The organism is Chryseobacterium camelliae (genome assembly GCF_030818575.1).
Lineage (GTDB): Bacteria > Bacteroidota > Bacteroidia > Flavobacteriales > Weeksellaceae > Chryseobacterium > Chryseobacterium camelliae_A.
Genome location: NZ_JAUTAL010000001.1, coordinates 3,690,592 through 3,748,262, shown reverse-complemented (window position 1 = coordinate 3,748,262; position 57,671 = coordinate 3,690,592). Strand labels below are relative to the sequence as shown.

The 57,671-nt window shown below is 40.7% G+C and carries 49 protein-coding genes and 3 pseudogenes (2 of these 52 only partly in view); 36 read left to right on the top strand and 16 right to left on the bottom strand.

What is annotated here, in order from left to right:
• Both QE404_RS17255 and QE404_RS17250 read right to left on the bottom strand, forming a co-directional pair.
• Positions 1–1,171: pseudogene (locus QE404_RS17255) on the bottom strand (G-D-S-L family lipolytic protein) (it extends 393 nt beyond the left edge of the window).
• A 9-nt stretch (positions 1,172–1,180) separates the two neighbouring features.
• The gene (locus tag QE404_RS17250) at positions 1,181–2,416 is read right to left on the bottom strand and encodes an OmpP1/FadL family transporter (RefSeq protein ID WP_307452585.1); all 1,236 of its coding nucleotides are present in this window, start codon (positions 2,414–2,416) and stop codon (positions 1,181–1,183) included.
• Between the two features lie 273 nt (positions 2,417–2,689).
• Here QE404_RS17250 and QE404_RS17245 point away from each other — a divergent pair, with 273 nt between their 5' ends.
• From QE404_RS17245 to QE404_RS17220, 6 genes are all read left to right on the top strand, one after another.
• Positions 2,690–4,027: a PSP1 domain-containing protein gene (locus tag QE404_RS17245; RefSeq protein ID WP_307452583.1), complete on the top strand. Its 1,338-nt coding sequence runs from the start codon at positions 2,690–2,692 to the stop codon at positions 4,025–4,027.
• Between the two features lies 1 nt (position 4,028).
• Complete coding sequence (locus QE404_RS17240) at positions 4,029–4,481, top strand: gliding motility lipoprotein GldH (protein ID WP_307452581.1); 453 nt, start codon at positions 4,029–4,031, stop codon at positions 4,479–4,481.
• Positions 4,482–4,487: 6 nt separating this feature from the next.
• Positions 4,488–6,863, top strand: coding sequence for a penicillin-binding protein 1A (locus tag QE404_RS17235; protein ID WP_307452579.1), 2,376 nt, complete (start codon positions 4,488–4,490; stop codon positions 6,861–6,863).
• A gap of 70 nt (positions 6,864–6,933) precedes the next feature.
• Positions 6,934–8,478: a protein adenylyltransferase SelO gene (locus tag QE404_RS17230; RefSeq protein WP_307452578.1), complete on the top strand. Its 1,545-nt coding sequence runs from the start codon at positions 6,934–6,936 to the stop codon at positions 8,476–8,478.
• Between the two features lie 73 nt (positions 8,479–8,551).
• On the top strand, positions 8,552–9,508 hold the full coding sequence (locus tag QE404_RS17225; RefSeq protein ID WP_307452576.1) for a T9SS-dependent choice-of-anchor J family protein: 957 nt from the start codon (positions 8,552–8,554) through the stop codon (positions 9,506–9,508).
• 353 nt (positions 9,509–9,861) lie between these two features.
• On the top strand, positions 9,862–11,139 hold the full coding sequence (locus QE404_RS17220; RefSeq protein WP_307452575.1) for a DUF6080 domain-containing protein: 1,278 nt from the start codon (positions 9,862–9,864) through the stop codon (positions 11,137–11,139).
• 53 nt (positions 11,140–11,192) lie between these two features.
• On the opposite strand, the gene QE404_RS17215 is transcribed toward QE404_RS17220, so the two are convergent.
• A complete protein-coding gene (locus tag QE404_RS17215; protein ID WP_307452573.1) occupies positions 11,193–11,732 on the bottom strand; it encodes an SPOR domain-containing protein in 540 nt (179 codons plus the stop codon).
• A 185-nt stretch (positions 11,733–11,917) separates the two neighbouring features.
• On the opposite strand from QE404_RS17215, the gene QE404_RS17210 reads away from it, so the two are divergent.
• The 11 genes and pseudogenes from QE404_RS17210 (at position 11,918) to QE404_RS17160 (ending at position 27,804) form a co-directional block, all read left to right on the top strand.
• A complete protein-coding gene (locus tag QE404_RS17210; protein ID WP_307452571.1) occupies positions 11,918–13,285 on the top strand; it encodes a c-type cytochrome in 1,368 nt (455 codons plus the stop codon).
• A 22-nt stretch (positions 13,286–13,307) separates the two neighbouring features.
• Positions 13,308–16,377, top strand: a pseudogene (locus QE404_RS17205) (TAT-variant-translocated molybdopterin oxidoreductase).
• 25 nt (positions 16,378–16,402) lie between these two features.
• The gene (gene nrfD, locus QE404_RS17200) at positions 16,403–17,800 is read left to right on the top strand and encodes an NrfD/PsrC family molybdoenzyme membrane anchor subunit (protein ID WP_100076274.1); all 1,398 of its coding nucleotides are present in this window, start codon (positions 16,403–16,405) and stop codon (positions 17,798–17,800) included.
• On the top strand, positions 17,787–18,308 hold the full coding sequence (locus QE404_RS17195; RefSeq protein ID WP_307452568.1) for a DUF3341 domain-containing protein: 522 nt from the start codon (positions 17,787–17,789) through the stop codon (positions 18,306–18,308). The genes nrfD and QE404_RS17195 overlap by 14 nt, the downstream gene beginning before the upstream one ends.
• Positions 18,301–18,990: a c-type cytochrome gene (locus QE404_RS17190; RefSeq protein WP_307452566.1), complete on the top strand. Its 690-nt coding sequence runs from the start codon at positions 18,301–18,303 to the stop codon at positions 18,988–18,990. The genes QE404_RS17195 and QE404_RS17190 overlap by 8 nt, the downstream gene beginning before the upstream one ends.
• Before the next feature lie 8 nt (positions 18,991–18,998).
• On the top strand, positions 18,999–20,330 hold the full coding sequence (locus QE404_RS17185) for a quinol:cytochrome C oxidoreductase (RefSeq protein WP_307452564.1): 1,332 nt from the start codon (positions 18,999–19,001) through the stop codon (positions 20,328–20,330).
• A 154-nt stretch (positions 20,331–20,484) separates the two neighbouring features.
• Complete coding sequence (locus tag QE404_RS17180) at positions 20,485–21,486, top strand: hypothetical protein (RefSeq protein ID WP_307452562.1); 1,002 nt, start codon at positions 20,485–20,487, stop codon at positions 21,484–21,486.
• 287 nt (positions 21,487–21,773) lie between these two features.
• Complete coding sequence (locus QE404_RS17175) at positions 21,774–22,787, top strand: hypothetical protein (protein ID WP_307452560.1); 1,014 nt, start codon at positions 21,774–21,776, stop codon at positions 22,785–22,787.
• Positions 22,788–23,025: 238 nt separating this feature from the next.
• Complete coding sequence (locus QE404_RS17170; protein WP_307452558.1) at positions 23,026–24,069, top strand: hypothetical protein; 1,044 nt, start codon at positions 23,026–23,028, stop codon at positions 24,067–24,069.
• Positions 24,070–24,079: 10 nt separating this feature from the next.
• Positions 24,080–24,958: a GLPGLI family protein gene (locus QE404_RS17165; RefSeq protein WP_307452556.1), complete on the top strand. Its 879-nt coding sequence runs from the start codon at positions 24,080–24,082 to the stop codon at positions 24,956–24,958.
• Positions 24,959–25,281: 323 nt separating this feature from the next.
• Entirely contained in the window at positions 25,282–27,804 is a 2,523-nt protein-coding gene (locus QE404_RS17160) for a DUF5686 family protein (RefSeq protein WP_307452554.1), read from the top strand.
• A gap of 51 nt (positions 27,805–27,855) precedes the next feature.
• Here QE404_RS17160 and QE404_RS17155 read toward each other — a convergent pair whose 3' ends face one another.
• From QE404_RS17155 to rplU, 3 genes are all read right to left on the bottom strand, one after another.
• The gene (locus QE404_RS17155) at positions 27,856–28,032 is read right to left on the bottom strand and encodes a bacteriocin-like protein (RefSeq protein ID WP_307452552.1); all 177 of its coding nucleotides are present in this window, start codon (positions 28,030–28,032) and stop codon (positions 27,856–27,858) included.
• A 121-nt stretch (positions 28,033–28,153) separates the two neighbouring features.
• Positions 28,154–28,411, bottom strand: coding sequence for a 50S ribosomal protein L27 (rpmA, locus tag QE404_RS17150; RefSeq protein WP_294208918.1), 258 nt, complete (start codon positions 28,409–28,411; stop codon positions 28,154–28,156).
• A 28-nt stretch (positions 28,412–28,439) separates the two neighbouring features.
• Positions 28,440–28,829 carry a 50S ribosomal protein L21 gene (rplU, locus tag QE404_RS17145; RefSeq protein ID WP_307452549.1) on the bottom strand — a complete coding sequence of 130 codons (390 nt, stop codon included), beginning with the start codon at positions 28,827–28,829 and terminating at the stop codon, positions 28,440–28,442.
• Positions 28,830–29,018: 189 nt separating this feature from the next.
• Between rplU and QE404_RS17140 the strand changes: the two genes are divergently transcribed.
• Positions 29,019–29,906 carry a metalloprotease gene (locus tag QE404_RS17140; RefSeq protein ID WP_307452547.1) on the top strand — a complete coding sequence of 296 codons (888 nt, stop codon included), beginning with the start codon at positions 29,019–29,021 and terminating at the stop codon, positions 29,904–29,906.
• Positions 29,907–30,031: 125 nt separating this feature from the next.
• A pseudogene (locus QE404_RS17135) lies at positions 30,032–31,121 on the top strand (acyltransferase family protein).
• Here the strand turns inward: QE404_RS17135 and QE404_RS17130 are convergent.
• A complete protein-coding gene (locus QE404_RS17130; RefSeq protein WP_307452542.1) occupies positions 31,122–31,373 on the bottom strand; it encodes a hypothetical protein in 252 nt (83 codons plus the stop codon).
• A gap of 158 nt (positions 31,374–31,531) precedes the next feature.
• On the opposite strand from QE404_RS17130, the gene QE404_RS17125 reads away from it, so the two are divergent.
• The 3 genes from QE404_RS17125 to QE404_RS17115 all read left to right on the top strand — a co-directional run bounded on the left by QE404_RS17125 (position 31,532) and on the right by QE404_RS17115 (position 34,190).
• Positions 31,532–32,110 (top strand): tRNA-(ms[2]io[6]A)-hydroxylase, encoded by a 579-nt coding sequence (locus tag QE404_RS17125; RefSeq protein ID WP_307452541.1) that lies wholly within the window; start codon positions 31,532–31,534, stop codon positions 32,108–32,110.
• Positions 32,111–32,119: 9 nt separating this feature from the next.
• Entirely contained in the window at positions 32,120–32,737 is a 618-nt protein-coding gene (locus QE404_RS17120; protein WP_100076256.1) for a DUF502 domain-containing protein, read from the top strand.
• 76 nt (positions 32,738–32,813) lie between these two features.
• Positions 32,814–34,190, top strand: coding sequence for a tryptophanase (locus QE404_RS17115; RefSeq protein WP_307452539.1), 1,377 nt, complete (start codon positions 32,814–32,816; stop codon positions 34,188–34,190).
• A 68-nt stretch (positions 34,191–34,258) separates the two neighbouring features.
• Here QE404_RS17115 and QE404_RS17110 read toward each other — a convergent pair whose 3' ends face one another.
• Positions 34,259–35,479 carry a PQQ-dependent sugar dehydrogenase gene (locus tag QE404_RS17110; protein WP_307454028.1) on the bottom strand — a complete coding sequence of 407 codons (1,221 nt, stop codon included), beginning with the start codon at positions 35,477–35,479 and terminating at the stop codon, positions 34,259–34,261.
• A gap of 110 nt (positions 35,480–35,589) precedes the next feature.
• On the opposite strand from QE404_RS17110, the gene QE404_RS17105 reads away from it, so the two are divergent.
• The 4 genes from QE404_RS17105 (at position 35,590) to QE404_RS17090 (ending at position 40,264) form a co-directional block, all read left to right on the top strand.
• Entirely contained in the window at positions 35,590–35,964 is a 375-nt protein-coding gene (locus QE404_RS17105) for a BlaI/MecI/CopY family transcriptional regulator (protein WP_307452534.1), read from the top strand.
• Complete coding sequence (locus tag QE404_RS17100) at positions 35,961–37,343, top strand: M56 family metallopeptidase (protein ID WP_307452533.1); 1,383 nt, start codon at positions 35,961–35,963, stop codon at positions 37,341–37,343. Before QE404_RS17105 ends, QE404_RS17100 begins: the two co-directional genes overlap by 4 nt.
• Before the next feature lie 152 nt (positions 37,344–37,495).
• The gene (gene uvrB, locus QE404_RS17095; protein WP_307452531.1) at positions 37,496–39,487 is read left to right on the top strand and encodes an excinuclease ABC subunit UvrB; all 1,992 of its coding nucleotides are present in this window, start codon (positions 37,496–37,498) and stop codon (positions 39,485–39,487) included.
• A gap of 414 nt (positions 39,488–39,901) precedes the next feature.
• Positions 39,902–40,264, top strand: coding sequence for a VOC family protein (locus QE404_RS17090; protein WP_307452527.1), 363 nt, complete (start codon positions 39,902–39,904; stop codon positions 40,262–40,264).
• Between the two features lie 86 nt (positions 40,265–40,350).
• Here QE404_RS17090 and QE404_RS17085 read toward each other — a convergent pair whose 3' ends face one another.
• The 3 genes from QE404_RS17085 to QE404_RS17075 form a co-directional block, all read right to left on the bottom strand.
• Positions 40,351–40,584 (bottom strand): DUF3820 family protein, encoded by a 234-nt coding sequence (locus QE404_RS17085; protein ID WP_307452526.1) that lies wholly within the window; start codon positions 40,582–40,584, stop codon positions 40,351–40,353.
• 3 nt (positions 40,585–40,587) lie between these two features.
• Complete coding sequence (locus tag QE404_RS17080; protein ID WP_307452524.1) at positions 40,588–41,676, bottom strand: AI-2E family transporter; 1,089 nt, start codon at positions 41,674–41,676, stop codon at positions 40,588–40,590.
• 207 nt (positions 41,677–41,883) lie between these two features.
• Positions 41,884–42,645, bottom strand: a complete 762-nt coding sequence (locus QE404_RS17075) for a hypothetical protein (protein ID WP_307452522.1) — start codon at positions 42,643–42,645, stop codon at positions 41,884–41,886.
• A 46-nt stretch (positions 42,646–42,691) separates the two neighbouring features.
• On the opposite strand from QE404_RS17075, the gene QE404_RS17070 reads away from it, so the two are divergent.
• Both QE404_RS17070 and QE404_RS17065 read left to right on the top strand, forming a co-directional pair.
• The gene (locus QE404_RS17070) at positions 42,692–43,675 is read left to right on the top strand and encodes an aminodeoxychorismate synthase component I (protein ID WP_307452521.1); all 984 of its coding nucleotides are present in this window, start codon (positions 42,692–42,694) and stop codon (positions 43,673–43,675) included.
• Positions 43,659–44,297, top strand: a complete 639-nt coding sequence (locus QE404_RS17065; protein ID WP_307452519.1) for an aminotransferase class IV — start codon at positions 43,659–43,661, stop codon at positions 44,295–44,297. The genes QE404_RS17070 and QE404_RS17065 overlap by 17 nt, the downstream gene beginning before the upstream one ends.
• Here QE404_RS17065 and menD read toward each other — a convergent pair.
• Complete coding sequence (gene menD / locus QE404_RS17060) at positions 44,284–45,960, bottom strand: 2-succinyl-5-enolpyruvyl-6-hydroxy-3-cyclohexene-1-carboxylic-acid synthase (protein ID WP_307452517.1); 1,677 nt, start codon at positions 45,958–45,960, stop codon at positions 44,284–44,286. The two genes, QE404_RS17065 and menD, sit on opposite strands and share 14 nt — an antisense overlap.
• Positions 45,961–46,045: 85 nt before the next feature.
• On the opposite strand from menD, the gene QE404_RS17055 reads away from it, so the two are divergent.
• The 4 genes from QE404_RS17055 to QE404_RS17040 all read left to right on the top strand — a co-directional run bounded on the left by QE404_RS17055 (position 46,046) and on the right by QE404_RS17040 (position 49,619).
• Positions 46,046–46,996: an isopenicillin N synthase family dioxygenase gene (locus QE404_RS17055; protein ID WP_307452516.1), complete on the top strand. Its 951-nt coding sequence runs from the start codon at positions 46,046–46,048 to the stop codon at positions 46,994–46,996.
• A 110-nt stretch (positions 46,997–47,106) separates the two neighbouring features.
• Complete coding sequence (locus QE404_RS17050) at positions 47,107–47,268, top strand: bacteriocin-like protein (RefSeq protein WP_307452514.1); 162 nt, start codon at positions 47,107–47,109, stop codon at positions 47,266–47,268.
• A gap of 498 nt (positions 47,269–47,766) precedes the next feature.
• A complete protein-coding gene (locus tag QE404_RS17045) occupies positions 47,767–48,828 on the top strand; it encodes a T9SS type A sorting domain-containing protein (protein WP_307452512.1) in 1,062 nt (353 codons plus the stop codon).
• 53 nt (positions 48,829–48,881) lie between these two features.
• Positions 48,882–49,619, top strand: a complete 738-nt coding sequence (locus tag QE404_RS17040; protein WP_307452510.1) for a hypothetical protein — start codon at positions 48,882–48,884, stop codon at positions 49,617–49,619.
• 5 nt (positions 49,620–49,624) lie between these two features.
• Here the strand turns inward: QE404_RS17040 and QE404_RS17035 are convergent, their stop codons facing one another.
• On the bottom strand, positions 49,625–50,677 hold the full coding sequence (locus tag QE404_RS17035; protein ID WP_307454026.1) for a PA0069 family radical SAM protein: 1,053 nt from the start codon (positions 50,675–50,677) through the stop codon (positions 49,625–49,627).
• A gap of 127 nt (positions 50,678–50,804) precedes the next feature.
• On the bottom strand, positions 50,805–50,999 hold the full coding sequence (locus QE404_RS17030) for a hypothetical protein (protein ID WP_307452506.1): 195 nt from the start codon (positions 50,997–50,999) through the stop codon (positions 50,805–50,807).
• Between the two features lie 207 nt (positions 51,000–51,206).
• On the opposite strand from QE404_RS17030, the gene QE404_RS17025 reads away from it, so the two are divergent.
• The gene (locus QE404_RS17025; protein ID WP_307452504.1) at positions 51,207–51,509 is read left to right on the top strand and encodes a hypothetical protein; all 303 of its coding nucleotides are present in this window, start codon (positions 51,207–51,209) and stop codon (positions 51,507–51,509) included.
• A gap of 32 nt (positions 51,510–51,541) precedes the next feature.
• On the opposite strand, the gene QE404_RS17020 is transcribed toward QE404_RS17025, so the two are convergent.
• Both QE404_RS17020 and QE404_RS17015 read right to left on the bottom strand, forming a co-directional pair.
• The gene (locus tag QE404_RS17020) at positions 51,542–54,130 is read right to left on the bottom strand and encodes a hypothetical protein (RefSeq protein WP_307454024.1); all 2,589 of its coding nucleotides are present in this window, start codon (positions 54,128–54,130) and stop codon (positions 51,542–51,544) included.
• Positions 54,131–54,152: 22 nt separating this feature from the next.
• Positions 54,153–54,950: a DUF2797 domain-containing protein gene (locus QE404_RS17015; protein ID WP_307453424.1), complete on the bottom strand. Its 798-nt coding sequence runs from the start codon at positions 54,948–54,950 to the stop codon at positions 54,153–54,155.
• 86 nt (positions 54,951–55,036) lie between these two features.
• Between QE404_RS17015 and QE404_RS17010 the strand changes: the two genes are divergently transcribed.
• The 3 genes from QE404_RS17010 to secA all read left to right on the top strand — a co-directional run.
• Positions 55,037–56,059 (top strand): GDP-mannose 4,6-dehydratase, encoded by a 1,023-nt coding sequence (locus QE404_RS17010; RefSeq protein ID WP_307452498.1) that lies wholly within the window; start codon positions 55,037–55,039, stop codon positions 56,057–56,059.
• 139 nt (positions 56,060–56,198) lie between these two features.
• On the top strand, positions 56,199–56,420 hold the full coding sequence (locus QE404_RS17005) for a DUF2795 domain-containing protein (RefSeq protein ID WP_002662059.1): 222 nt from the start codon (positions 56,199–56,201) through the stop codon (positions 56,418–56,420).
• A gap of 119 nt (positions 56,421–56,539) precedes the next feature.
• On the top strand, positions 56,540–57,671 hold the 5' end (the start) of the coding sequence (secA, locus tag QE404_RS17000; protein ID WP_307452497.1) for a preprotein translocase subunit SecA. 1,943 nt of this gene lie beyond the right edge of the window; the window shows 1,132 of its 3,075 coding nt (coding positions 1–1,132); it begins with the start codon at positions 56,540–56,542; its stop codon lies beyond the right edge, outside the window.

The following is a 57,671-nucleotide window of genomic DNA, read 5'->3' as shown; positions in this document are numbered from 1 at the left end:
CAGCAGTAGTCCCGATTACGGAACTTGTGGTAAGAAGGAGGTAATCTTCTGCCGTTGCCTGCCTTGCCTGCCCGTAAATCTGCCCAAAAGCCGTTGCTGTTGCCAGTCCCAGGGAAGGCGTTAAAGCAGCAGTCAGCTGAGCGGAAAGATCCTGAAGTGAATTATCTTTAATCAAAACCGGGTTTGCGGATGTAGAAGAAAGAAGATTGATCCTGTCCCCGGCCCCGAAAGCGGTAAGCGCCTGCTTTAACGGGCCATAAAGGCTCGTATTCAGTGTGGTAATATTGGAACCCAGTACTGCAGGAGTAAGAGGGTTGTAAGGAACAGTTGTAAAATATGGAATTGACGTTACATAAGGTATATTAGCAATTACACCTTTGGTACTTCCAACACTTTTAAGTCCATCCAGAACAGCTTTGATGGAACCGGCCACTACAGTCGGGTCTGAGATATCATTAGACTTGTACAGTGCCGGACTTGTTCCCGTCCCGGTCTGTACCGTGGCTGCAGTATAAGTGGTTACACCTCCTGTCGTCTGAGAATTCGTTCCTCCATTAACAGCGTAAAACAGTACATCATTATTCCCTATCCAGAGCGAGAAAAACGTAGGGCTCTGAGCCATCGCATCTGCCAGGACAGAAGTTGTTGAAGAAGAAGCAAACCTCACGAAGTAAGGGTTGGCTGTTCCTGTAGCAAGGCCGGCAAGGCTACCATACCCTGGTGCTACCAAATGGTAAGACTTTGCTCCCGGTACTCCCATGTTCTGATATGGCCTTCCGGAAGAAACATTATCTAAAGCCGCTCCTGCAGCACTCGGAACCGGTGTCAGACTCCCGTTAACCAGCTGAAGGGTAAGTTTACCTGCAAATCCCGGCAGGCCTGTAAATCCACCGGTATTGTTTGGCATCAAAGGCTGCTTAAAGTCTCCTCCTCCTGCAAGTTTCATCTGTGCAGCGATCATGGAAGGATAAGATTCATTTTGCCCATCCAGATATAAAGCTCCATCCCTGTATCCTGAAGTCAGGGAATTTCCAAGGGCAACGTAGGTCTTGAAATTGGCTTCTCCACTGGTTACGACAATATCTTTCACATCGGTATCAAAGTCATTCTCGCAGCTAGTTGTAAAAAGAAGTGCTGAGACAGCTATCGTAGATATTATAATTTTTTTCATAGTTTTCAATTAAAAAGGATTGTAAGATAAACCTAACCCTGCATAGAATGCAGTTGCCTTAGCCTGGCCATACAGACCGATAGTGGAATTTTTAACATCTCTTGCCTGAGGCATGGCGTATCCTCCGGAAACATCAATTCCGAACTGCTTCACCTTAAAGCCTACCCCGCCAGTTACCACATAAGTATTGAAAGACGGCGTTTCAGGAATGAAATGATCATCAGTATAAGGCGATTCATCATAATATGCTCCTAAACGGCCATAAATCATATCTGTAAAGGCATACTGGGTACCCAATCTGAATGTTTTGGAATTCCTGAAGTTTTTAGGTGCTACCAAAACCGTAGGGTCAGCCTGGTTTCCTACCGGGGCTTTATCGAAATCAAGTGTCAGCTTGGAATACCTTTCCCAGCCGTGGTAATTAAAGTCAGCAGATACCAACCATTTCGGGGTTACTTTATAGGTAAGACCTATCGTATATTCTTCTACTAAAGGCAGTGTAGCCGTAAAACGATCCTGTCCTGACTGGTCCAGTCCTAAAAGAGGATAGATAGATTGTGACGGGAACCTAAAAGTAGCTGTTCCGTTCTTCGCTTTCATATCTACCGGTGAACGGTAAGCAACACTTACATCAAGTTTAGGATCCGGCCTGAAATAGAAACCGAAACCATACCCATGACCGCTTGCTTTTTCGTCATTAATGTTTACCTGACCGCCAAACTGAGTCACTGCTTTATCCCAGTCTACTTTTCCTTTAGCATAAATGTAGCTGGCTCCGAAAGATACCCAATCTGCCATTTTAACGGAAATCATTGGCTGGAAGTAAAAACTCTTCAGCTCAAGCTTCTGCACCAGTTCTTTTCCTTCCCAGTCATTCGGGTACTGAATGGTACTCCCGAAAGGCGTGGAGAAGCTGAATCCAATGGATAATTTGTCAATTGGTTTATATGCTACAGCAGCATAGATAGGCGTCCCGATCGGGTTATCCGTCTGTGTGCTCTGCAGTGTATTCAGGTTCTGGAAAGTCACTTTATTGCCTGCAGCAAAACCTCCTGCAGCAATACTCAGTTTCGAAGGAATGAAAGACATTCCGGCAGGGTTGAAAAATGCAACACTCGCATCTTCAGCATGGGCACTGGTATGAGCCATTGCCAATTGTTTTACCCCCTGCAAGGAAACCCTAAAGCCCCCAGCATAAGACATAACACCCGCCAACAAAGCCGTTGATATTATTAATTTTTTCATAGACTATTATTATATAAAGTCAAATATAAAATTATTTTACATACAACTGTTAATCTTTCTTAATTTTTTAAACAATAACCATTATTAAAATTATGTTTAAAATAACATATTTAAAACACTATTTATAACTAATTGTAAAACAGATAATTAAAAAGCAAAAATCTTTAGAACATATATTATGTTTAACATTAAACAATTATCCGGGCGAATATTTGAGTTTTTTCAGGAGATAAAATAAAATATCCTAAATTTGCAAGATTAAATATATAACATATGAGTTGTGGATGCAAAACATCCGGCGATTCTGCCCATTCATGCGGACCAAAGAAAACCGCGAGTGGCTGTGAAAATGTAAATACCTGTGGTAATAGTTATAAATTAAGTGTTTTCGACTGGCTGTCTAACATCAACAACCCCGCTCCCAACAGGTGCGATTTTGTAGAAGTTAGATTCAAAAATGACAGAAAATCGTTTTATAAAAATGTCAATAATATTCCGTTACATATAGGTAGTGTAGTCACAGTAGAATCAAGCCCGGGACACGATGTAGGCGTAGTAAGCCTCACCGGAGAATTAGTAAAGATTCAGATGAAAAAGAAGAGATTTTCAGAAGAATCTGCACTTAAAATATACCGACAGTCTAACCAAAAAGATATCGAAGTCTGGCAGGAGGCCAGAAAAAAAGAGGATAGCGTAAAAATAGAAGCCCGAAAAATCGCACACAGGCTCGGACTTGAAATGAAAGTTACCGATGTTGAGTATCAGGGTGATGCTTCAAAAGTAACCTTCTATTACACAGCCGATAACCGTGTTGATTTCAGGCAGCTGATCAAAGATTATGCTGCTGCATTCAGAACAAAAATCGATATGAAACAGATCGGTTTCAGGCAGGAGGCGGCTAAAGTAGGCGGTATCGGATCCTGCGGAAGGGAACTCTGCTGTTCTACCTGGCTTACGGATTTCCGTTCCGTAAACACCAATGTAGCCCGCTACCAGCAGCTCAGTATCAACCCGCAAAAGCTTGCAGGCCAGTGCGGAAAGCTGAAATGTTGTCTTAATTACGAGCTGGACAGTTACCTGGATGCCCTGCACGATTTCCCGCCTTCGTCTACCACTTTGGAAACAGAAAAAGGAAAAGCCTTCTGTATTAAGATCGACGTTTTCAAAAAGAAAATGTGGTTTGCCTATGTAGAAAACTCTATCGCATGGTATGATTTTGATATAGACCTGGTAAAAAAACTGATTTCGAAAAACAAAAGGGGTGAAAAAGCGCTTCCTCTTGAAGAACTGAAACAGCCTGAAACGTCTTTCCAGAGCATTGACCTGATTCAAGAGAATAATGTTGACCGCTTTGAGAAAAAGAAAAGCAGAAACAGAAACAAACCGAATAATAATAATCAGCAGAATCAAGGCCAGAGAAAAAGCAGGCCTGAAAAGTCTGAAAATCCTAATTCACAGTCCGGTAACCGACAGCCTAAACCTCAGCAACAGCAGCAAAAGGTGCAGAAAACACAGCCTGAAAAAACAGAGGTGAGCAATAGTGCTGATAAAAAACCGGCAAAGAAAAACTTCAAAAAGAAATATCCTCCTAAAAAAGACAGAAATGCGTAAAATGTTGGGATTATTACCGCTTGTCCTTTTCTTTAGCTGTCATGCTCCGGAAGGAGATATTAAGATGAATTCCATTGATAATAAGTGGAATAAGAAAAGTGAACAGAAATTTAATCTTGAGATTACAGATCCGCAGAATCCTAAAAATATTATATTTGTCGTAAGAAATAACAATGATTACCCTTACAGCAATATAAGGTTTATTGTCAATTTCACCAATCTTCAGAATAAGAAAAAGGAGACGGATACATTGAATTATGTTCTTGCCAAACCTAATGGCGAATGGCTGGGAACAGGATTCGGAGATACTAAGGAAACCCTTTTTCAATATCGGCTGAATTACCGTTTTCCGTCCAAAGGAAAATATGAAATCGGCCTTATCCAGGCAATGAGGAATGATACACTGCCAGGAATTGAAGATGTTGGCGTAAAAATAGAAACGGCTAAACCGTAATCATACATGGAAGAAAACAAGCAAAATACGGGAAGCAGAGGAAAAACATTCCCGCTTCCTCCCAAAAAGAAAAAAGACACCTCATGGAAAAAATGGGCAAGGCTAATCTGGGTCGGGCTTATTGTGGTTGTCTTAGGGATTTCAGGGCTTTTTTTCGCAGTTTCGCAAGGATTCCTTGGCGAAATGCCTGATGTAAAAGAACTTGAAAACCCTGATATTTATGTGGCCTCTGAAATCTATTCTGCAGACGGCGTACTTCTGGGTAAATTTGAAAAAGAAAAAACGCAGCCCATTGCGTATAAAGACCTTCCTCCCTATCTTATATACGCCCTTCAGGCCAAAGAGGATGAACGGTTTAAAGAACACTCCGGGATAGACCTTCAGTCCGTTGCCAGAGCTGTAGTATACGGCGGAGGAAGAGGTGGTGGATCTACGATTACCCAACAGCTGGCCAAGTTGCTTTTTACCGGTACTGCATCCCAGAACAAGCTGCAAAGAGGCTTCCAGAAGCTTAAGGAATGGGTAGTTGCCGTAAGCCTTGAGAAAAGATACACCAAAGAGGAAATCGTTACTTTATATTTTAACAAGTTTGACTTCCTGTATAATGCTAACGGCATCGAAATGGCGTCGAAGATTTACTTTAACAAGACGACCAGCCAGCTTACCTTACCAGAGGCAGCCATGTTTGTGGCCATGCTGGAAAACCCGGTGAAAAACAATCCGATGAGGAATCCGGAAAGAGCCAAGGAAAGGAGGAATGTAGTGCTGGAACAAATGCTGAAAACGGGATATATCGATCAGGAAACTTATAATAAGGCGATAGAAACACCTATCTCCCTGGATTACCACCCGATTAAAAACATCAGCGATGACTATTCCGCATACTACAAGTTTTATCTTAAAAAGGAAATCGACGAGTATCTTAAGGAGTATGAAAAGGCAAACGGGAAGAAACTCAATCTATACAAAGACGGGCTTAAAATTTATGTTACCCTTGACTCCAAAATGCAGAAGTATGCGGAAGAATCGATCAAGGAACATTTAACAGACTTGCAGAAAAGGTTCGATGCAGAACAGAGAGGCCGTAAGACCCGTCCGTTCTATTACATCAGCAGCAAACAGATCAATGATATCATGGTTCAGGCCATGAAAAGAACGGGTCGTTATAAGCAGCTCAAAGCTGCCGGTGTTTCTGAAGATTCTATCATGATGGAATTCCATAAACCTATCAAAACATCACGCTTTACCTGGAACGGTGAGGAAGAGGTGGAAATGTCACCTTGGGACTCTATCCGTTATCATAAGCAGATTGCACAGGCAGGACTTATGTCTATGGTTCCTGCAACCGGTGAGATCAAAGCCTGGGTAGGTGGTATCGACTGGCAGCATTTCCAATATGACCACATCAAGCAGGGTAAAAGACAGGTAGGTTCAACCTTCAAACCTTTCGTTTACGCCACTGCAATTATGAAATTAGGAATGACTCCTTGTTCGGTAGTTTCTAATGCCAGCTTCAACAAAGGCACCTATCATGTTCCTGGAAGAGGTGGCATGATTACGCTGAAAGATGCACTCGCTCATTCCCAGAACCCTGTAGCACTAAGGCTTGCTGAAATGGCCGGTACACAAAGTGTGATCCAAACAGCAAGAGATCTTGGGGTAACAGAGGATATTTCCACAAGTCTACCGATGGCATTGGGTTCTTCAGATATTACCATTTACGAAATGCTTGGAGCCTACAGTACATTTGCCAATTATGGAAATTACAATAAACCGGAAATGATCTGGAGGATTGAAGATGCAAACGGAAGGATCATAAAAGAGGTAAATGTTGAGCCGAAAGAAGTTATGAACCCTCTGTATGCTTATACCATGATTGAACTGATGAAAGGTGTAGCACAGTATGGTACGGCTTCCGGAGAATTAGGAAGGAAAGGAATCTCTAAAAGCATAGAAATTGCCGGTAAAACGGGAACTACCCAGAACAACTCAGACGGTTGGTTCATGGGAATTGTTCCGAAGCTTGCTACCGGAACATGGGTAGGCTGGGAAGATCGTGCCACCCACTTCCTGGGAACAGGAGAAGGACAGGGAGCCAAAATGGCTTTACCGATCTGGGCCATCTACATGAAAAAAGTATGGGCAGACAAAAGCCTGAAAGTTTCCCCGGATGACAAATTTGTGAAACCATCAGAATGGAAGGACGGATGTTCCGACCTGAAAGGCCTGCGTTCCGGATACGGAGACGACGGAGGACTTCAGACCCTGGATGAAATTAAAAATCCTAAACCTGTTGAACCATCCAAATCTTCTTCAGACAAAAAAGAGGAAAACGTGAATGAAAATCTTAACAAAGGAGAAGACGTAGACTTTAACAAATAAAATATCACACATACATATCAAAGACCTTTCAGTCATATGAAAGGTCTTTGATTATTAATATATTTGAGGTATGAATACAGATCTGATACAACAACCTTTCATAAAAAAATTCCCGGGAGATTTTTCAGGGAATCCCGTGCAGAGAAATACCCCTAAAGTTTTGTTTGCAACAATTCCCCCGGCAGGTTTTGAAAACCCGGAACTGATTATTTTTAATCATCAGCTTTCCGGGGAAATAGGCTTGGGAAAATTTGAAGACAAAGACCTCAATTTCCTGGCCGGGACAAAACTTCCGGAAAATATACAGACTTATGCCACGGCCTATGCCGGACATCAATTTGGAAACTGGGCTGGACAACTGGGAGATGGCAGAGCAATCTTTGCCGGAGAAATCACCAGTGCGGATGGAAAGAAAACAGAGCTTCAGTGGAAAGGTGCCGGCGCCACTCCTTACTCACGGCATGCAGACGGAAGGGCCGTCCTCCGATCATCAGTACGGGAATACCTTATGAGTGAAGCGATGTACCACCTGAATGTTCCCACAACAAGAGCCTTAAGCCTGGCTTTCACAGGTGAAGACGTGGTACGTGACATGATGTACAATGGAAATCCTCAAAAAGAAAAAGGCGCTGTTGTAGTCCGTACCGCAGAGAGCTTCCTTCGTTTCGGGCATTTTGAACTGCTGTCTGCCCAGAGGGAATACACATTGTTGCAGCAGCTTGCAGATTTCACGATTAACAATTACTTTCCTGAAATTACGTCCGAAGGCACTGAAAAATACAAAGACTTCTTTAAAAGAATCTCTGAACGTACTGCTGACCTTATGGTGGAATGGCTTCGGGTAGGCTTTGTACACGGCGTCATGAATACCGATAATATGTCCGTCCTGGGGCTTACTATCGATTATGGTCCATACTCCATGCTGGATGAATATGATCTCAATTTTACCCCTAATACAACCGACCTTCCGGGAAGAAGATATGCTTTCGGTCAACAGGGGCAGATTGCTCAATGGAACTTATGGCAACTGGCCAATGCGCTGTTCCCGCTGATCAATGATGAAAAGTTTTTGGAGGATACCCTGAATGGCTATGGCGATTACTTCTGGGCATCGCATGACCGTATGCTGTGCAGGAAGTTCGGTTTTGATACATTGATAGAAGGCGATGATGAATTTTTCACCAACTGGCAGGGGCTTATGCATGAACTACAGCTGGACTATACCCTGTTTTTCAGCCAACTTGAAAAGGCAAAAACTGGAGAAAGTTTACCAAAAGAAGCTTTTGAATCTGTTTCTTATGCTATGCTCGATGACGAAAAAAGCTCTAAGCTCAATCACTTTTTGGGAGTGTATCAGGAAAGGCTTTCCAAAAACATCATTTCACGACAGGAATCTGTTGACATCATGAAAGCTACCAATCCAAAATTTGTTTTAAGGAATTATCTTCTTTATGAATGCATAGAAGAGATCGATCTGGGTAAGACAGATCTGCTGAAAAAATTAATAAACGCTTTAGAAAACCCTTATCAAAAGCTGTATCCTGAGCTATGTGTGAAAAGGCCTTCCGGGTATGATGGAGTTTCCGGATGTTCTATGCTATCTTGTAGTTCGTAATACTCATGACATTTCTTGTGATTTTATTACTATAAATGAAGTTTTATTATTAAATTTAACCAAAATTTTTATTATGAAAAAACTTCTACTATCTTTAAGCGTATTGCTATCAGGAATAGCTGCTCATGCCCAAACAACATTGCTCAATGAGGGATTTGAAACTTACACTAATTTTGCCATTACCGGTTTTGGAAATTGGCTGACTTTAGATCTTGATGGCTTGAATACTTATACCGGTGGTGGACCGGTAATTAATGGATCTACTAGCTGGAGTCCAAACTGGGCTAATGCCGGAGATCCTATGGCTTTTCAGATTTTTAATCTTTCAGCCAGTAATGCTACCAATAATCTTACTGCTACCCCAGGTGTTGATGAAGAAGTAAGGGATTTCACGCCACATAGTGGACAAAAATGCGCTGTGTCCTGGGCGGGAGTACCGGCAGGAAGTGTTACGGCAAATAATGACTGGTTAATCTCCCCTCCTGTAACGTTGGGAACCAGTTCTAATGTACTCACTCTTTGGGTAAAGGCTCTTTCACCTTCTTATAATGAAAGCTACAGAATCGGAGTTTATGTTGGTAATGGAACGCCGACCTCTTCAGCGAACTTTACGATCATCTCATCACCTGCTCTTTCAACTGCTACTTATGCGAACTGGCAACAAATAACGCGCAGCCTTGATGCCTACGCAGGACAAACCGTTAGAATCGGTATTCAATATGCATCTGCCGATAAATATATGTTAATGGTTGATGATGTGAAAATCACGGCTTCTGGAACCCTTGGAACAAACGAAGCAAGCTCAAAATCAAAATCCCTAAGCATCTATCCTAATCCTGCTAAAGGAGAGGTAAATATCAAAACAGATAAGAAGATCAAATCTTCTTCGGTGCTTGATATTTCAGGAAGAACAGTACTGAGTTCAACTGCACAGAAAGTAGATGTCTCTTCCCTTCCAAAAGGAACCTATATGCTGCAGGTTGAATTTGCAGACGGAACATCATCTGCAGAAAAGCTAATTAAAGAATAGTTATAAAACATTATAGATCATATAAGTCCACCAATTTAGGTGGACTTTTTCTTTTACTGCAATGAATTTTACAGCGGCGTCTCAATTAACTATAATATGAATCTGACTTTCTATAAATCGATTCATAGATTTGTATTAGAACAATCCATGTCAATTCATTCCTATCAGTACTGATGTCAGTAAATTTTTCTTACTCACATTCTGCATTTCGATATCTACATTTAAGCGATAATTGCTCTTTTTCAGAAAAAGCATCGATCAATATCCAGAGATTTAGTAAAAACCTGTTCAAGATGATAGAGATGCAACAATCCAGACCGGTTTTTATTCTATTTTTGCATAAATTTTCAGAGGTGTCAAAATTCAAAACAAAATTCGTTGATTTTATAAAGCTGACATTCCCTTCATCAGGTAGTGAGCTTCTTATATTCCTGTTCTTCCTGTTATCATATGGTTACCTGGGAACTTATATTGCCCTCAATTACAGAATCATTTTTGATGACAGAATCCCTTGGGATGCTTATTTCAGTTTTGACAACCGTTCTATTGTAATGACCGGAGGAAGTTTTGAAAGGCATCCCCTGTCTTATTATTTCTTTAACTGGATGAGAATTATAGCCTTGTGGGTATCTGACGGAAAAACAGATGCCATTTTCCGGTTGGTATTAGCCTGGTTCAGTAATATTGCAGTCTCACTTAGTGTCCTTCAGGTGTTTAAATACCTTAAGAATATCATCAGCCTGCCTCTAACTATGAGTATCTTGCTGGCTTTATTTTTCGGGTTATTTTCAACGACCATGATCCTTTCATTTACTCCTGAAAACTTTACCTATACGTTGTTTTTACTGACTTTATACAACCATTATTCAGCAAAACAGTTAAAGAATGAAAAAAAGATTTCTGTTTTTGCCATGGCTGCTTCAGGCATTGCTATAGGCGGAATAACCATCACCAATATCGTAAAGGTTTTTATCCCGGTCCCGTTCGAGAAGGGATTATATAGAAGCTGGAAGAAACTAGGCAATGCGACCTTAAGAATTGCCGTTACCTGCATATGTTTTGTCCTGTTATACCTGAACAGGATCAACTTCAATTACCATAATATCTTCAATAAAACCAGCGAGCAGTATGAGAAGTTTTCTAACGTCCATTCAACGCCGCTCTGGGATATGGTCATGTCATATTTTTTTGGAGGGAATATCCTGTTTTCGAATTTTATCATTCGTGATAAACACAATATGAAAGGATTTGAATTCAAGGGATTGATTATGGATGTCTATTCATCCTGGATACCCTACATTTTCATAACGGCTTTATTGCTGCTGGTTTTCTGGAGCTATTTTAAAAATTTCGGCAACAGAATGGTTCAGGTGCTGATGATTTCCTTCCTTTTTGATATTTCAATCCATTGCTTTTTAAAGTTCGGCCTGCATACAGGATATATTTATGGAGGGCACTTTGTCTTTGTGTATCCTCTTTTGTTGGGATGGCTGCTGTACAGCTACAGGAAATCACCGGCCTGCTTATCATCCTTTATGTTGGTAATTGCGCTTCTTCTGGTATATCTGGCCTGCAATAATATCTACCGGATGTCTGAATTTTTCTGGTTTTTGGATCTGTATTATGCATAAAGAAACGGCTGGCCAATGGCCAGCCGCTCATATATCTTCTTAAATTAAACCGTTTATTTGGCTTCTGCACAGAAAATCCTGTACTGCACTGCAGCTGCCGACTTGAAATACTCCCTTATTTTAGCAAGGTCACCGGCTGCGCTCTGCTTGGTAAAATAGCTTCCTGCAAGAATTTTGTAATTTGGCCTCAGGGAAGCATCGGTTTCTACTTTCAGATTGGGAAACCTTTTTCTGAAATAAGCCTTTACCTCATTGGCTTCGTCATTGCTCTTCACGGTTGTGATCTGTATTTTATATCCTAAAATTCTAGGGTTCTTCCTGCAGATTTCTGCATTGGTAAGCTCCCGGTTCGGGACATAAATCTTAGTTGGTTTTGTGAAGGCGCTGTCATCGTTAATGTCTCTTACAGAGCTGCTTCCGGAAGTCCTAGAGCATTTTTCCTCCAGGCTTTCCAATGCTGCATTCACTTTAGAATCCATAGTCATGACAAGTTCAGTACCGGACAATGTATCTCGTTTTACAATCTGTTGTGCATCAATAGTATAAAATGCAAGCATCGATAATACTGAAAATATTTTGATCAAATTTCTCATTTAAACTTGTTTCCGCAAATTTAGACAAATTTAAAAAACTACGCTAAATAGAGTTATTTAGAATCAATACAAATTAAAGTGAAATGATATTTTACCATTTCCTTATGCCGTTAAATTCCTGTTAAATATATTATTTTTGCGGAATTGATTGAATGTTCAATATTTACTAACATAAGATAATTTAAATGATTAGTTGGAGAAAGCATTATAAAAAAACGTTGATTGCAATAGGACTATTGTTATCAACCAGTGCTTCAATTTACGGGCAAGACGGCGATCCTAAAAACGGCGAGAAACTTTTCAAAGCGAATTGTACGGCATGTCACGCGCTGGATAAACAAGTTGTAGGACCACCTCTTAAAGGGGTTGTAGAACGAGTGAAGACAGAAGGTGGTGTAGACAAAGATTGGCTTCACAAGTGGATCAAAAACAACAAAGAGCTCAGAGCTTCCGGAGACAAGTATGCCAATGAGATTTTTGAGAAGTACAACAAGACTGAAATGCAGGTCTTTCCTAATCTTTCAGACAAGGACATAGACGACATTTTAGCGTATACAACTAATCCTCCAGCACCGGAGCCGGCAACAACCGATGCTGCCAAAGACACAGCTGCTGCCGGAACGGCCAATGCAGCCCCACAAAGCTCTACTACTACCAATATAGTAATCATTTCACTTTTAGCGATTGCAGGACTTCTAGTCTGGATCTTGTTAAAACTAAGACAATTAGTAAAACTGGGTCAGTCTGAAGAATTATCCGGACTTAATGAGACCAGGGTTCGCTCTTTCCGTGAAATCTATGAAAAGTATCATTATGTAGGTAAGGCTTTACTGGCGATATTAGCCATCCTTGCTGCTTATGGCGTATGGAACTGGCTGATGTGGATCGGGGTTTACAAAGGCTACAAACCTGAACAACCAATCTACTTCTCGCACAAGATTCACGCAGGAGAACAGAAAATCGACTGTCAGCTATGTCACTCCAGTGCCAAGTACGGTAAAGTATCTGAAATCCCATCGATGAACGTTTGTATGAACTGTCACAGAACGATTTCCGAATACAATGCAGATCACTACATGGAGCCAGGAAAAGATAAGGCATTCTATGACGGGGAGATCCAGAAGATTTACGCAGCGACGGGCTGGGATGCTCAGAAACAGCAGTATACCGGTAAGACACAGCCGGTTGAATGGACCAGAATCCACAACATGCCGGATTTCGTATACTTTAACCATGCACAGCACGTAGTAGCCGGTGAACAGGCAATCATCAATTCTTTCAACAAAAAGAACCCTAATAACAAAATTGATGTGGTATGTAAAGCTTGTCACGGTAAAATAGATACCATGAATGTTGTTCAGATGGCCAATGACTTTACGATGGGATGGTGTATTGAGTGCCACAGAACTACTGAAGTTGATATGAACAACGGTTATAATAAAGAGTACTTCAAGAATCTACACGAAAAACTGAAAAAACAATACCCTAAAGACGGTGGTAAGATTACTGTAGATGCAATTGGAGGTATTGAATGTGGTAAATGTCATTATTAATAACTAAAAATTAGAAGTATAAATGGCTTCAAACAAAATACAATTTAGAAGTATTCATGAACTTAAAGACCCGGCTTTAAACAATAAGCTGGCTCAAAAAGAGTTCCAGGAAGAAATTCCGGTAGAAGATTTTCTCGGAGATGCTGAAAAGAACGGATCTAGTACTTCAAGAAGAGACTTTTTAAAACTATTAGGTTTCTCTACTGCAGCGGTAACCCTTGCTGCGTGTGAAGCTCCGGTAATCAAAACGATTCCTTATGTGGTAAAACCGCATGACATCATCCCGGGGATTCCTAATTATTACGCTTCAACATATTTCGACGGTTTTGATTTTGCCAGCGTTTTGGTAAAAACCAGAGAAGGAAGACCTATTAAGATCGAGCCTAATACTGCTGCTGGAGATTTGGGTAAAACCAATGCAAGAGCTCAGGCAAGCGTTCTTTCTTTATATGACAACGATAAAGTAAAACAACCTAAGCTTGACGGGAAGGATGAAACTTTTGACAAAGTAGATGCTTTTATCCTTAAAGGTCTTGCAGAAGCAAATACGGCAGGGAAAAAGATTGTGCTTTTATCACACTCTTTGCCTTCGCCTACTTTCAAAAAGTTATTTGCTGAATTCAAGTCAAAATACCCTACCGCGGAACTGGTAACCTACGATGCATTCCCATATGCTGCCGCTTTAGATGCAGCTCAGGAAGTTTTCGGGACCAGAGCATTACCAGTATACGATCTTAGGGGAACTGAATTGGTGGTAGGTTTCCAGGCAGACTTCTTAGGAGACTACAATGCGTCAAGCCTTGAGTCCTCTTACGCAGCAGCAAGAAAGCCGGGAGCAAACATGCTGAGACATATCCAGGTTGAATCCAATATGTCTTTAACAGGAGCCAATGCAGACTCAAGATACAGATTAAAGCCAAGTGCAGTTAATAAAACATTGGTTGAAGTTTACAATGCCATCGTAGGCGGCGGAACTTCTGACAAAAAACGGCGTCAGAAATTGCTAAAGAACTTCAGGCTAAAGGCAGCAAAGCTGTGGTGTTTGCAGACGGATCCAAAGGTGCTCAGGTGTTAGCTCATCTGATCAACCAGAAACTAGGTTCTGTAGCATTCACAGGAAAGGCTAATTTCCTTAAGGAATTTGATAAAGCAAGATTCCAGGAATTCCTGGGATGGGTAAATGCTGGACAGGTAGGCGTATTGATCGCCAACAATGTAGATCCTATTTACTCTTACCACAAAGGTGAGGATTTCAAGAAATCCTTATCTAAAGTTCCTTATGTAGTTGCCATTGCTGATAAGAAAAACGAAATGTACAAAGCAGCGAAAGCTGTCATTCCTGTAGCCAACTGGCTGGAATCATGGGGAGATATCGAGCCTCAGACAGGAATGTATACTTTAATGCAGCCTACCATCCAGAAGATCTACAAATCAAGACAGATTGAAGAATCCCTGTTGGTTTGGAAGAACGGACAGAATAATGCTGCAAAATAAACAACTATTACGATTACCTGAAAGCAAATGCCACTGCTCTGTTAGGAGGCACTTCTTTCAATAAAGCATTATATAACGGATTCAATACTACATCCAACACAACGACTTTATCTTATTCCGGTGGAAATGCCGCTCAGGCATTAGCCGAATTAGGAGGCTTCAAAGCGTCTGACCTGGAATTGGTATTGTATACCAAAACGGCAATGGGAGACGGAACACAGGCCAATAACCCTTGGCTTCAAGAGTTACCGGATCCGTTGACCAGAATGTCATGGGATAATTACCTGACAATATCTCCTAAAGATGCGGAAAGATTAGGCATCGAAAATAACCTTAACGCAAGAATGCAGCTGGACGGGTCCATCGTGAACGTTACAGTGAACGGAGTAACGGTAAAAGATGTTCCTGTATTTATTCAGCCAGGACAGGCAGAAGGGTCTGTAGGGCTTGCCTTAGGTTACGGTAAGAAAAACTCTGGTGCTACTGCAGATACCGGTGTTAATGCTTATCCTTTGTTTGACGGTTCCAACCTCGCCGTATCCAATATCAAAATCGAAAAAACAGGCGAAATGCACCCGTTTGCGGGTATTCAGCTTCAAAACACCCTAATGGGACGTTATGAAATTGCTAAGGAAGTTCCTTTAGCAGATTTCTTAAACGTAGCTTTTGACGATGAGCACCACGGTTGGAACAAGCCTTTGGAATACCATACCATCAGCGGAGCCCTTCCGGCGAGAAAAATTGACCTTTGGGATGCTTTTGATGATACAGACGGGCCTCACTTCAATATGTCTATCGACCTGAACTCCTGTACGGGATGTGGAGCTTGTGTGATCGCTTGTCAGGCAGAAAACAACGTTCCGGTTGTAGGTAAGGATGAAGTAAGAATGTCCAGGGATATGTACTGGTTAAGAATTGACCGTTATTATTCTGCCAAACAGAAGGTAGAGGTATATGAAGGTCTTAAGGAAGGAATGGCGGTGCCTGAACTGTATGGAACAGCATTCAACGGAGAGGGCGGTGCCCTTAACCATCCTGCAGAAAATCCTGACGTAATCTTCCAGCCGGTAATGTGTCAGCACTGTAACCACGCACCATGTGAAACGGTTTGTCCGGTAGCGGCAACATCTCACGGGCAGCAGGGTCAGAACCATATGGCATACAACAGATGTATCGGTACAAGATATTGTGCGAACAACTGTCCTTATAAAGTAAGACGTTTCAACTGGTTTACCTATAACCTGAATGACAAGTTCGACTTCAATATGAACAACGACCTTGGAAGAATGGTACTTAATCCTGACGTAGTTGTAAGAACAAGAGGGGTTATGGAGAAATGCTCTCTGTGTATCCAAATGACACAGACTACCATCCTTGAAGCCAAAAAAGAAGGAAGAGTAGTAAAAGACGGAGAGTTCCAGACTGCTTGTTCAAAAGCATGTACTACCGGTTCTATACAGTTCGGGGACATGAACGACAAAGCATCTGAAGTGAGAAAGCTATATGCTGACAACAGAAGATATTATTTACTTGAAGAGATCGGAACCAAGCCAAACGTGTTCTATCATACTAAAGTAAGAAACAGAGTAGAAAAATAAAGTTTAAATAATAAATAGGTAAAAAATGTCAGGACATTACGAAGCTCCGATAAGGGAACCTCTGATTATTGGTCACAAAACTTATCACGATATCACGGAAGATATTGCACGACCTATCGAAGAAAGAGCAGGTAAACTATGGTGGATCTCATTATACGCTGCCTTGGTTCTATTCATCTACGGATTCGGCTGTATCGCTTACACTATCGGAACAGGTATTGGAGCATGGGGACTTAACAGGACGATTAACTGGGGATGGGACATCACTAACTTCGTTTGGTGGGTAGGTATCGGTCACGCCGGAACCTTAATCTCAGCAGTATTATTATTATTTAGACAACGTTGGAGAATGTCTGTAAACCGTTCTGCGGAAGCAATGACCATCTTCGCGGTAGTACAGGCAGCAATCTTCCCGGTAATCCACATGGGTAGAGTTTGGGTAGGATATTGGGTATTCCCTCTTCCAAACCAGTTCGGTTCTCTTTGGGGGAACTTCAACTCTCCTCTACTTTGGGACGTATTTGCGATCTCTACATATTTCTCAGTATCTACGGTATTCTGGTTTATGGGACTTATCCCTGACTTTGCCATGATCCGTGACAGAGCAAAGACACCTTGGACAAGAAAGATCTACACATTCCTTGCTTTCGGGTGGGGAGGTAAAGCGAAGCACTGGCAGAGATTTGAAGAATTATCTTTGGTACTGGCCGGTCTTGCAACACCGCTTGTATTCTCGGTACACACCACGGTATCCTTTGACTTCGCCACATCGGTAATTAAAGGATGGCACTCTACCATTTATCCTCCGTACTTCGTTGCGGGTGCAATCTTCTCAGGATTTGCAATGGTACAGACCCTGCTGCTTGTAGCAAGAAAAGTATGTCATCTTGAAGAATACATTACTATGTATCATATCGAAATTATGAACATCGTAATCATCCTTACCGGTGGTATGGTAACCGTAGCTTATGCTACTGAATATTTCATCGGATGGTATTCCGGATCCAGATTTGAGGATTTCACATACCTTTCTCCGGGAGCTGCTGTAGGACCATACTGGTGGGCTTTCTGGTCATTGATCATCTGTAACCTTGTTATTCCGGCTTCATTCTGGTTCAAAAAACTGAGAACGAACATTATCTGGACTTTCATTGTTGCCCTGATCATTAACATCGGGATGTGGTTTGAGCGTTTTGATATCATCGTTATCAACCTTTCCAGAGACTATTTACCAAGTTCTTGGACGATGTTTAAGCCAACAATCATTGACGTGGGTGTATATTTGGGAACAATCGGATTCTTCTCTGTATTATTCTTATTGTACGCAAGAACATTCCCTGTAATTGCACAGGCTGAATTAAAATCGATTCTGAAAATCTCAGGTGAAACTTATAAAGCAAAAGAAGGAGATGAGCACCACTAAAATTGTATACGGACTTTATGCTGACGACGACGATTTAATGAACGGCGTTAGAGCATTCAACGATAAAGGAATTAAAATTAACGAAGTATATACTCCGTTCCCGGTTCACGGGCTGGATAAGGCTTTGGGGCTGAAGAAAACAAGAATTTCTGATGCTGCATTCCTCTACGCTCTTTACGGAGTTACGATTGGTGCCACCCTTACATGGTATACCATGAACCATGACTGGCCTCAGAACATCGGTGGTAAACCGGCGTTCGACTGGGCACACAACATGCCTGCATTCGTGGTTCCTATGTTTGAATTAATGGTATTCTGTGCCGCCCACATGATGTCGCTTACCTTTTTGGTAAGAAACAAAATGTATCCGGGAGCGCCTGCGCAGAATCCTGATCCAAGGACTACCGATGATAAATTCATGATGGAATTCGTAACGGATGACGTAGATTCTGTAAAGCAGCTGCTGATAGAAACCGGAGTAGAAGAAATAACTGTTAAAGATGCTTAAGATGAAAAAGAATGTATTAAAAATTACAGCGATTTTAGGTTTAACAACAGTTTTACTTAATTCCTGCGGTCCGAAAGAGAATACACCTCTGGTATATTTCCCGGATATGTATTTCCCGGTAGCCTATGACCCATTGATGAAAGCTCAGGATGCTTATTCTGATCATGAAAATGAAATCCCCGCTTTCGTAAAAAATGATGGAGCAACAGGACTTACACCGGTAGAAGGTACAGTTCCTCAAAATAAAGACGGTATTTTTGAAGAAGGGAAACTTCCTAAAAATGTAGATGAGTATAATGCCGGGTATGATGCTTCAAAGACACTTACCACTTCCCCTCTCAATCCTGCCAATGCAGCAAAAGATCTTGAAAGAGGAAAAATCCTTTTTGACCATACATGTTCTGCTTGTCATGGTGTAGGAGGAGACGGACAAGGTCCAATCGTACAGAGTGGAGCATTTTCGGGAGTACCTAATTATGCAGACAGAGAAATTACTGTAGGATCTGTTCATTATGTAATTACGAACGGTAGAAACGCAATGGGTTCTTATGCAGGACAGCTGAACGCAGGAGACCGATGGAGAGTGGCCATGTATGTGATGAATGCATTTAAAAAGAATGCAGCAGCACCGGCGGCAGCCGCTTCAGGAGCAAAAACAGATTCTACCGCAACTAAAAAATAAGACAAGAAATGTATAGTTTTTCACCAAAATTAAAGTCAACTTCTATAATTCTCCTTATTGTAGGTTTGGTATTGTTTGGTATCGGTTTCTTTATGAATAAGGGAATCACCACTGAAAAGATCGAACATATGATGGAGGCTGTTCATTCTTCAGGCCATAATGCCCCTACCCACTCCAGCGAGATGGTAGGTCCTCAGGATCATGAAGCTCATCTGGAACATGCTGCCATGCAGATTCACAATCAGCCTTTGGCATCCATCCATTTTGTAGCCGTATTTTTCTTCGGGGTAAGCTGCTGCGTACTGTTCTTCTACTGTATTCAGCATGCTGCGCACGCAGGTTGGCCAATCATCATTACAAGAGTAATGGAAGCTATTGCTTCTTATATTCCATACGGAGGTGCTATTCTGGTTATCATCATGATCCTGAATATCACACATAACGGACACCTGTTCCACTGGATGGATCCAGACCTTACAGACCCTACAAAACCAAACTTCGACGTTATTCTTTTTGAAAAGAAAAAGTTCCTTAACATTCCGTTCTATGCAGTAAGAACAATCATCTATGTAGTGGGAGCATCTTTCTTTGCATGGAAACTTAAGGCACAGTCTAAAAAAGTGGATGAAACGAAATCCAGGACAGATTATCAGATGCTGTACAGATGGGCGGTAGGATATATTGCATTCTTCGGATTTGCTTCTGCAGCCTGGGCCTGGGACTGGTTGATGTCTATTGACCCTCACTGGTATTCTACCATGTATATCTGGTATTCTATGGTAAGCTGCCTGTCAAGCGGTATTGCAGTAATCATCCTTTTAAGTGTTTTCCTTAAGAAAAACGGGTTCCTGCCTCAATTTAATGACAATCACCTGCATGACCTTGGTGTATTCCTTTTCGCAACAAGTATGCTTTGGACATATACATGGTTTGCTCAATTCATGTTATACTGGTACGCTAACGTTCCGGAAGAGGTTAACTACTTCTTCGGAAGGTTCCAGCACTACTCTCCTACTTTCTTACCGATGCTAATCGTTAACTTCCTTTTACCGCTATTGGTATTGGTCAGCAGCAGCATCAAGAGAAACTACAAGGTAGTTACCACTATGGCTGTAGTAGTGATTTTCGGACACATCGTAGACTACTTCAATATGGTGATGCCAGGAACGGTAGGTCCATACTGGAAAACGCCTGAAGTATTCCTATTGGTGATCGGAGCGATCCTTTTCGTAGGAGGACTGTTTATCTTTACGGTAATGACAGCATTATCCAAACTGAAACTGATTCCTACAGGAAACCCTTATTTACACGAATCTGAAATTTATGAGTATCCTTTCTAAGGACTTGTAACACGATAATAATAAAAAGACTGATTGCAATGATCAGTCTTTTTTTATGCCTTGCAGTTAAAAAATACAGATGGACTGAAACCTTTTGTTATTGCCGTTGTCTTATCAATAGAAATGATTCTTTAATAATTTAAAACAAGACGGTATGACAAAAAAGATCTTTTTATTTTTAGTTATCGCATTATATAGTCTGATCCATGCACAAAGCATTACTTTCGTATCCGAAAAGACCGGTAAGCCATTGCCTAAAGTTTCAGTCTTCGGAAAAGACGGCAGTATACTGGCTTTTTCGGATATTGACGGTAAAATCGATAAGCAGTCGTTAAAAGCGGACCAGGAAAAATTTCAGCTGGTCTATGATAATGTTTCCGTAGCCACTTTATCATATTCTGACTTTGATAAGGAAGTCATCAAAATTAATGATCGTATCAAAGACATTGAAGCGGTGGTCATCAAAAACAACAAACCTGATAAATACATTCTCGTCAAGGGAAATTTCAATGCTTATGTAACTTCAGATAATATGCTAACAAGCTATGCTGATGGGATCGTGACTTATATTTTCAATAATAAAACAAAAAAATTGAAAAGTATTAATGTGGAGCAATACAGGATCTTCAAATTGCAGGATGAAATGAATGGATCTTTCTTATCTTACACGGCAGGATTAGAGATACCAGAACTTAAATATTTAGGAAAGCCAGAGGTATATAAAACCGGAAAAAATACGATTAAAGAATTAAAAGGAGATCAGAGCGACCAGATTGAAATCCTTGATAGAATCGGTTCGGAAAAAGGATTTTCGTTCTTGGGAGTAACCATCTATGATCATAAAAAAATTATAAATCTATCTTTTGAAAAGGGATCAGGAAAAACGTTGAGAGACTTGCTGGAATATAGTGAAATCCGCTCCTCAAAAATTAAACTTAAGGAGAAACCCAACCCCAGCCAACTAGAATTATACAATAATTTTTATGTGACAGAATTTAATTTTACTAATGATGATGATATTAAAAAAGTAAATTTCAATAAAAGCAGAAGCAATTATCAGAAACCATATTGGCAGGACCCCTCTTTTCCTACCATGCAGCCGGTTTTCAGCAGCTTCTTCAAAGAAGATCTAAGGGAACTACCCAATAATAAGTAATGCATATTCCCTGATACAATAAGTATTATTTGGATATATAAACCTTAACATATTGATCCATACTTAAAATGATGCCCATTTTACAAATATCCGGGAAAAAGGTCAGTATGAAATTCAAAAATGTACTTTCTGATAAAACATAATACCATCATACAGAAAGACTGATTGTAATGATCAGTCTTTTTTATGCCTTTCAATTAAAAAATACAGATAGACTGAAACCTTTTTACTATTGCCGTTGTCTTATCAATAGAAATGATTCTTTAATAATTTAAAAACAAAACAGTATGACAAAAAAGATCTTTTTATTTTTGGTTATCGCAATATACAGTTTTATCAATGCACAGAGCATTACTTTCGTTTCTGAAAAGACGGGTAAGCCACTGCCTAAAGTTTCAGTCTTCGGAAAAGACGGCAGTATACTGGCTTTTTCGGATATTGACGGTAAAATCGATAAGCAGTTGTTAAAACCGGACCAGGAAAAATTTCAGCTGGTCTATGATAATGTTTCTGTAGCTACTTTATCATATTCTGAATTTGATAAGGACATCATCAAAATTAACGACCGTATCAAAGACATCGAAGCGGTAGTCATTAAAAATGATAAGCCCGCCAAGTACATACTTATCAAGGGGAATTTCAATGCTTATGTCACTGTTAATGACAGGCTGAACGCCTATGCCGATGGGATTGTTACCTATGTTTTTGACAACAAAACAAGAAAGCTGAAAAGCACCAATGTAGAGCAGTACAGAATCTTCAGATTACAAACGGCAACAAATGATACAAAAAATACGTCCTCTTATGATTATGTAAGTTCCCTGGAACTTCCGAAACTTAAACATGTGGGAAATCCTGAAGAATATAAAAATGCAAGCAATACCATTAAAGAATTGAAGGGTGACGTTAAAGATCAGATTGAAGTAGCCCATACGATGGCCAAGGGAGAAGAAATCGGATTTTTAGGATTCCGGTTTTACGATTTCAGAAAAGTGTTCAGTATGTCTTTTGAAAAAGGATCAGGGAAGACGTTAAGAGACTTTCTGGAATATAATGAGCTTATATTCATGAAGCTTAAACATAAAAGTGAACCCGAATACAATCAATTAGCATTGTACAACAATTTTTACACTACGGAATTCAGTTTCAGCAATGACAATGATGTCAAAAAAGTAAGGTTCAGCAAAAGCAGCAGTAATTACCAGTCCAAGTATTGGCAGGATGCTTCTTTCCCTAATATGCAGCCTGTCTTTAGCAGCTTTTTTAAAGGAGATCTAAAAGAGGAGCCTAATGAACATTAAGGAATTATGATGATCTTCAGCAACTGCCCTGATCTTATATCAATACTAAAATATTTTGCAAAAACGATCCCAATGTTTAACGTGCCACTTCATGAATGATGCAAAATTGCGGAGAAAGACTGATGTCAGTCATCTATATCTTTATATTGATAATAAAAATATCAATCAGGTGAAACTTTTTTGACATTTTAGTTGTCTTATAAAGGATAGGATTATTAATCTTCAATATACAATTATCATGAAAAAAAGTACACTGTTATTCTTACTGATCGTATGGTCCAGCTTAATCAATGCGCAGAGCATTACCTTTGTTTCCGAAAGGACCGGAAAACCGCTGCCCAAAATTTCGGTTTTGGGTAAACAGGGTCATATTCTGGCTTCCTCCGACATCGATGGGACAATTGACAAGCAGTCTCTGAAGCCTGATCAGGAGAAATTTCAGCTCGTGTACAAGAATATTCCCATAGATACCCTGTCGTACTCAGATTTTGATCAGCCGGTGATCAAAATTAATGATCAGGTTACAGAAATTGATCCCGTGCCGGTCAAAAATAATAAATCGGGAAAGTATATATATGTCACAGGAAATTTTAATACATATACAACCCTTAACAATACCGTAAATGGTTATGCTGACGGGATTGTAAGATATATTTTCAACAGTAAAACAAAAAAACTGAAAGCTATCCGGATCCAGCAGTATAGGATTTTCAGAGTGCTGAAATCAGAGTTAAACCTAAAAAAATCATCTTCTTGGGAGTTCTCTACTTTTATGCAAGTTCCGGATATAAAATGGGTGGGAAACGTTGATCTATACAAAAAAAGCAAAAACATGGTTTATCAGGCAGTGAAGAGCAGTAAAAGTGACAAAATAGAGATCAAAGATGTGCAATATCCAGAAAAAGACATAGCGTTCCTGGGATATCATTTTTTTTATGCTAGAAATATTATAAATATCGCTTATAACAAAGATTCCCGGAAAACACTGGAAGACCTTCTGGAATACAATCAAAATAGATCTATAAAACTGAAATACAAAAACGAACCGAGCTACAATATACTCCATATCTATGCTAATTTCTATCCGACATCGTTTGATTCCGGAGACCATAAAGATGATCATAAAGTAAAGTTTGACCTGGATAGAAGCTATTATACATCAAAATACTGGGAAGATCCATCTTTTCCGGATATGCAGACCATTCTTAATTCCTTTCAGAAAGGAGACCTGAAAGAACAACAAAATACGGACTCAACTAATACAATTAAACATACCACCTAAAACATCGATTATGAAAAAAGCTTTTCAGATCATTCTGACCACAACTATTGTGTTACTCAATGCACAAAATACAGCAAACCGATTCTTTTATGAACTGACCTACAAGCCCAATAAGGATTCTTTAAAACTCGAAAAGGAAATGATGGTTTTGGATATAGACAAAAATAAATCTGTATATCAGTCGTACGAAAATATCCAGGTGGATTCAATAGCAAACGCCATGTTTCAGGAATCTATGAAAACCAGCCAAATGCCTGACTTCAAGAGGATGGGTAATAGAAATGCTGAATTCACGCATCAGATTTCCAAAACCTACCCGATACAGGAAGTGGTTTTTAAAGACCATATTGCTGTGGATTATTATTCCTATCGCGAAAACCCAAACTTGAACTGGAAGATTTCGGATGAAAAACAGAAGATTGGTATATACAACACCCAAAAAGCAACTACAGATTTTGGTGGCAGGAAGTGGATCGCATGGTTCACGACTGAAATCCCTTTTCAGGATGGACCGTACAAATTTTATGGCCTTCCGGGGTTAATCGTAAAGATTGAGGATGAACATAAAAACTATTCCTGGGAACTCAAGGGAAACAGAAAAACAGACCATATTCAAGAGGCATCATACATGGAAGGATTTTTCAAACAGGCAAATTTATCTAGCTCAAGGGAAATCTCAAAAGAAAAGTTTTTAGAAAAATATGAACAATATAAAAATGATCCTTTGGCGGGTATGAAGCAGATGATTACTCAGAAAATGCCTGCAGGCATGCAATTACCTGATGAATTTTTACAATCAAAGGATATGCGCGATGCAGAAAAACAATTGAAAGAAGAGCTTGATAAAAAAAATAACAGTATCGAGCTTCAGGTAAAAAAAGGTAAATAAACTTATCTCTAAACTCTTATAATTGATCATGGATCAGGTTAATCAGGAAGTTTCTTTCTGCTCGACAATAGCCTGATCCTATTAAGGAGTTAAGAGATCATGTGGTTCTCAATTTATTTTGGCGTTTGAGCAAGATACAATAAACCACCTTTATTCATAGCATACCGAATTAAAATCCTTGTACTGATGCCCGTCATGAAACGGCTTGTATTAATTCATTACATTTGCACTTTTGTACTAAACGAATGAAATTTATCCGAAATTATATCGTTATAAATAAAGTGCATGCTTTTTGTTTATGCTAATGCCTGATAAAACAACAAATGTTTAACCATACTCCATATTATTATCTTTTAATCTTCACATTCTTTTCCGGCTTCATCTATTCCCAAAGCACCGTCAGCGGCAGAATTGTCGATGCCAAAACCAACAAGGAAATTACCGGGGTGGATGTATTTATCAATGAATCGGACAAAGCAGTATTAACCACCTCCTCTGCGGCATTTACGGTACAGTCAGACAGCATCATTTACCAGCTGAAATTCCTGAAAAAAAGCTACGCCCTGGCTACAATCAGTATTGCTCAGGACAACACAGCTCCACTCCTGGTTAAACTTTCCCGTGAAAAGGTTAGCGACATTCAGGAAGTGGTAATACACAATGAAAAGCCGAAATACAAAAATAAAAAAGAGAATCCGGCATACGCCATCATGCAGGAAGTATGGAAAAGGAAAAGAAACAACGGACTGGATAAGTTTGATACCTATACCTATAAAGAATATGAAAAGATAGAGTTTGATGCCAATAACCTGGACAGTGCTTTTATGAAGAAGAAAGTGTTTAATAAGCTTGATTTTGTCTTCGATTATGCCGATTCCACTGCCAGCGGCAAACTGGCACTTCCGCTCTTCCTCAATGAAGCCGTATACGAAAACTACGGGGAAAACAGGCCTGCCAAAAGAACCAAAAAACTGCTCGTCGCACAAAAGACTTCGGGTTTCCAGGACAACCAGATCGTTATTTTAACGGCTAAAAACCTGTACCGTGACATCAATATCTATGACAATACGCTGAACTATTTCGACATTGGTTTTCCGAGCCCTGTGGGAACAGATGGATTCAGCACTTACGATTATAATCTGATCGATACCATATCTGTACGTGGGGAAAATGCATTCAGAATACGTTACCAGCCTAAACGGACAGAAGTCCTTGCTTTTCAGGGTTACCTCTATATTGCCAAAGACAGCTATGCCGTGCTGGGTGCTACATTAAAGTCTACTAAAAAAATCAATGTCAACTTTATCAATGGCATCTCCACCGAGCTGGAATACGATAATCCTGATGAAAATACCTTCCTCCCGAGAAAGTTTGTGACCGAAATTGAAATGACACCCTTTTCAAAAAAGAAAACGGCAAAAAGCCTTATCGCGAAAAGAACCGTGGATTATTCAGAATATGATTTCAATAAAACTCTTGACCCGAAAGTTTTCCACCGCAAGGCAGAAGAGTATGAAAGCGGATTCGTGGAAAAAGATGATGCCTACTGGGCAAAAGCAAGGCCTGATTCATTATCTAAAAGTGAACAGGGCGTTTATGAAATGCTTGACAGGCTTGAAAAGACCCCAAAATTCAACCGTATCGTAAAACTCTACGAAACCCTTGGCTCAGGATATTATAACGTCTTTAAGGCTATTGATTTGGGTCCTATCTTTTCTGTGTACGGAAAGAATGATGTGGAAGGTGACCGGATCAGGATCGGAGCCAGGACATACTTTACCCGTAATGACCCGTGGAGGGTACAGTTTTACACGGCCTACGGATTCAAGGACCAACAAATTAAGTATGGTGCGGAAGCCAAATATATGTTCAACAGGGTCAACCGGTTTATGATTGGCGCAGGAACCAGAAGGGATATCCTTCAGTTAGGCGTTCAGCTGACCAATGACGACGGAATCATGTCCAGGACCTTTGCTTCATCAACGGTATTTGCCCGGGGTGAAAATGCCTCATTAAGCTCCGTTAACCAAACCAATGTCTTCACTTCCATTGAACCCTGGAAAAACATCCAGTTCAGGATAGACGGAACCATGCAGAGCATCAAATCCGCCAATCCTTCCGGATTCAACCTGATGTACTACCGCAACGGAGAGCTCAGGAAAACGCTGAATGACTCACACGTAACCTTCAGCCTGATTGCAAGGCCGGGGGCCAAATTTTCTCAGACCGGTGTCGACCGGACAGAGCATGGCACACTTGCCCCTACCATTATCCTGAAGTATACCCGCGGTATAGAAGGCCTCTTCAATGCAGACTATAATTATAATAAACTGCAATTCATGTTTTATAAACCGGTGCTGATCGGAAGCTGGGGTAAAATGATGGTAAATTTTGAAGCCGGAAAAAATTTCGACACGGTGCCTCTGGCCCTGCAGAACGTAATCCCGGGGAACCAGTCATACAGCTTAGCAGCCAATACCTTTGCCCAGCTCAATTATTATGAATTTGTTGCAGACACCTATACCACCCTGCACCTGGAACATCATTTCAACGGCAAGATCCTGTCATTTATTCCGTTGATTAAAAAGCTGAAATTAAGGGAAGTAGCCTTTCTGAGAGGAGCCTACGGAACATTAAGCGATGAATCCAAGAACATCAATGTTGCCGGTTACAAATACTCTGCTCCCAGCGACCATGTGTATTTTGAATACGGTTTTGGAATTGAGAATATCGGCTTCGGAAATCTCAGGATTTTCAGGGTCGACTTTAACTGGCGGGGCAATTACCTTGATCGGCCTGACATTTCCAGGTTCGGTATAAAAGCCGGTTTCCAGGTAGGATTCTAAAAAAAATCTCCTTCATGATGAAGGAGATTTTTTATTCTATTGCAGATCATGCTATATATTGGCACTGTTGCATCCACCGCAGATCGGTACTAAGGTTTGCGGAGAAAGGCATACCGGACGGCTTTCTGCAGGCAGGCTACAGTACCAGTCACAGGAAATCCCTTCACACTTAAAACCGCCCTGAAGCGTCCTAAGCTCATTTCTGGAAAGTTTCTTTACGTTTTTCATATTGATTTTATTTTAGAATTGGTCCTTGTATAACGTAAAATAATAACCAATAGTATGAATAAACAGAAAATCCCCAGCAAAATTGCTGAGGATTAGATTTTGTATAAAACGGATAATTAAATTATGCGTTTGCTTCTACAGATACATAAGATCTGTTGTTTGCTTTCTTTCTGAAAACTACTTTACCGTCTACCAATGCAAACAAAGTGTGGTCTTTACCGATACCCACGTTTGCACCCGGGTGGTGTTGCGTACCTCTTTGTCTAACAATAATATTTCCGGCAATAGCTTCCTGACCTCCGAAAATCTTTACTCCTAATCTTTTGGAGTGTGATTCTCTACCGTTTTTGGAACTACCAACTCCTTTCTTATGTGCCATTTTATTCTAAGGTTTTTTGGTTTTACAATTATTCTGCGCTTTCAGCAGTTTCAGCATCTGCTTTTTTCGTGGTCTTCCTAGCAGCTTTCTCTTCTTTTTTAGCTCCTTCAAATCCGGTGATACCGGTAATCTGGATCTGAGTAAGAGATTGTCTGTGACCGTTTTTCACTTTGTAACCTTTTCTTCTTTTCTTTTTGAAAACGATTACCTTATCAGCTTTAACGTGATCAAGAATCTCTGCCTCTACAGTGATTCCGCTTACAGCCGGGGCGCCTACAGTGATTGAACCGTTTACGGTAAGAAGAATTTTATCAAAAGAAACTTTTGATCCTTTGTCTCCTGCCAAACGGTTTACAAACAACTTCTGGTCTTGCTCAACTTTATATTGAAGCCCTGCTATTTCTACAATTGCAAACATTGTTTATAAAATTTTAGTTATTCGAGGTGCAAATATAAGAATAATTTTCCAATCCTCTCATAATCAATCTTTATTTTTTTATTAAATAAAAATCCAAATGTATTCACTATGCAATGAATATTTTTTTAAATGAAAATTATCCCGTGTAAGAGATAATTTTATAACTTAGTCGATACCAAAATTTTTAATATGAAGAAAAACTTTAATTTCTGCTGTTTAGCAGGAGCTATGGCTGTATTCTCTCTGACAGCATGTAATGACAACTCTACCGAAGACAATCTGTTACAGCAGCCACAAGCTGAAAGTGCCAAAATCGAACAGCCTAATGAACTGGAAAAGGCATGTTACTATGTAGACCAGAACTGGAATTCCTCAGCGGTGCTGAAAACCAGCATGAAAACCTCAACGGATACCAATTTCATGAACGGCCAGATGACGAAAATTGCCAGCCTTTGGGGCAGAAGCAATCCTACCCTGAGATTTGTTGATGATCCCTCCAATCCGAATTCTACGTATAATGCCATCTCCTACTCCACAGGAAAAATTTATTACGGGTATGCCATTTATTATGATGCCAAAAATAAAGGCGGAGATATCGTAAATGCGATGATCCTCGCTCACGAATACGGCCACCAGCTTCAGTATATTTTCGGACTGCCTTCCGTTAGTGAATCTACTGCCAGACCGAATGAGCTTGAGGCAGACGGGTTTGCAGGCTACTATCTGAGAAGACCGGAAGGATATAACAAAACACAGTTCTCGGAGATCGCCGCCGCTTATGAGTTTGCACAAAGCATCGGAGATTATTCTACTACTAGCCCTGGCCACCATGGTACGCCCCCACAAAGGAGATCAGCAGTACGTCTGGGATTCCTGCTGGGACAGTACAACCTTTCAGCCTCTGATTTCGACTACAACTTTTTCTACTATTACCAGGGCGTCCTGAACGGCACCTATAAAATGGGGAAAAACTCAAGAAATCCTGAGCTGGATGCTTATATGATGCAGTATATTGACGAGCTGAGAAAAATTCAGTCCGGAGAAATCTCTGCGGAAGAGTTCAAACAACTGAAATAGTAACATTCATTCTCAATATTTACAGTAAAGGAAGCAGGATTACGATTCTGCTTCCTTTTTTTATGAAACCTATTCCGAAAACTTTATCTAATTTTGGCTTTGCCAATTATATCCATATACACTGCATGAAAAGAGATCTCTACATTGATTTTGCCAAAGGGCTCGCTACCCTGTCCATTATCTTCATCCACACTGCTTTCTGGTCCGGACAGTTTTATATTCCGGCAGAAGTGAGGGTCTTCTCCCTGGTGTTTGATGTAGCGCTGTTTTATGCCCTGAGCGGAATAACTTCAGGCAACAATATTGAAAAAACATTTTACAGGCTGCTGAAACTTCAGATTACCTACATGATCTTTGTTACCCTGCTGTTTGTTCGCGGATTATTTTTTCAAGGTATTCGGTCTCAGCTTCTTTTCAGCGGAATGGCTCCAGCATTTTTATTCCACTTTCGGATCCAAATATGCAGCGACGGCAATATCTACAGAACCGCAATGGCAGAATCTCGGAAACTGGTATCTGCACCAATATACCAATGCTGATACATTTCCGGTAGTTATGGGAAGTTTCTGGTACCTGAAAGTCTATTTTATCCTGACTGTATTCGGGGTTCTGATCTTAAGGTTTTTCCCGAAGCATATCAACTGGTTTATTGCAATCTGTGTTATCCTGACCTTACTGTTTAATTTTTTCCCATTTTACTATCCGTCAGGCCAGGTAGGATATGTCAGCTTCTATCTGGCAGTTTTCCTGATCGGCAACAGGATGAAAGGCAAAAAAATAAGCCCGGGCATGATCCCGCTTCTTTACTTGGCAGTAGGGGTGCTCCTGATGGTGATGTTCTGGTTTTACGGAAATGATATCTTTTATAAGATCAACAGAAATAAGTTTCCTCCAAAGATACCCTATATAATCTGGACATTATTTTCACTGGTTACTTTATTTACCCTTTACAACAGGCTTAAAATAACCAAGGAAAATTTCATTACATATATAGGTAAAAATGCCATATTCTTTTACTTTGCCCAAGGGATCAGCTCATCACTGGTATACTGCATTGTCGTATCTATCAACGGAAAAATGCCGTGGTGGATCATGATGGTGATCATTTACGGCATTAATATCATTTTAGCATCACTTATTGCACCTTTGCTTAAAAAAGCGGATGCGGAAGGATGGAAAATACTGGAATTTTTAAGAAAGAAAACAGCAGCCTGATTAGCCCCTGTCTCTTCTTCCGTTCCGGGTAAGGAGTACAACGATAAGGATGAGTACCACCACACCTATAATGATGTATTTAGGATCGGTGTACCATTCTGTTGTTGTGGTTGTTGTGGTAGAATTTACAGTAACATCAGTCCCTGTACTTCCTGTGTTCCCCTGTGCAAAAGTAAATCCTGACATCAAAGTGAACAAAATAAGGGCAAATACCTGATTAATTTTGCTTTTAAGCATTGAAATTGTTTTCATTGTTTTATTTTTTTAATGTTATAGACATAATATCAAAATAAATACCATTATTTTAAAATGTTTTAACGAAAATAAAGACATCCATTCTAAAAATATTAAAATTCAATAAAAGTTCTGACATATCGCAATTTATTTTAATTTTACAGAAAATTTGAAACATGTTTAAGCTGAAACTCCCTACCGACCCAAGGTGGGCCAATATTGCAGAGGGGAACATCGGAGAAATTTTAACGGATCATGCCTGGTGTGAGCAGAAAGCGGCAACCAATGCCATCGGACTTATTACCATGCTTCCGGAACACCCGGAAATTGTCACGGAACTCCTTGCCATAGCACAGGAAGAACTGGACCACTTCAATCAGGTGCATGAGATCATCAAAAAGAGAGGGTATACATTCGGAAGGGCCAGGAAAGACGATTATGTTAATGAACTCATGAAGTTCATCGTCCAGGGAAGCCGGGAAGACCTGATTGTTGATAAAATGCTTTTCGCAGCCATGATAGAAGCCCGGAGCTGTGAAAGGTTCAAGGTGCTTACCGAAAATATACGGGACGAGGAGCTGAAAACATTTTACCGTGAACTGATGATTTCGGAAGCCAACCATTATACCACTTTTATCGGATTTGCAAGGCAGCTTGGGGACCCGGAAAAGGTTAATGCACGGTGGGAAGAATGGCTGGACTATGAGGCCAGGATCATCCAGTCGTACGGAAAGGGTGAAACCATACACGGATAATAACAGACATTGAAAAAATTTACGTTTGAAAATATAGCCAATTTTTTCCTGAAGAATTTCTTCCAGGGATTAGTCATTATCGGGCCAATCGGCCTGACGATCTTTGTTATATGGTATGTAGTTACGTCTATTGATAACATCATCCCGTCTGTGGCAAAAGAAATCCCGGGACTGGTTTTTATTTCAACGATCCTGTTTACGGCCGCATTAGGTTTCCTGGGAAATAAATTCGTGGTCGGCAAATTCTTTTTCGATTCCATGGACCGCCTGCTGGAAAAAACGCCCGGTGTAAAACATATCTATACCCCAACGAAAGACGTCATGTCCTCCTTCGTCGGAGATAAAAAAAAATTCAACGATCCGGTCTGGGTAAAGACCAATGAAAACCCAGAGATCTGGAGGATCGGCTTTCTTACACAAAAAGAAATGGCCGATGTGGAAAAGCACAATTATGTGGCCGTTTACCTCCCGCATTCCTACGCCATTTCAGGCTGGGTAATTGTTACAGAAGAAAAAAATATCAAGCCTGTCGTGGGCATGACCGCAGCTTCAGCCATGAAATTTGCCGTTAGCGGCGGAGTTGCAGGATTTCATTCAGATGACAATATATTCAAGGCACCGGAATAGCCGTTCCTGTGCAGACATATCTGATGAATGGAATTTTTAAATTTTTTCTATAACAATTCTTAAACATACTTAATCCATGAATTTACCATACGCGGAACCTTTCCGCATTAAAATGGTGGAAGAAATCCGCCAGTCTACCAGAGAAGAAAGAGAACAGTGGCTGAAAGAAGCCCGTTATAATTTATTCAACCTTAAATCTTCACAGGTGTTTATTGACCTATTGACAGATTCCGGAACAGGCGCCATGTCTGACAGGCAATGGGGAGCCCTGATGACAGGTGATGAAAGTTATGCCGGATCCAGGTCATTTGAGCAGCTGCATGCTACCGTTCAGAAGATCACCGGGTTCAAGTACCTGCTGCCGACCCACCAGGGAAGGGCCGCAGAAAACGTACTGTTTTCCGTATTGGTGAAAGACGGTGACGTGATTCCCGGAAACTCGCACTTTGATACCACAAAAGGGCATATCGAGTTCAGGAAAGCTCATGCCATCGACTGTACCATAGATGAAGCCTTTGATATCAATGACCTTCATCCGTTTAAGGGCAATATCAACCTTGAAAAACTGGAAGAAGTCTATAAAAGCCATCCGAAAGAAAAAATCCCTTTCTGCCTGATCACCATTACCTGTAACTCTTCCGGAGGTCAGCCTGTATCTCTCGAAAACATGAAAGCGGTAAAAGCATTATCCGACCAGTACGGAATCCCTGTATTTTTTGATTCAGCTAGATTTGCTGAAAATGCTTATTTCATCAAGAAAAGAGAAGCGGGACAGGAACACAGAAGCATCAAGGATATCTGCAAAGAAATTTTCTCTTACGGGGAAGGGATGACCATGAGTTCCAAGAAAGACGGATTGGTAAATATCGGCGGATTCATTGCCCTGAATAACGAAGAGGTATTCAGGAAGGCTTCCAATTTCACCATTATTTATGAAGGTTTTATCACCTATGGCGGAATGGCCGGCAGAGATATGGCCGCATTGGCAGTAGGACTGGATGAAGCGACAGAATTTGCTTACCTGGAAAGCAGGATTTCACAGGTTGAATACCTTGGCCATAAACTGATTGAATACGGAATCCCGGTACAAAAACCGATCGGAGGACATGCCGTATTCATTGATTCTCTTAACTTCCTGCCTGAAGTATCCCGCGAAGAATACCCGGCACAGACTCTTGGGCTGGAAATTTATAAAGAAGCCGGTATCAGAACCGTGGAAATCGGTACATTGCTGGCGGACAGGGATCCGGAGACCAGGGAAAACCGTTATCCTAAGCTGGAACTGGTACGCCTCGCCATTCCAAGGAGAACCTATACGAATAATCATATGGATTATATTGCTGCCGCAATTAAAAATGTATATGAAAGACGGGATGAAATTACCAAAGGGTACAGAATTACCTGGGAGCCTGAGCTCCTGAGGCATTTCACGGTACATCTGGAAGAAGCTTAGTAGCTATACCATAAACGGGTTCAGAATATTTTTCTGAACCCGTTCTTTATAATGTTTATTTGAAGAGTTTACTTTTTTGAAATCCTGTACAGCTTTCCGCTATCGGTTACGGCATACAGGCTGCCGTCACTACCGTTCAATACATCCCTGAACCTTTCTTTCTGATCTGCAAGCAGGCGTTCCTCGCCCACTACTTTATTGTCTTTCATAACGATCCTGTTGATATGTTCGCCGCTCAGGCAACCGATAAACAGGTTTCCTTTCCATTCCTCCATGTTTCCAGTATAGAAAGTAACACCACTTGGGGAAATGACCGGATCCCAGTAATACACCGGCTGTTCCGTCCCGGCCTTTTGCGTAGTTCCGTTATTGATTTTCTCTCCGGAATACTCGATTCCGTAAGTAACATCGCCCCAGCCATAGTTTTTACCGGGCCTGATCAGGTTGATTTCGTCACCACCTTTCGGTCCCATTTCAACATCCCAGAGCGTTCCGTTAGGATCGATGGCCAACCCCTGAGGATTCCTGATTCCATAAGCATAAATTTCCGGTTTAAAGCCAGCTTTTCCAATAAAAGGATTTCCGGGCGCCGGTTTTCCGTCTTTTGTTATTTTTAAAATTTTCCCTAAATAATTGTCCGTTCTCTGGGCATAAACCCTGGTCTGTTTATCCGATCTCTCGCCTGTACTTACGAAGAGGTTTCCATCTTTATCAAAAGCCAGCCGGCTGCCGTAATGTTTGTCGCCATCGTAGGTCGGGGTTGCCCGGAAAATAACCTGTACTCCTGAAACATTCTTCAGATCGGCAGAAAGCATTCCTTTCCCTACTGCGGTATGATTTCCTTTCTCGTAAGGCTCTGAAAAACTGAAATAGATCATGCGGTTGTTGCTGAAGTCCGGATCCAGGGCAACGTCAAGCATTCCTCCCTGGCCTTTGGAGTCCACTTTCGGGAATCCTTCAATTTTGGAGATCTGTTTTCCGTCGGTCGAAACAACATTAATATATCCTCTTTTATCCGTAATTAAAAACCATCCGTCCGGCAGGTTGATGATTCCCCAGGGTTTCCCAAGGTCTTTACTCAGAACCTCCACATTATAGGGCGTTGAGGTCTTTACAGCTTTTATCCTGGTCTGTCCTGCAAAGGCGGGCTTGTATTCCGGAGAATTTGGTGCTTTGGTTTCCACACTCCCGTCTTTACCCAGACTCTGGGCATTCACAGTATTGTCTTTGCAAGAAGATAAAATCAGGAATAAGCTGAGAGCAGAAATGTAAAATTTATTGAATTTCATATGATTAGATTTGATGGTTCCTGAAATGGATGGAAAAATAATGCCATAAAAATTTGGCAGTTCATGTTTTTTATTCTACATTTGTAGAATAAATTAACAATCCGTAGAATATGAAAGAAATAAAACTTACCGATTCTGAAAAAGGCCTTATGGATATTCTTTGGGAAAAAGAAAAAGCATTCATGAAGGATATCCTGGAGTCTTATCCGGAGCCGAAACCGGCAACGACCACAATTGCCACCCTGCTGAAAAGAATGCAGAACAAAGATTTTGTCGGCTACACATTGTATGGAAATTCCCGCGAATACTTTCCAAAAATCGAGAAAGGGGAATATTTCAAAGAAGAAATGTCTTCCATGATTGACCGTTTTTTCAACAGTTCCGTAACACAGTTTGCTTCGTTTTTTACCTCGAACGCAAAACTGTCCCAGAAACAGCTGAAAGAACTCCGTGAAATTATCGACAGGCAAATTGATGAAAAATGATAATCCTTTTTAAAATTATATTGTGCTCTGGCCTGCTGATTGCCTTGTACTATGGATTTTTGCAGAAGGAAAAGATGTACCGATTCAATAGGATCTATCTGCTATTTTCATTGTTATTTTCTTATACGGTTCCTTTTATCTCTATCAGTACGGAAGCTCCGAAACCTGTTAACCATTTACAGACTACCCTTGAAACTACACAGCAGATTCTGGATCTTACACCTAAGCAGAACGATTTCGACCTCATTAACTTGATCTGGATACTCTATGGAATCATCACTATTATATTCCTATGCAGACTCATTATTTCATTTATGAAAATCAAAAATTTAAAGGGAGAGAAGATCATCTATCAAAATCTCAAAGTTTCAGTAACAGAAGATGAAATTCAGCCTTTCAGTTTTTGGAATACGATCTACTTAGGAAAAAGATATTTCATCAATAATCAAATAGATGATAGAATTTTTCTGCATGAAAAAAGCCACCTGGAACAGAAGCACAGCATTGATCTCATTATTATCGAAATCGTGAAAGCTTTCACCTGGTTCAATCCGGCTGTCTATTTTTACAAAAATGCCATCCTAATGAATCATGAATTCCTGGCGGATGACTCGGTTTTGGAAAATAATTTTAACGTCAAAGACTATCAGAATTTAGTATTAGATGAAATCATCTCAAGTCAAAATTATACCCTCACCAATACATTCAATTTTAAAAATATCAAAAAACGTTTTATTATGATGAACACCAAGAAGTCCATATGGACCCAAGTAAAAAAAGCCATCAGTATTCCTGCTCTGGTTATTTCTTTCGGATTATTTGTAGAAAAAACCTATGCCCATCCGATTGAAAAAATGATTGAAAAGACGCAAAAGAAAATGTCAGAACCAGATTACGATCCGGCAGACCAAACTAAACAAAATGAAGGTACGGAATCCGTAAAATATGATTTGTCTGAAGCATCTGAAATTCCCGAGCAGCTGATCGAAAATAAAAAGATCCAGGATACCATCCGGCCGAAGGAAGGTAAAAGCACCAATCTGAATCAGGAAACGGTGTCCAATTCAACAAATGATCCGACACAGCTTCCGCAATTTCCCGGCGGACCGATTGAACTGAGAAACAAAGTTGCAAAATTGTTAGACCCCTCCAAACTAGAAGCTGAAAAAGGCTTATCAAGAGCCGATATTATGTTTACCGTAACCGACGCCGGAAATGTAGTGAATGTAAAAGTCGCAGGAAATAATGAGTCTTTTAATAATGAAGCATTAATCTCATTTAAAAAAGCCAATGAAAATGTCACTTGGAAGCCTGCGGAAAAAGATGGAAGACCGGTGAATTATGCCATGCGAATGCCATTAACCATGTCATTTGAATAAACAGACGAGCATCCCAAACCGGGATGCTTTTTTATTTAACAATTCATAAATGATAAATAAAATGAATCACCAAGATACAGATTAAGATCCATCGTATGGTTGAATACCAAATAATTCTTTCGTATTTTTGTTAGGATAACATCACGAATTTTATGAATTTTAAACTTCAATCAGAATATAAACCTACCGGGGACCAGCCATTAGCGATCCAGAAACTTACCGAAGGCATTGAGATCGGTGAGAAATACCAGACTTTGCTGGGGGTGACGGGTTCCGGTAAAACCTTTACGGTAGCCAATGTGGTTCAGAATGTGCAGAAACCAACCCTGGTGCTGGCCCATAACAAGACTCTTGCTGCTCAGCTTTTCATGGAATTTAAAGAGTTTTTTCCGGAAAATGCCGTTGAATATTTTGTAAGTTACTATGATTACTATCAGCCGGAAGCTTATATTGCTTCTTCAGGAACCTATATAGAAAAAGACCTCAGCATCAATGAAGAAGTAGAAAAACTAAGGTTATCTGCTACGGCAAGCCTCCTGTCCGGAAGGCGGGATGTGCTCATTGTAGCTTCCGTATCCTGTATTTATGGTATCGGGAACCCGTCTGAGTTTCATAAATCGCTCATTTCCATTGGGATTGGAGAGAAGGTAACCCGTACAGCGCTGCTGCACGCATTGGTCAACGCTCTATATTCCAGAACATTAAATGAATTCCAACGCGGAACATTCCGTGTGAAGGGCGATGTGATTGACGTATTCCCGGCTTATGCGGATAACGCGATCAGAATCCAGTTTTTCGGAGACGAGATTGAAAAGATCCAGAGTTTCGATCCCGTAACAGGGAACGTCACAGCGGCATTTGATCAGATCCAGATTTATCCGGCCAACCTTTTTGTTACTTCTAAAGAAACCTTAAACGGAGCGATCAGGAATATTCAGGATGACCTGGTGAAACAGGTGGATTTCTTTAATGAAATCGAAAAACCCCTGGAGGCAAAAAGGCTTCAGGAAAGAACGGAACTGGATCTTGAAATGATCAAGGAACTGGGATACTGCTCAGGTATTGAGAATTACTCCCGTTACCTGGACGGACGTGTACCCGGCTCGCGCCCGTTCTGCCTGATTGATTATTTCCCGAAAGACTTCCTGATGGTGATTGACGAGAGCCACGTTACGGTACCTCAGGTTCATGCCATGTACGGAGGCGACCGCAGCCGTAAGGAATCCCTTGTGGAATACGGATTCAGGCTTCCCGCAGCTATGGATAACAGGCCATTGAAGTTTGAGGAGTTTGAAAGCATGCAGAACCAGGTGATCTATGTTTCCGCTACTCCGGCAGATTATGAACTTGAAAAAACAGGCGGTACCTATGTGGAACAGATCATCCGTCCTACCGGATTGTTAGACCCCATCATAGAAATACGGCCAACAGCCAACCAGATCGATGACCTGATGGAAGAAATCCGGAAAAGAGCTGAGGTAGACGAAAGGGTTCTCGTAACGACCCTGACCAAGAAAATGGCTGAAGAGCTGACCAAATACTTTACTAAATTCGGGATCAGGACCCGGTATATCCACTCCGATGTGGAAACGCTGGAAAGAATACAGATCATGCAGGATCTGCGGGTAGGACTCTTCGATGTGCTTATTGGGGTAAACCTTCTCAGAGAAGGTCTTGACCTTCCGGAAGTTTCACTGGTAGCCATCCTGGATGCCGATAAAGAAGGAATGCTGAGAAGCAGGAGATCCATGATCCAGACAGTAGGTCGGGCAGCCAGAAATATCAACGGCCGCGCCATCATGTATGCGGATAAGATCACCAAATCCATGCAGACCACATTGGATGAAACAGAATACCGCCGTGCCAAGCAGATGAAATACAACGAAGAACACGGCATTGTTCCGAAAGCACTGAACAAAAAGATTTCTGAAAGCCTGGTAGGCAGGAGCAAGGATTTCCCGGATGAAAAATATACCCAGAAAGAAATCCTTCAGAAAGTTGCGGATGCCAAGGCAAGTTATACCTCCGGGGACATGGATAAAGTCATCAGCCAAAAACAGAAAGAGATGGAAGCTGCTGCCAAGAATCTTGATTTTATCAAAGCTGCTAAACTAAGAGATGAAATTGCTGCCCTGAAGAGTTAAGTGTCCATGGAAAAAGTCATTGTTATTTGTGGAATTTATTCTTTCCTTTTTGGAATATTTCACTTGTTCTTCTGGCGTTTTTTTAAATGGAAAAAAGAGTTGGCAAAACTCTCCTTGGTAAACAAAGGAGTTGTACAAATCCTGAATATTCAATTGATTTTTTTCTTTTTCTCTATGGCATTTATCTGTTTCTTTTTCACGAAAGAACTTGTAGAAACCAGCTTGGGTAAAACTTTCTTAGTGGTAAATTCGGGGTTTTGGGCAATAAGGATAATCAACCAGTTTATTTTCTTAAAAATTAATGATTACAGAGTACATCTCCTGACATTCATTTTTTTTATTGGTTTTATTCTCTTCTTAATTCCGGTGGTTTATTAATCATTCTAACCCTAGTTAAATTACTAATTATAAGTCATGAAAAAAGTAACAGGAATCGGAGGGATCTTTTTTAAATGCAAAGACCCACAAGCCATTAAAGAATGGTACAAAACCCACTTAGGATTAAACATTAACGACTATGGAGCTACTTTTGAGCCTGAAGAGGGTTCAAAAGGCAGCTCCCTTAGCTGGAGCCCGTTTCCGGAGTCTACTACTTACTTCCAGCCATCGGAACATCCATTTATGATCAACTACATCGTTGATGACCTGGAAAAGCTGGTAGAGGAACTGAAACAGGCTGATGTAAAAATTCTTGATGAAATCTCATCTTACGAATATGGAAAATTTATCCATATCCTGGACCCCGAGGGCCGTAAGATAGAATTGTGGGAACCTTAAAAATAATGAAAGAAAAAATCGGTTTATTAATAAAAGATACTATTCCAGGTTATGATCAATAAAGGCATACTGATCATTGACCTGGATTATCTGTTTTTAAGGGACATCCTGATAGGAATCAGCAGCTCCGTAAGCCCGTTGATCTTGATTTCATACACGGTAGCCAGCTGCATACCCAGTTTTCCCTTAGGCATTCCCTGACGCTGGAACCATTCGAGGTAACTGACGGGCAGATCTGCCAGTACTGTGCCTTCATATTTGCCGAATGGCATTTTCACTATACATATATCACGCAGGATTTCCGGATTTACACCTTCCACAGTTTATAATATTATTTCAATTTTATTTTCAAGTTCCTTATCCTTGTCGGGAAGTTTGAGTTCCGGGGTATCATTATCCGAAAACTCATCCTTGTACACCTGGATCAGAAGAAGCGTGAAAGATACTAAAATCGGCCCGAAAATCAGTCCCATAAAACCAAATAAATTCATTCCCATGATAATCCCGAAAACCGTATTCAGAGGATGGATATCCTCCAGCTTTTTAAGCAGTGTAAAACGGAGCAGGTTATCTGTTAAACCTACCACAATAAGACAATATGCAGCAAGGCCTAATCCATGGCCCGTATCGCCCTCAGCAATCATATAGATGCATACAGGTCCATAAACGATAGCTGCACCTACAACCGGGATCATGGAAGCGGCTGCCGTTAAAGCAAAAAGAAGGATAGGACTCGGTGCTCCGAAAATAAAATAGCCAACCAAAGCCACAATACCCTGTCCCAGGGCTACCACCGGAATCCCGATTGCATTGGCTATGATCAGTTTTCTCATCTTTTCTCCTATCAGAGATACGTTGGCTCTTTTCAGAGGTGCGGAAGACGCAAGGATCCGTTCAAAAAATCTTGGTTTTTCCAGCATGAAATACAGGATAAAATACATGGAGGCAATTACCGTAAGCGTATTTACCGTGCTACTGAGCGCTGTGGTGGAGAATTTCCCCACAAAGGTTTTCAGCCGGTCCATATTCTCTTTGCTCAGGATGTCAAATCCTACTTTGGAATAAATGTAAGAATGTATTTTTTCCAGGAAAACATTGAATTTGGTCATATAAGCCTGGGCATTACCAAGCTTTTCAATCAGAAGATCCCCGATAAAGTAGATCGGCAGAATAATAATGATGAGACTGCCCAGCATTAAGATTGTGGCAGCCAGCCATGGTTTCATCTTGCGCTCTTCCTGAAGGTAAAAATTATATTTCCTGCATACCACATAGATGGTAATGGCTCCCAGCACAGAGGGAATGAAAAGTGACAGGTTAAAGCAGATTAATCCTGCAAGTATGATAATAATGGATAATAAAAATACCTGCTTGATTTTTATGTTGCTGATTTGCTGGTCTTTATTCATCATATGTATCGTATTTTGGTTTGGTTTTAATGAAAACGTTTATACCCATTGTATTGCCGTTAAATGCGGAATCATCAGACCATCGGTCATGCAAAGCCAAGAATGAAACACTAAAAAACGTGCCACAATGATGCCTGTAAAAATTGCAGACGGGCTTAAACACACAGACCAATATGTTTTCCTAAAAAATTGTAAGACAGGAACAATGGATTAATAATCTGAGCCAACCTGGTCTTTTTCCGGCCTCTTCTTCTCTGAAAAAACAGTCTGGTACAGAGAATAGATCATGGCATTCCAGAAAGGGAACGTAAATAAGGCTCCGAAAAAGAACAACAACAAACCTGCATATTTAAAAATCACGGCTACTATGATGCATACGGTGATCTCCAGAAAGTACATCCTCAAGGCTTTTACATTCAGAGAGATAGCTTCAAAAATCCGCTTGTCCATAAAAAACATCAGGGGAGCAACCAGCAGAGTAAGATATACCCATACAACAGCAAGGATAATGGTCTGCGCTGTATACGCATAAATAAAAAACCAGAAAATATAATAGGAAACATATCTGAAAAAGTTGATTCCCTGATATCCGGCAAGCAAATCCCCGATTTCCAGTTTTTCACCAAGGTCAATTTTCCTGAAAATTTGATAAAAGCCCAGGTTAAGCGGATATAAGAAAACCAGTGTCCCGATGAGAGACCAGGAAAACACCTGAAACCCTTGGTCAGAAACCATTTTGGCCATCTGTGCACTGTACTGTTCTATACCGCCTCCTTTCGTGTACACGGCTGCGGCATCCATATACTGCTGAATGATTCCGTAACGGGCGTCAAAATAAAATATAACGGTAAAAAGAATTCCGAAGTAGATGACGGAGAACATCAGCTGATACATAAGTGTTCTGCTCCAATAGAAAAATGCCTGCTTCAGTATAAAATCAATTCCCGGTTTCTGAGGATATTTGTTCTGCATCAAAAATTTTTATACAAAAGTAAACATCAATAAGTATTTTTGCCGAATGTTTTCAGTAAATCATCAAAAATTTATGGAGATGGATGATCTTTCCCTCCGGAAGGTTCCTTATTTCTTCATGATCGATTTTCTCGCGTCACAGGTTGAGGTCTTTCAGGAAAATGAGCTGGAAGCTGCCGGCGTGCTTGTTGATTTCGGGAATTCTTTCTCTAATACCGGAAAGGAAATCCCTTCCCTGGACAAAGAGCTGGGATGGAAAATCTATCCTGAAACACTGGAAAGTTTCAAGACCGGCTTCGATGAAGTACAGAGGAATCTCAGGCTCGGCAACTCATACCTCATCAATTACACCAGAAAGACCCCTATTGAGACCGGACTTTCATTAAAAGAAATTTTTTATCACTCCCATGCGAAGTACAAGGTATTTTATAAAGATTTTTTCGTATTTTTTTCTCCTGAAACTTTTGTAAAGATTATTAACGGTAAGATTTTTACCTATCCTATGAAAGGCACCATAGATGCTTCTCTGGATCATGCGGCAGAAATCCTTAAGAATGACAAAAAGGAGAAAGCAGAGCATTACACAGTGGTGGATCTTTTGAGGAATGACCTGAGCCGGGTTGCAGATCATGTAAAAGTAGACCGGTTCCAGCATATTGACTTCATCAAAACAAGGCAAAAGGACCTGCTGGCGATGAGTTCGGAAATCTCAGGAAACGTAAAACCGGAATTTAGGGGAAAAATAGGAAGCATGATGCAGCAGCTGCTCCCCGCTGGATCTATTTTGGGGGCACCGAAAGCAAAGACGCTGGAAGTCATCCTGAACGCTGAAGGATATGACCGCGGATTTTATACCGGGGTCTGCGGCTGGTTTGACGGACAGAACCTCGACAGCTGTGTGATGATCCGATTCATTGAACGTGAAGGCAATCAGCTGTATTTTAAAAGCGGTGGCGGAATCACCCACATGAGCCGGCTGGAAGACGAGTATGAGGAAATGAAAAATAAAATTTATGTACCAATTCATTGAAAGTATTAAAGTAGAGGACCAGGAAGTTTTTCTTCTCGCCCTTCATCAGAAACGTGTTAATGATACCTTTTCCCATTTCGGGAAGGATGGGGATTCTATCAACCTGGAAAAAATCTATGACCATCTCAACCATGAGGAAGACGGGCTTTTCAAGCTAAGGATTACTTATGACCTGGACAAAAAGGTCAGGACGCAGATGATCCCATATGCCATTCCGGAGATTGAAGATTTTCAGCTCGTAGACAACAACAGCTATGATTATTCCTTTAAATTCGAAAACAGGAAAGAACTTGACATGATGAAAATGAAAGCCAAGGCAGAGGAAATCATCATTGTCAAAAACAACCATATTACGGATACCTCTTACTCTAACCTCCTGTTCCTGAAGGGAAAAGAATGGTTTACCCCATCTACCTATCTGCTGAACGGGGTACAGAGACAGCATCTCCTCAAAACGAAAAAAATAAAGGAGCGGGAAATCACCATCCAGAACATCAAGGAATTTTCTCATTTCCAGCTGATCAATGCCCTGAATGATTTTGACGAAAATTTCATCTATCCCATCCATAAGATCATTAACCTGCCCGGAAATGAAGAATATTCGGACCTTAATTATCTTTGATAAAGCTGAAATATGATTTCAAGACAGAAGCATTGCTTTTGCCCGCTGTATTCACTTCCAGTATTTTGGGCTGTACATCTGCTTTAAAGAAATTCTCCAGAACCCTGTCGAGCGTAGCCTCCTCATCCACTTTGCTGTAGGAGAACCCGAAATGTTTAGCCATAAGCTCAGCATTTTTGTGATGCTTTGTCGCAATGAATTCATCCAGCGTATTAGGGTTGGCATTGCCCGGTCCCGGGATGATCTTAAAGATATTCCCCTCACCGTTGTTGAAGATAATTATCCTTACAAATGGCGGGATGTACTGATTCCACAGCCCATTGATATCATAGAAAAAACTCAGGTCTCCAGTAATCAGAACTGTCGGGTTCGGATTCTTAATGGCAAATCCCATTGCTGTGGAAGTAGAGCCGTCGATTCCACTGGTACCCCTGTTGCAGTAAATCCTTCGTTTTCCGTAGTCAAACAGCTGCGCATAACGTATAGCCGAACTGTTGCTGAAATGAACGTTGTAATTCTCCGGTATGGTCTGGGAAGTCTTATTGAAAAAATAAAAATCTGAAAATTCTGCCAGGTTAAGGAACTGCTCGTGCCTCGCATCTTTTTTATCCCTTAAAACATCCCAGAGGTTGAAGTAAGGTCTGGGTTCAAGATTGATCATCTTAAGAAGCTTTGAAAAAAACACCTCCGGTTTCACCTCTATCTTTTCTGTTAGGGCAAGATAGGTATCTGGCTGCCAAACTTCATCCAGATGCCAGTGCTGCTTTGGGTGCGCACTTCTCAGGAACTGTTTTACTTTTTTGGAAACGACGTTCTGCCCTACCGTGATCAGCAGGTCCGGAGCATAGGTTTTATAATCTTCTTCCGTAAAGTTATAGATGTAACGGTCGATATGCCTGAAAAACTTCTCATGATACAGGTTCGAGTTCACTTCACTCAGCACTACTGCAGAATGGTTCTTCACGAGTTGTGAAAGCTGGTTTTCCAGTTCCGCACTATAATCCCTGGTTCCTACAAGGATCATGATCCTCTTGGAAGTATTCCAGTCTGCTACCAGATTGGAAGGGATCTCATATTCTTTGGTCCTGATTGTTTTTTCAACGGTGGGAAAAGTAGGGATTTCCGAAACCAGATTATACAGAGGTTCCTCCAGGGGAATATTGATATGAACGGGACCCTGCTTTTCAAAGCAAAGCTCGATGGCTTTTTTAATGATGTCGAAATTAAGTTCTTCCGCGTTCTCTTTACTATCTTCCACCATCTGAAAGTCTCCGTAAGAATGCTGTTGGAAAAGATGGTTCTGGCGGATCGTCTGCCCGTCAAAGATATCTACATAATCCGTCGGCCGGTCAGCTGTTAAGATCAGCATCGGTATATTATGGTAAAAAGCTTCGGTAATGGCAGGATAATAATTAGCCGCTGCAGAACCGCTGGTGCAGGTAATGGCAACCGGCTTCTTCTCGCTCATGGCCATACCCATCCCGACAAACGCAGCACTTCTTTCATCTACAATGCTATAACAGTTGAACCCGTCTACTTCAGAAAAATGAATGGCAAGAGGAGCATTCCTGGACCCCGGGGAAATCACAACATCTGAAATCCCGTACTGCCTGAGAAGATGTGCCAGTATCTGAATGCTTCTTTTGGAAGAATATTTTTTCATAAGGCAAATTTAGTTTATATATACTTATTTAAAAATCATTTAAGCCAAAAAAAATGTAATTTAGCCGCTCGTTAAATTTCTAAAAATGGACAAAATACCTAGTGTAGACCTGCGTGATTTCCTTTCGGGTGACCCGGAACGCAAACAGAAATTTGTAAATGAAATCGGAAAAGCTTATGAAGAAATTGGTTTTGTTGCCTTAAAAGGCCATTTTCTTGATGATGAATTGGTGGATGAACTCTATGAAGAAGTGAAGAACTTTTTTGAACTCCCAGCGGAAACCAAACAGAAGTATGAAATTCCCGGGATCGGAGGACAGAGAGGATATGTAGGATTCGGTAAAGAAACCGCAAAAGGCTTTAAAAAAGGAGATCTTAAAGAATTCTGGCATTTCGGCCAGTATGTGTCTGAAGACTCAAAATACAAAAACGAATATCCTGATAATGTAATGGTAGAAGAGCTTCCTAAATTCAATGAAGTTGGGAAAGAGGCCTATCAGATGCTCGAAAAAACGGGGCAGTATGTATTAAGGGCACTGGCCCTGCACCTGGGGCTGGATGAATTTTATTTTGATGATAAAATTGCGGAAGGAAATTCCATTTTAAGGCCTATCCATTACCCGCCAATTACGCAGGAGCCGGATGATGCAGTAAGGGCCGCAGCACACGGAGATATTAATCTTATCACCCTTTTAATGGGAGCCCAGGGCAAAGGCCTTCAGGTACAGAACCATAAAGGAGAATGGATTGACGCCATTGCAGAGCCTGATGAACTGATGATCAATGTTGGTGATATGCTTTCCAGGCATACCAACAACAAACTGAAATCTACGATTCACCGGGTGGTCAATCCGCCAAGAGAATTATGGGGAACCTCAAGATATTCCATTCCTTTCTTTATGCACCCCGTAAGTGCCATGTCACTGAATGCTCTCGATAACTGTGTAGATGAATTGCACCCTAAACTGTATGCAGATACTACTGCCGGAGAATTCCTACATGAAAGGCTGATTGAACTCGGGCTGATCAAGAAATAACGGAAAATGTTTACTGCTCAAAGAATTTTAAATAAAAGATACCACATCAGTTTTACAAATTATTTTTTTAGCTATATTTACATAACTATCAAATTTTTAATTAAAACAATATGAAAAATTTAAAAAAACTAAGCAAAAACCAATTAAAAGGAATTTCCGGAGGAGGCGTTAAGCCCCTTCCAGAATCAGAATTCTGTTTCTATGCATGCGGCAATACGGTAATCTGTACAGCATGCAGTGATGACTTCAAATGTCCGGATGATTCCATTTAAATTGAAATCCGAAAAAAATTCATATGAAACCGCTCCTTAGGAGCGGTTTTTTTATTATTCATAACCATATTATACTCTTATACCAACATGCTAAGGTGAACAAGTATAAATTAAGTCAAAATAGAGATCTGACTGACTAAAAACAACTAAAAAAAAGAATTAAAACAGCACAAAATCACATTAAGGAGACAAAATATAAAAATTAACTAAATGATTATCATAGTTTTAAAATTAAATTATCAATTTTTATTTTGAAAACTATTTTTGAAATAGATTATTAATTATATTTGGAAATGACAGAATTTTACGGATAGCCTTTAACTACCCATCTCTGATAAAAACTAAATGATCATGAAACTATGCAACAGAAGATTTATTGACAGGAAATATTGTTAAATGTCACTATTTTTTAGTGTATCCAATTTTCTTTCAAAAGTCGGACGTACCGAAACAGCGACTTAAAATAAACTGAAAGTAGGTTATCTTATAATAAAATTTATGAAAAAACTAATCTCCATTTTTTTTGTGCTTGTATTTTCAAGCAGTATTTACGCCGGCTGGAGCACTTCAGAAAGAAAAAACTGCAAATGGTGGAACAAAAAATACCATGCGACGGCAAGAGTTTTTACCGGACTGTTTGCATCCCAGACAACAGGCAACTGCGGATATGCGTATGCTGAAAAAATTAAAAATTGTGCCTGGCAAAAAGCTTCTCGTGGTGATAACGGAGTCTGGGCACAAGGCGGTGTCAACAAAAGGATCTGTTCCAGAGGTGAAGTAATTACCCTTTTAGATGAGTTTTTCCTGCCGCAAACAGATGAAACTGAAGAGATTATTGAAGAATCTGAAATCAAAGCTGCACCATCTATCTTTGATGAAGCTTCTCATTCCGTTATCATCCCAAATATTACCGGAAAAATAAGACTCAAGAAGGATAATGGTTTTTATTCTGATCTTCGTTTTTCCATCTGGAAACCTACTGACGACACAGTTAACTTTGTTGAAGATGAAACGATGGACGATTCTGAGATCCTGCATCAAATTACCGTAAAAGTTACTGATGAAGGCCTGATATTCAAAGGAGAATTGGTAACTGAGGATATTAAGTCCAAATTCAATGTCGTGAAGACGGGAGATGAAATCTATGTTGAAATAAGCGATCTTTCACTAAAATTCCCGATAGACGAAAATATTTCGTTAGATGACCTAGCTGTACAGATAGAAGGCGACGGCGCACCGGATACTAAGGCAAATGCTTCTAAAATGTCCCACAATACAGAGATGGCCATTGCAAACAATGAATATAAATTTAATGTTTACCCGAATCCTACTTCGGATTTCATTAATATAGAATTTTCAAATAATCTTTCAGAAGGGAATACAAATATCCAGATCTACAACTTCTCAGGAAAAAAAGTAAAGGATGTTTATAACGATCAGATTAACAGAGGAAATTTAAAATCGTTAAAGATCGATCTTTCTTCTCTTCCAAAAGGAGAGTATTTCATCCTGATAGACAGTAATGGTAAAAGGCTAAGCAAAAAAATAATCAAAGATTAAAATCAAATAAGACTTCCTGCACATCAAGCAGGAAGTCTTTACTTAGAAAGAATATGAAAGTACTTTTTAATACCCTGTTCTTATTTTTACTTCTATTTACAGGAAATTTTAATGCTCAATCCAGCTACTCATTAGGTTTGACCGTTGGTCCAGGAGTAAATATTTATAAGAATTCCCTGTCAACGGACAAAAATCACTTTAAACCTAATTCGCCATTTTCATTGTCTCTCGGAGCGAAGCTCGTTAAAAATCTGGACGAAGAAAACAAATTATTCGCAGATTTACTGTATACAAGAAAAAAGATAGAATACGAATACAATATTAATGAGCCGGAAATTCCATTTATAAACAAAGAAAAAGTCGGCCAGAAATATGATTGTATCTCATTATACGTAGGCTACCGAAGACTATTTCCTATGAATACAAGCTTAGTTTATATTGAAGCAAGCATTGGTGCTGATTATAATAATAATGTTATGAGCTATAATGAAGGAAACGGAGAGGCTCAGGAGGGCATCAGGGAAACAATCTACTTTGAGAATTTTTACAATACAAATCTTGGTGAAAAAAGCTATACCATTAGTACTAATATAGGATTCGGTTTGAATTTTGGAACGAGAAGTCAATATGATATAGGATTATCCCTAAATATTCCTATCCAAAAAATCCAGTCTCAAGAATCTCATTATCAATATACCTGGAATTACAGTAATAAAAATTATGTGCACCAGTTAAGTTATCTGGGCAATATTTATTATCCTAACTTAAGGCTCACTTATTATTTTTTCTAGAAGGCTTACCAATCAAATAACCGGAGCTGCTGATCCTTTGTACCGGTAAATCCCGCTGTGGATAATTTGGGAAATTCTTTGCCGTCAAAAAACTTCTTCCGGCCTATTTTGAATGTATTATGGATCATGTCTGCAATATTACCCTCTCCCTTTTGACGGTCGTCAAAATATTTTTTCTCTCCCAGTTTCCCTCCCCGCATGGAGCGGATCAGATTGAGAACCTTCTGAGCCCTGTCAGGAAAGGCAGATTCAATCCATTTGACAAATACCGGTTCTACTGAATCATTCAGCCGTACCAGGGTGTAGCCGAAATTCTGGGCACCTGCTTCGGAGATGGCTTTCAGAATACTTAGCGGCTCGTCACTGTTCAGTCCCGGAATGATTGGCGCTACCATGACATTCACTGGAATATTGTTTTCTGCCAGTACAGATATTGCTTTCAGTTTGTTGGCTGCGGAGCTTGTGCGGGGCTCCATCGTCCTGCGGAGTTCTTCATTGATCGTAGGAATACTTAAAGAGACCGAAACCAGGTTTTGCTCCGCCATCGGTCTAAGGAGATCAATATCCCTTAAGACAAGGGCATTTTTTGTAAGCACATGCACCGGATGCCGGTAATCCAGGCAAACCTGGAGAAGTTTTCTTGTAATTTCAAACTGCCGTTCCGCAGGCTGGTAACAGTCTGTATTCCCGGACATCAAAATGGGAGCGGCCTGATATCCTCTTTTTTTAAAGAACTTTTCAAGCAGTTCAGAAGCATTCTTCTTGACCATAACCTTCCTTTCAAAATCCACTCCAGCACTATACCCCCAATATTCATGGGTAGGCCTGGCAAAACAATAGGAACAGCCATGCTCGCAGCCCTGGTAAGGGTTCATTGAGTATTCCATTGGCAGGTCCTCACTTTTTACCTGATTGACAATGGTTTTCGGAAATACTTCAGTGAAAGAGGTCTTCATAACATCCAGGTCTTCATCCTCAGGATCAAAGGTATAGCGATCGAAACGATTGACTACGTTCCGCTGTGCTCCCTGCCCTTTAATGATATCCCTGTGCTCCATGATGTTGTAAAGTTAAAACGTATCGGGAAGACATATCGTATTTTTATCTTAAAGTTTTCCACAAAAAAACCGGAGCCTGAAAAGCACCGGTCTGTTCGTTTAACATACGATATATTAAATACTACTTCTATTTCAATGCGTAAAATTCAATGCCATGATCATCATCTTCAGACGGACCATTGCTAAAATGCCTGTGATAATCTGAATAATAATCACTGTACTTTTTATCTTTTTTATGTAGAATTTTTTTAATGCCTATGATACTTAATACGGCTAAAAGTCCAACTCCCCCTGCCAGTAATACGCCTACCTCTTTTTTCATATGAATCTGATTTTTGTAACGTATTACAAAAAGTATACCTATTGCAACCCGGAGAATTCTAAATTTTGTTAATATATCTTTAACAATACCATAATACAATTCCTCGAATCCTGTACTACCATGGCGCCAATGGTTCAATTATTGTAGTAACCATGAAAATTATTGATTATGCATAGTTCTGAAGAAATGACAACCTTAAGTCAGGTTATGACAAAGATATCCCAAAGAGGAATTAAGAGAGAGTTCAGGATGAATGAAGAGGGTGTTATGACCCTTGAAAACTCCGGAAGAAGCTACCAACCTACTGATTTATGCATCCTTAAAACCTATCGTTTTGAAGGAGACAGTAATCCTGACGATAACGTTGCCTTGTATGTTGTTAAGGATACCGAAGGAAATTTGGGAATGATCATTGATTCCTATGGAGCAGAAAGCAACTATCCCGGCGATGAGTTTGATAAATTCCTAAGGGAAATTCCGATCCAGGAAAATGAAGAATTCTCCCTTTAAAATATTGGACCCGGCACTTTAACAGTTCCGGGTTATTTTATGGATTTTTCCGAAGCATTTTTTGAACCCGGTGTTTTTCCGGTAGCCTGCTTTACTTTCTTATCTACATTCTTAACCGGTTGTGTTGTCATATTTACGGGCTCTTCCTTTCCGCCCGAAATTCCGATCAGAGTCTTCTTCAGGCCTTGTTCAATGCCTTTCCAGAAAAGGTTAAAGAAAGATTTTGTGGGGTCACGCTCCACATCTTCTATGGTTACATCCTGAGGAAGCCTTTCTGAATCCGACTTTACAAACAGATTTGCAATTGCCGTAAGCAGTCCTTTTTTCTGCCGGCTGTCTTTATTCAGGATCGTTACTTTAAGGTCCTTATGCTTAAGATTGAAGGCTCCGCCAAGCCCGGCAGGATTTCCTTTAAAGTTAAACAGCATTTCCTGAATCGTTCCGGTAGCCGTTACATGCAGGTAAGGTCTGATGAAAGGATTAATCCCGGCCGCAGGAAGATTAACAGTCTTCCCTGAGATGGCAAAATTATCTTTCTGATCTGCCACATCAAAATTCCAGCTTACCGACAAGGGTGCGAGGTTCATAAAAGAACAGGCGATCTTGATATCCACACGGGTAGGCTTTCCTTTCATTTTGGCAGAATTCAGGTTTTTGACATTCATATTAAAATTGCTGAAGGTCAGCTTTCCGGGTCCTTCGCTTTCAGGTGTATCTTCTTCGTAGACAAGCTTCGAATTTTTTAGATCGAGATTTTGTACATGCAGAGGAATTTTAATGGTCCTGAGCATCCTGGAATACAATGCTTTCTCCTTAGGATCATCCTTTGGGATCTTGCTCCTGAAAATATTTGCATCTGCTGAACTGAGGGTTACGGTGGAAGCATTGATAAATTTCTTTCCGGAAAAGAAATCCCAACTTCCCCCGGCGGTAATCTTCTGTACACTGATATCGTACAGGTCACTCTCCACCGGAATCATCCGGATAAACTGTGCTCTCGAAACCACCGGCTTCATGGCAAACTGATTGATGCTGATCTTATTCTGACTGAATTCAGACTGGCCGGCAGTCATGTAATAAAACCTGTTACGGTAAGAGAAAGTTCCGGCAGTGACCCGGTAATCTTTCATGCTTACGGCCATTCCGGAATTTTGGGATCCCCTGTCTAACTGAAGCCCGTTCACTGAAGCATTCAGGTTTTTTACCGCAAGAGGTTGATTGTTTTTATCATACGCAACGTCGGAATTTCTGATTGTGACTTTCCCCACAATGACCGGAAAATGGATTCCGCCGCTGCCGGGTTTTCTGACAACAGGATTATCCGTGCCTAATATGGTTCCTTTAGCCTGATCGACAAAGATTTCCTTTACATCCAGGTTCAGTTTCCGATCAACGAACCCCCATTTATTAAAGGCAAAAGCAATACGGTCTACCAGAAGGTTAGTCATCGTTTTATTGGGTAAAGAAGCAGGGCCAGCCACAGAAATTTTTCTCAGTTCGCCGCTGGTAGGGTTCAGGGCAAGGCTGCCTACTGTAAAATCCCGAGCCCCTGAATATGCTATACCTCTTCCTGAAACCGTGAAGTTTTTATATCCAACGGGTATAACCTCTTTCGTCGTTTCTTTGTCAAGCATCAATTGGCTGATATTGACGTTCAGCACATCGGCAGACACCAGCCTGCTACCGTCCGGTTTTGCAATCTTAATCTTGGCACTAACCAGTTTTACAGCTTTGAGACTGACCTCAAAACCAAAAGGTTTGTCTGACTTCCGCAGTTGGGCATCAGTAGTATACATGAGAAGATCCGGGCTGTGAAAAACAGCATTGGACAGCGATATTTTGTTTTTCCTGAGCAGTACATCCTTAAATTCCACTTTGGGAATGATGAACTGATAAAGTTTTGTCTGATGTGGATAAAATCTTTTTAACTGGGAAAGGTTCAGAAGCGGGACCAGCCTGAATCCTTCAAGAGTCATAAGCCCTTCAGCCGTCGTTATGGTATTTATTTTCAGAGCATATATATTATCCGGCCTGAAAAACAGGTTTCTGCCACGGATCCTGTATTGGTCAAATACAACAGGAAGTTGATTTTCCACAGACTTTTCGGTCATCTGAAGATTGTTGACGGATAAGTCCAGATCGCGTACAGCGAGATATTTCTGGCGGGTGTACTTAAAGATGGTGATATCTCCTTTATTAATCCTGATATTTTCAAAAACGACAGGATTCCTTTTTTTCCCGGTTTTCTGGCTGACAGGCTTGGCCAGGATCACATTCAGGTGCGGGCGGGCAAGCAGCAGGTCTGATGAACTGATCTGCTTATTAAAAACCGCATCATAGATGCCGAAACGACTGATCTTCAAGGTATCGATTGTCCCCTGAAGGCCTATGACATCGGTATTCAGGGGATTTTTATTATTGATGGAGATTCCTGTGGAGAATATGTTTCCGGTAAGCAGGTCTACATCCAGTTTCTTATAAGATACTTTGTAATCCGTGTTTTTCTTAATATAGCCCGGCAGGCTGTTTTTGAGCCAAATGTTCAGCCCGAAATTACCTAGAAGGATAATCAGAAACAGAATTCCTAAAACAATTAGCAGCTTTTTACCCCATTTCTTCATATCATTATCGGTATTAATAAAGTCAATCTTTGATCGTAAGCTCTACCCTGTAACCCTCGTGGCCTCTGATGTTGATGAAATCCCCGCCTTCAAAACCCAGATACTGGCCTTTGATCCCGGTAAGACGGCCTGTAAACTCCGGTTTTTTATCCAGGGTGAAAGATGTTACTTTTTCAGGTTTTTCAAAAGGATAATCAATCATCCATAAATCTTCCCCTTCGCTATAGAACTTCTGGAAGTCTTCCGGAAAATACTGCCTGATTTTCTGCTGGAAATCCGCCAGGTCCACTTCATCCTCAAAATCATCCTGGAGCATTTTCTTCCAGTTTGTCTTATCAGGCACATGCTGTTTTAAAGCGACTTCAATCATCCCGGCTTCATAACGGTTCTCAGTTCGCGCTATAGGAAGAGCAAATGTTGCGCCCTGATCGATCCAGCGCGTAGGAATTTGTGTATTCCTCGTTACCCCAACCTTCACTTCTCCTGTATATGCCAGATAAACGGTATGAGGCTGAAGCTGTATTTCCTTTTCAATTTCAAGGTCACGCTCGGCAATTCCCAGATGGGCTTTTGAAAGTTCGGGCCGGATGATGGTATCACTGGCATACGGACTTTCGAAAAAACAGTTCTTACAGAACCCCATCCTGTATATGGGCTTATCCTCGCCGCAATGGACACATTCATACCCTGTATGCTTTAGGGTGAGTTCTTTCCCGAACAACTCATTCATATGGATCAGATCCCCTGAAAGGTTAAGATAATATTGCACAGGCCTGTCATTATAGCTGGCCATCTTCAAAATTTGCCCCTGAAACTGCATCATATATATACTCCTTTTGGAAGTAAAAGTAATCATTTATATTTTCAAAACTAAATTTTATACTTTTGTGTTATAAAAAATCACGGATGGTTTATCTTGTTACCGGAGGAAGCGGGTTTATCGGGTCTCACTTGACAGAGCAGTTATTAAAAAACGGACATTCTGTCATTAATATTGACAGCTTCGATGATTTTTATGATTATAAAATTAAAATTAAAAATACGCTTGAATCGGTTGGACAATCTACCGATTTTGAATTTACCGGTAAAAACACGGATATCCTGAAGCTCGTTTCATCCACGGAATCAGACCGGTATATATTGTACCATCAGGATATCAGGGATAAATCCGGACTGGAAAATATCTTCAGCAGACACCCTATTGACATGGTCATCCATCTGGCCGCACTAGCCGGTGTACGCCCTTCCATTGAAAGGCCGCTGGAATATGAGGAAGTCAACATCCGCGGCACCATGAATCTCTGGGAACTGTGCAGGGAATTCGGCATCAAAAATTTCATCTGCGCCTCATCGTCAAGCGTTTACGGCAATAACGAAAAAATCCCCTTTGCCGAAACTGATCCTGTAGACCATCCGATTTCACCGTATGCTGCCACCAAAAAATGTGGGGAAGTACTGGGACATGTGTATCACCAGCTGTATGGCATCAATATGATCCAGCTTAGGTTTTTCACGGTCTACGGACCGCGCCAGAGGCCTGATTTGGCCATTCATAAGTTCACACGGCTGATTTCTGAAGGCATGGAAATTCCATTTTACGGTGACGGTACCACGGCCAGAGATTACACTTATATTGATGATATTATTGACGGAATCCTGAAGTCTGTCAGATACCTGGAAACCCACTCCGGGATATACGAGATCCTGAATCTGGGCGAAAGCCAGGTAATTACCCTATCTGAAATGCTCTCTGCCATTGAGGATACACTGGGAAAAAAGGCCCGGAAAAAAAGGCTGCCGATGCAGCCCGGAGATGTACAGAAAACCAATGCCGACATCAGCAAAGCAAAGGCTTTAATCGGCTACAAACCAGACACCGACTTCCAAAATGGCATAAAAAAATTTGTGGAATGGTTTTTGAGAAAATGACACCAAATGACCTGCAAATCATGCTTTAACATGATCTGCATTCAATAATAACAGAAATTAACAAAAAGAATTGAAAATCAGTTATAAAAAAGTTTATTATATAACCTATTTTTATACTTTTGCAAAAAATTAAAAGATTATGTACTGGACATTAGAATTAGCCTCCTATTTAAGTGACGCACCGTGGCCAATGACAAAAGCGGAGCTCATTGATTATGCAATCCGAACTGGTGCCCCTATGGAAGTGGTAGAGAATCTTCAGGCCATTGAAGATGAAGGAGAAATCTATGAGTCTATCGAAGAGGTTTGGAGCGATTATCCTACCGATGAGGACTTCCTTTGGAACGAAGACGAATATTAAGCATGAGACAGGCTTTAGGCACATTGCCTGGAGCTTTGCCATTTTATACATCAATTTACACGATAGGCGTGTTGTTAAAACGCTTAAAGCATATCACTTTAGGCATAAAGTAAAAATTTATGAGTTTTTTAAACAAAGTTCTTAAAGGGTTTTTGGGAGACAAGAAAGCGCAGGACCTAAAAGAAGTAAAAAAAGTTGTAACAAAAATCAAAGCTGCAGAACCCGGCATCCAGCAATTGTCTGATGACGGACTGAGACAAAAAACTGCTGAATTTAAAGAGAACATACAATCTGCAACCAGCAAGATAACAGCACAGATAGAACAAATTAAAGAGCAGATTAAAAATTCGACCAATGTTGATGAGAAGGAAGCTCTTTTTTCCAGGATTGAGGTTCTGAAAAAAGAATCTTATGAACTTGAAGAAAAAGTCCTCAGCCAGATCCTTCCTGAAGCCTTCGCGCTGATCAAGGAAACCGCCAGAAGATGGGCGCAGAACGGAGAGATCCGTGTAACGGCTACCGACTGGGACAGGCAACTGGCTGGTGCAGGCAAAGACTTTGTAGAAATTCAGGGAGACACAGCTGTTTGGAAAAACTCATGGGATGCTGCAGGAACTGCCGTAGTGTGGGATATGGTACATTACGACGTACAGTTCATCGGCGGGGTGATCCTTCACAGCGGTAAAATTGCCGAGATGGCAACCGGAGAAGGTAAAACCCTTGTGGGAACACTGCCTATTTATTTGAACTCACTTCCGGGAAGAGGGGTGCATGTGGTAACCGTTAACGACTATCTTGCGAGAAGAGACTCGGCGTGGATGGGGCCGTTGTATCAGTTCCATGGCTTATCCATCGACTGTATTGACAACCACCAGCCTAACTCTGACGGAAGAAGAAAAGCCTATAACTCAGATATTACTTACGGAACGAACAATGAATTCGGCTTCGATTACCTGAGAGACAATATGGTGACCTCACCTTCAGAACTGGTACAGAGAGAGCTTAATTTCGCAATTGTGGATGAGGTGGATTCCGTATTGGTAGATGATGCCAGAACGCCTTTGATCATTTCCGGGCCGGTACCTCAGGGTGACCGTCAGGAGTTTGATGTGCTGAAGCCGTCTATCGACCGCATCGTTGAGGTACAGAAAAAAACCGTTTCCGCAATTTTCAATGAAGCGAAAAAATTAATCGCTGCCGGAAACACCAAAGAAGGAGGATTCAAACTTCTTCAGGCCTACAGGGGCCTTC

Excerpts from the sequence above, each read along its gene's own strand:
- QE404_RS17250 (WP_307452585.1), bottom strand. The coding sequence starts at position 2,416 with ATGAAAAAATTAATAATATCAACGGCTTTGTTGGCGGGTGTTATGTCT.
- QE404_RS17245 (WP_307452583.1), top strand. The coding sequence starts at position 2,690 with ATGAGTTGTGGATGCAAAACATCCGGCGATTCTGCCCATTCATGCGGA.
- QE404_RS17240 (WP_307452581.1), top strand. The coding sequence starts at position 4,029 with ATGTTGGGATTATTACCGCTTGTCCTTTTCTTTAGCTGTCATGCTCCG.
- QE404_RS17235 (WP_307452579.1), top strand. The coding sequence starts at position 4,488 with ATGGAAGAAAACAAGCAAAATACGGGAAGCAGAGGAAAAACATTCCCG.
- QE404_RS17230 (WP_307452578.1), top strand. The coding sequence starts at position 6,934 with ATGAATACAGATCTGATACAACAACCTTTCATAAAAAAATTCCCGGGA.
- QE404_RS17225 (WP_307452576.1), top strand. The coding sequence starts at position 8,552 with ATGAAAAAACTTCTACTATCTTTAAGCGTATTGCTATCAGGAATAGCT.
- QE404_RS17215 (WP_307452573.1), bottom strand. The coding sequence starts at position 11,732 with ATGAGAAATTTGATCAAAATATTTTCAGTATTATCGATGCTTGCATTT.
- QE404_RS17210 (WP_307452571.1), top strand. The coding sequence starts at position 11,918 with ATGATTAGTTGGAGAAAGCATTATAAAAAAACGTTGATTGCAATAGGA.
- nrfD (WP_100076274.1), top strand. The coding sequence starts at position 16,403 with ATGTCAGGACATTACGAAGCTCCGATAAGGGAACCTCTGATTATTGGT.
- QE404_RS17195 (WP_307452568.1), top strand. The coding sequence starts at position 17,787 with ATGAGCACCACTAAAATTGTATACGGACTTTATGCTGACGACGACGAT.
- QE404_RS17190 (WP_307452566.1), top strand. The coding sequence starts at position 18,301 with ATGCTTAAGATGAAAAAGAATGTATTAAAAATTACAGCGATTTTAGGT.
- QE404_RS17185 (WP_307452564.1), top strand. The coding sequence starts at position 18,999 with ATGTATAGTTTTTCACCAAAATTAAAGTCAACTTCTATAATTCTCCTT.
- QE404_RS17180 (WP_307452562.1), top strand. The coding sequence starts at position 20,485 with ATGACAAAAAAGATCTTTTTATTTTTAGTTATCGCATTATATAGTCTG.
- QE404_RS17175 (WP_307452560.1), top strand. The coding sequence starts at position 21,774 with ATGACAAAAAAGATCTTTTTATTTTTGGTTATCGCAATATACAGTTTT.
- QE404_RS17170 (WP_307452558.1), top strand. The coding sequence starts at position 23,026 with ATGAAAAAAAGTACACTGTTATTCTTACTGATCGTATGGTCCAGCTTA.
- QE404_RS17165 (WP_307452556.1), top strand. The coding sequence starts at position 24,080 with ATGAAAAAAGCTTTTCAGATCATTCTGACCACAACTATTGTGTTACTC.
- QE404_RS17160 (WP_307452554.1), top strand. The coding sequence starts at position 25,282 with ATGTTTAACCATACTCCATATTATTATCTTTTAATCTTCACATTCTTT.
- QE404_RS17155 (WP_307452552.1), bottom strand. The coding sequence starts at position 28,032 with ATGAAAAACGTAAAGAAACTTTCCAGAAATGAGCTTAGGACGCTTCAG.
- rpmA (WP_294208918.1), bottom strand. The coding sequence starts at position 28,411 with ATGGCACATAAGAAAGGAGTTGGTAGTTCCAAAAACGGTAGAGAATCA.
- rplU (WP_307452549.1), bottom strand. The coding sequence starts at position 28,829 with ATGTTTGCAATTGTAGAAATAGCAGGGCTTCAATATAAAGTTGAGCAA.
- QE404_RS17140 (WP_307452547.1), top strand. The coding sequence starts at position 29,019 with ATGAAGAAAAACTTTAATTTCTGCTGTTTAGCAGGAGCTATGGCTGTA.
- QE404_RS17130 (WP_307452542.1), bottom strand. The coding sequence starts at position 31,373 with ATGAAAACAATTTCAATGCTTAAAAGCAAAATTAATCAGGTATTTGCC.
- QE404_RS17125 (WP_307452541.1), top strand. The coding sequence starts at position 31,532 with ATGTTTAAGCTGAAACTCCCTACCGACCCAAGGTGGGCCAATATTGCA.
- QE404_RS17115 (WP_307452539.1), top strand. The coding sequence starts at position 32,814 with ATGAATTTACCATACGCGGAACCTTTCCGCATTAAAATGGTGGAAGAA.
- QE404_RS17110 (WP_307454028.1), bottom strand. The coding sequence starts at position 35,479 with ATGAAATTCAATAAATTTTACATTTCTGCTCTCAGCTTATTCCTGATT.
- QE404_RS17105 (WP_307452534.1), top strand. The coding sequence starts at position 35,590 with ATGAAAGAAATAAAACTTACCGATTCTGAAAAAGGCCTTATGGATATT.
- QE404_RS17100 (WP_307452533.1), top strand. The coding sequence starts at position 35,961 with ATGATAATCCTTTTTAAAATTATATTGTGCTCTGGCCTGCTGATTGCC.
- uvrB (WP_307452531.1), top strand. The coding sequence starts at position 37,496 with ATGAATTTTAAACTTCAATCAGAATATAAACCTACCGGGGACCAGCCA.
- QE404_RS17090 (WP_307452527.1), top strand. The coding sequence starts at position 39,902 with ATGAAAAAAGTAACAGGAATCGGAGGGATCTTTTTTAAATGCAAAGAC.
- QE404_RS17080 (WP_307452524.1), bottom strand. The coding sequence starts at position 41,676 with ATGATGAATAAAGACCAGCAAATCAGCAACATAAAAATCAAGCAGGTA.
- QE404_RS17075 (WP_307452522.1), bottom strand. The coding sequence starts at position 42,645 with ATGCAGAACAAATATCCTCAGAAACCGGGAATTGATTTTATACTGAAG.
- QE404_RS17070 (WP_307452521.1), top strand. The coding sequence starts at position 42,692 with ATGTTTTCAGTAAATCATCAAAAATTTATGGAGATGGATGATCTTTCC.
- QE404_RS17065 (WP_307452519.1), top strand. The coding sequence starts at position 43,659 with ATGTACCAATTCATTGAAAGTATTAAAGTAGAGGACCAGGAAGTTTTT.
- menD (WP_307452517.1), bottom strand. The coding sequence starts at position 45,960 with ATGAAAAAATATTCTTCCAAAAGAAGCATTCAGATACTGGCACATCTT.
- QE404_RS17055 (WP_307452516.1), top strand. The coding sequence starts at position 46,046 with ATGGACAAAATACCTAGTGTAGACCTGCGTGATTTCCTTTCGGGTGAC.
- QE404_RS17050 (WP_307452514.1), top strand. The coding sequence starts at position 47,107 with ATGAAAAATTTAAAAAAACTAAGCAAAAACCAATTAAAAGGAATTTCC.
- QE404_RS17045 (WP_307452512.1), top strand. The coding sequence starts at position 47,767 with ATGAAAAAACTAATCTCCATTTTTTTTGTGCTTGTATTTTCAAGCAGT.
- QE404_RS17040 (WP_307452510.1), top strand. The coding sequence starts at position 48,882 with ATGAAAGTACTTTTTAATACCCTGTTCTTATTTTTACTTCTATTTACA.
- QE404_RS17035 (WP_307454026.1), bottom strand. The coding sequence starts at position 50,677 with ATGGAGCACAGGGATATCATTAAAGGGCAGGGAGCACAGCGGAACGTA.
- QE404_RS17030 (WP_307452506.1), bottom strand. The coding sequence starts at position 50,999 with ATGAAAAAAGAGGTAGGCGTATTACTGGCAGGGGGAGTTGGACTTTTA.
- QE404_RS17025 (WP_307452504.1), top strand. The coding sequence starts at position 51,207 with ATGACAAAGATATCCCAAAGAGGAATTAAGAGAGAGTTCAGGATGAAT.
- QE404_RS17020 (WP_307454024.1), bottom strand. The coding sequence starts at position 54,130 with ATGAAGAAATGGGGTAAAAAGCTGCTAATTGTTTTAGGAATTCTGTTT.
- QE404_RS17015 (WP_307453424.1), bottom strand. The coding sequence starts at position 54,950 with ATGCAGTTTCAGGGGCAAATTTTGAAGATGGCCAGCTATAATGACAGG.
- QE404_RS17010 (WP_307452498.1), top strand. The coding sequence starts at position 55,037 with ATGGTTTATCTTGTTACCGGAGGAAGCGGGTTTATCGGGTCTCACTTG.
- QE404_RS17005 (WP_002662059.1), top strand. The coding sequence starts at position 56,199 with ATGTACTGGACATTAGAATTAGCCTCCTATTTAAGTGACGCACCGTGG.